Annotated in this window: 53 protein-coding genes and 2 pseudogenes (1 of these 55 running past the window's edge); 32 read left to right on the top strand and 23 right to left on the bottom strand. The window is 69.3% G+C overall.

Going from position 1 to position 57,671, the window contains the following annotated elements; genetic code table 11:
- Both HDC31_RS16375 and HDC31_RS16370 read left to right on the top strand, forming a co-directional pair.
- On the top strand, positions 1–1,028 hold the 3' portion of the coding sequence (locus HDC31_RS16375; protein WP_101305223.1) for a 7-cyano-7-deazaguanine synthase. Its footprint begins 262 nt before the window's first position; only the last 1,028 of its 1,290 coding nucleotides appear in the window; its start codon lies beyond the left edge, outside the window; it ends in the stop codon at positions 1,026–1,028.
- Positions 1,025–1,795 (top strand): TatD family hydrolase, encoded by a 771-nt coding sequence (locus HDC31_RS16370; RefSeq protein ID WP_101305224.1) that lies wholly within the window; start codon positions 1,025–1,027, stop codon positions 1,793–1,795. Before HDC31_RS16375 ends, HDC31_RS16370 begins: the two co-directional genes overlap by 4 nt.
- Before the next feature lie 59 nt (positions 1,796–1,854).
- On the opposite strand, the gene HDC31_RS16365 is transcribed toward HDC31_RS16370, so the two are convergent.
- Positions 1,855–2,175 (bottom strand): hypothetical protein, encoded by a 321-nt coding sequence (locus HDC31_RS16365; RefSeq protein ID WP_113681778.1) that lies wholly within the window; start codon positions 2,173–2,175, stop codon positions 1,855–1,857.
- A 264-nt stretch (positions 2,176–2,439) separates the two neighbouring features.
- On the opposite strand from HDC31_RS16365, the gene HDC31_RS16360 reads away from it, so the two are divergent.
- Genes HDC31_RS16360 through HDC31_RS16335 form a run of 6 tightly spaced genes read left to right on the top strand, consistent with a single transcriptional unit; the run spans position 2,440 to position 9,618 of the window.
- Positions 2,440–3,198, top strand: a complete 759-nt coding sequence (locus HDC31_RS16360) for a TnsA-like heteromeric transposase endonuclease subunit (protein WP_198553656.1) — start codon at positions 2,440–2,442, stop codon at positions 3,196–3,198.
- A gap of 34 nt (positions 3,199–3,232) precedes the next feature.
- Positions 3,233–5,383: a DDE-type integrase/transposase/recombinase gene (locus tag HDC31_RS16355; protein ID WP_101305226.1), complete on the top strand. Its 2,151-nt coding sequence runs from the start codon at positions 3,233–3,235 to the stop codon at positions 5,381–5,383.
- Positions 5,380–6,558, top strand: a complete 1,179-nt coding sequence (locus HDC31_RS16350; RefSeq protein WP_101305227.1) for an AAA family ATPase — start codon at positions 5,380–5,382, stop codon at positions 6,556–6,558. The genes HDC31_RS16355 and HDC31_RS16350 overlap by 4 nt, the downstream gene beginning before the upstream one ends.
- Complete coding sequence (locus HDC31_RS16345; RefSeq protein ID WP_179516357.1) at positions 6,558–8,975, top strand: TniQ family protein; 2,418 nt, start codon at positions 6,558–6,560, stop codon at positions 8,973–8,975. The genes HDC31_RS16350 and HDC31_RS16345 overlap by 1 nt, the downstream gene beginning before the upstream one ends.
- Positions 8,972–9,166, top strand: coding sequence for a hypothetical protein (locus tag HDC31_RS16340; protein ID WP_101305229.1), 195 nt, complete (start codon positions 8,972–8,974; stop codon positions 9,164–9,166). The genes HDC31_RS16345 and HDC31_RS16340 overlap by 4 nt, the downstream gene beginning before the upstream one ends.
- Positions 9,163–9,618, top strand: a complete 456-nt coding sequence (locus HDC31_RS16335) for a hypothetical protein (protein ID WP_147251391.1) — start codon at positions 9,163–9,165, stop codon at positions 9,616–9,618. Before HDC31_RS16340 ends, HDC31_RS16335 begins: the two co-directional genes overlap by 4 nt.
- Here the strand turns inward: HDC31_RS16335 and HDC31_RS16330 are convergent.
- From HDC31_RS16330 to HDC31_RS16320, 3 genes are all read right to left on the bottom strand, one after another.
- A complete protein-coding gene (locus HDC31_RS16330) occupies positions 9,563–10,348 on the bottom strand; it encodes a hypothetical protein (RefSeq protein WP_101305230.1) in 786 nt (261 codons plus the stop codon). The genes HDC31_RS16335 and HDC31_RS16330 overlap by 56 nt on opposite strands.
- 77 nt (positions 10,349–10,425) lie before the next feature.
- Positions 10,426–10,866, bottom strand: a complete 441-nt coding sequence (locus HDC31_RS16325; protein WP_113681776.1) for a zinc ABC transporter ATPase — start codon at positions 10,864–10,866, stop codon at positions 10,426–10,428.
- Between the two features lie 105 nt (positions 10,867–10,971).
- Positions 10,972–11,376 (bottom strand): response regulator transcription factor, encoded by a 405-nt coding sequence (locus HDC31_RS16320; protein ID WP_051498749.1) that lies wholly within the window; start codon positions 11,374–11,376, stop codon positions 10,972–10,974.
- A 26-nt stretch (positions 11,377–11,402) separates the two neighbouring features.
- Here HDC31_RS16320 and HDC31_RS16315 point away from each other — a divergent pair, with 26 nt between their 5' ends.
- From HDC31_RS16315 to HDC31_RS16305, 3 genes are all read left to right on the top strand, one after another.
- Positions 11,403–11,729, top strand: a complete 327-nt coding sequence (locus tag HDC31_RS16315) for a tyrosine-type recombinase/integrase (protein ID WP_275587390.1) — start codon at positions 11,403–11,405, stop codon at positions 11,727–11,729.
- On the top strand, positions 11,719–12,054 hold the full coding sequence (locus HDC31_RS16310) for a helix-turn-helix transcriptional regulator (RefSeq protein ID WP_060960789.1): 336 nt from the start codon (positions 11,719–11,721) through the stop codon (positions 12,052–12,054). Before HDC31_RS16315 ends, HDC31_RS16310 begins: the two co-directional genes overlap by 11 nt.
- Positions 12,055–12,786: 732 nt before the next feature.
- The gene (locus HDC31_RS16305) at positions 12,787–14,016 is read left to right on the top strand and encodes a hypothetical protein (protein WP_257022287.1); all 1,230 of its coding nucleotides are present in this window, start codon (positions 12,787–12,789) and stop codon (positions 14,014–14,016) included.
- A gap of 74 nt (positions 14,017–14,090) precedes the next feature.
- Here the strand turns inward: HDC31_RS16305 and HDC31_RS16300 are convergent, their stop codons facing one another.
- Positions 14,091–14,480, bottom strand: a complete 390-nt coding sequence (locus tag HDC31_RS16300; protein WP_017828519.1) for a heavy metal-responsive transcriptional regulator — start codon at positions 14,478–14,480, stop codon at positions 14,091–14,093.
- Positions 14,481–14,595: 115 nt separating this feature from the next.
- Here HDC31_RS16300 and merA point away from each other — a divergent pair, with 115 nt between their 5' ends.
- Entirely contained in the window at positions 14,596–16,020 is a 1,425-nt protein-coding gene (gene merA / locus HDC31_RS16295; protein WP_036286088.1) for a mercury(II) reductase, read from the top strand.
- Positions 15,930–16,427: an organomercurial lyase gene (gene merB / locus HDC31_RS16290; RefSeq protein WP_025104814.1), complete on the top strand. Its 498-nt coding sequence runs from the start codon at positions 15,930–15,932 to the stop codon at positions 16,425–16,427. The genes merA and merB overlap by 91 nt, the downstream gene beginning before the upstream one ends.
- 503 nt (positions 16,428–16,930) lie before the next feature.
- On the opposite strand, the gene HDC31_RS16285 is transcribed toward merB, so the two are convergent.
- From HDC31_RS16285 to HDC31_RS16265, 5 genes and pseudogenes are all read right to left on the bottom strand, one after another.
- Positions 16,931–18,844, bottom strand: a complete 1,914-nt coding sequence (locus HDC31_RS16285) for a cation-translocating P-type ATPase (protein WP_174524677.1) — start codon at positions 18,842–18,844, stop codon at positions 16,931–16,933.
- Positions 18,841–19,200, bottom strand: coding sequence for a helix-turn-helix transcriptional regulator (locus HDC31_RS16280; RefSeq protein WP_060960787.1), 360 nt, complete (start codon positions 19,198–19,200; stop codon positions 18,841–18,843). Before HDC31_RS16280 ends, HDC31_RS16285 begins: the two co-directional genes overlap by 4 nt.
- Before the next feature lie 77 nt (positions 19,201–19,277).
- A pseudogene (locus HDC31_RS16275) lies at positions 19,278–19,769 on the bottom strand (type II glyceraldehyde-3-phosphate dehydrogenase); the annotation flags it as partial.
- A gap of 39 nt (positions 19,770–19,808) precedes the next feature.
- Positions 19,809–21,464: an AarF/ABC1/UbiB kinase family protein gene (locus HDC31_RS16270; protein ID WP_036286080.1), complete on the bottom strand. Its 1,656-nt coding sequence runs from the start codon at positions 21,462–21,464 to the stop codon at positions 19,809–19,811.
- Positions 21,464–22,051: an AAA family ATPase gene (locus HDC31_RS16265; RefSeq protein WP_113680584.1), complete on the bottom strand. Its 588-nt coding sequence runs from the start codon at positions 22,049–22,051 to the stop codon at positions 21,464–21,466. The genes HDC31_RS16270 and HDC31_RS16265 overlap by 1 nt, the downstream gene beginning before the upstream one ends.
- 60 nt (positions 22,052–22,111) lie before the next feature.
- Here HDC31_RS16265 and HDC31_RS16260 point away from each other — a divergent pair, with 60 nt between their 5' ends.
- The 6 genes from HDC31_RS16260 to HDC31_RS16235 all read left to right on the top strand — a co-directional run bounded on the left by HDC31_RS16260 (position 22,112) and on the right by HDC31_RS16235 (position 26,922).
- Entirely contained in the window at positions 22,112–22,396 is a 285-nt protein-coding gene (locus HDC31_RS16260; protein ID WP_005049572.1) for a metal-sensitive transcriptional regulator, read from the top strand.
- A gap of 46 nt (positions 22,397–22,442) precedes the next feature.
- Positions 22,443–22,802 (top strand): heavy-metal-associated domain-containing protein, encoded by a 360-nt coding sequence (locus HDC31_RS16255; protein ID WP_113680583.1) that lies wholly within the window; start codon positions 22,443–22,445, stop codon positions 22,800–22,802.
- Positions 22,799–25,078 carry a cation-translocating P-type ATPase gene (locus HDC31_RS16250; protein ID WP_179516355.1) on the top strand — a complete coding sequence of 760 codons (2,280 nt, stop codon included), beginning with the start codon at positions 22,799–22,801 and terminating at the stop codon, positions 25,076–25,078. The genes HDC31_RS16255 and HDC31_RS16250 overlap by 4 nt, the downstream gene beginning before the upstream one ends.
- A 25-nt stretch (positions 25,079–25,103) precedes the next feature.
- Entirely contained in the window at positions 25,104–25,382 is a 279-nt protein-coding gene (locus HDC31_RS16245) for a YHS domain-containing protein (protein ID WP_005049577.1), read from the top strand.
- A gap of 30 nt (positions 25,383–25,412) precedes the next feature.
- Positions 25,413–26,030, top strand: a complete 618-nt coding sequence (locus tag HDC31_RS16240; RefSeq protein WP_135948657.1) for a hypothetical protein — start codon at positions 25,413–25,415, stop codon at positions 26,028–26,030.
- Positions 26,031–26,145: 115 nt separating this feature from the next.
- Positions 26,146–26,922 (top strand): alpha/beta fold hydrolase, encoded by a 777-nt coding sequence (locus tag HDC31_RS16235; protein ID WP_223849539.1) that lies wholly within the window; start codon positions 26,146–26,148, stop codon positions 26,920–26,922.
- Between the two features lie 28 nt (positions 26,923–26,950).
- Here the strand turns inward: HDC31_RS16235 and lnt are convergent, their stop codons facing one another.
- The 3 genes from lnt to HDC31_RS16220 all read right to left on the bottom strand — a co-directional run bounded on the left by lnt (position 26,951) and on the right by HDC31_RS16220 (position 30,289).
- Positions 26,951–28,558: an apolipoprotein N-acyltransferase gene (lnt, locus tag HDC31_RS16230; RefSeq protein ID WP_179516354.1), complete on the bottom strand. Its 1,608-nt coding sequence runs from the start codon at positions 28,556–28,558 to the stop codon at positions 26,951–26,953.
- A complete protein-coding gene (locus HDC31_RS16225; RefSeq protein ID WP_179516353.1) occupies positions 28,555–29,574 on the bottom strand; it encodes an NAD(P)/FAD-dependent oxidoreductase in 1,020 nt (339 codons plus the stop codon). Before HDC31_RS16225 ends, lnt begins: the two co-directional genes overlap by 4 nt.
- Positions 29,575–29,842: 268 nt before the next feature.
- The gene (locus tag HDC31_RS16220) at positions 29,843–30,289 is read right to left on the bottom strand and encodes a hypothetical protein (protein WP_036286063.1); all 447 of its coding nucleotides are present in this window, start codon (positions 30,287–30,289) and stop codon (positions 29,843–29,845) included.
- A gap of 424 nt (positions 30,290–30,713) precedes the next feature.
- On the opposite strand from HDC31_RS16220, the gene HDC31_RS16215 reads away from it, so the two are divergent.
- Entirely contained in the window at positions 30,714–32,627 is a 1,914-nt protein-coding gene (locus HDC31_RS16215) for a DUF4396 domain-containing protein (RefSeq protein WP_179516352.1), read from the top strand.
- A gap of 183 nt (positions 32,628–32,810) precedes the next feature.
- Here the strand turns inward: HDC31_RS16215 and HDC31_RS16210 are convergent, their stop codons facing one another.
- The 9 genes from HDC31_RS16210 to HDC31_RS16170 form a co-directional block, all read right to left on the bottom strand.
- The gene (locus tag HDC31_RS16210) at positions 32,811–34,277 is read right to left on the bottom strand and encodes a hypothetical protein (protein ID WP_179516351.1); all 1,467 of its coding nucleotides are present in this window, start codon (positions 34,275–34,277) and stop codon (positions 32,811–32,813) included.
- 96 nt (positions 34,278–34,373) lie between these two features.
- Positions 34,374–35,102, bottom strand: coding sequence for a cytochrome c biogenesis CcdA family protein (locus tag HDC31_RS16205; RefSeq protein WP_005049586.1), 729 nt, complete (start codon positions 35,100–35,102; stop codon positions 34,374–34,376).
- On the bottom strand, positions 35,102–35,731 hold the full coding sequence (locus HDC31_RS16200; RefSeq protein ID WP_005049587.1) for a TlpA disulfide reductase family protein: 630 nt from the start codon (positions 35,729–35,731) through the stop codon (positions 35,102–35,104). The genes HDC31_RS16205 and HDC31_RS16200 overlap by 1 nt, the downstream gene beginning before the upstream one ends.
- A gap of 19 nt (positions 35,732–35,750) precedes the next feature.
- Positions 35,751–36,026, bottom strand: coding sequence for a hypothetical protein (locus tag HDC31_RS16195; protein WP_005049588.1), 276 nt, complete (start codon positions 36,024–36,026; stop codon positions 35,751–35,753).
- A 25-nt stretch (positions 36,027–36,051) separates the two neighbouring features.
- Positions 36,052–37,050: a c-type cytochrome biogenesis protein CcsB gene (gene ccsB, locus HDC31_RS16190; protein ID WP_005049590.1), complete on the bottom strand. Its 999-nt coding sequence runs from the start codon at positions 37,048–37,050 to the stop codon at positions 36,052–36,054.
- Positions 37,034–38,680, bottom strand: coding sequence for a cytochrome c biogenesis protein ResB (locus tag HDC31_RS16185; RefSeq protein WP_005049591.1), 1,647 nt, complete (start codon positions 38,678–38,680; stop codon positions 37,034–37,036). Before HDC31_RS16185 ends, ccsB begins: the two co-directional genes overlap by 17 nt.
- Positions 38,658–39,548, bottom strand: coding sequence for a prolipoprotein diacylglyceryl transferase (lgt, locus tag HDC31_RS16180; protein WP_005049593.1), 891 nt, complete (start codon positions 39,546–39,548; stop codon positions 38,658–38,660). The genes HDC31_RS16185 and lgt overlap by 23 nt, the downstream gene beginning before the upstream one ends.
- Positions 39,548–40,390, bottom strand: a complete 843-nt coding sequence (locus HDC31_RS16175) for a M23 family metallopeptidase (protein ID WP_179516350.1) — start codon at positions 40,388–40,390, stop codon at positions 39,548–39,550. Before HDC31_RS16175 ends, lgt begins: the two co-directional genes overlap by 1 nt.
- Positions 40,391–40,613: 223 nt before the next feature.
- On the bottom strand, positions 40,614–41,069 hold the full coding sequence (locus HDC31_RS16170) for a DUF6153 family protein (protein ID WP_056207388.1): 456 nt from the start codon (positions 41,067–41,069) through the stop codon (positions 40,614–40,616).
- 164 nt (positions 41,070–41,233) lie between these two features.
- Here HDC31_RS16170 and HDC31_RS16165 point away from each other — a divergent pair, with 164 nt between their 5' ends.
- The 12 genes from HDC31_RS16165 to HDC31_RS16110 all read left to right on the top strand — a co-directional run bounded on the left by HDC31_RS16165 (position 41,234) and on the right by HDC31_RS16110 (position 57,433).
- A complete protein-coding gene (locus HDC31_RS16165) occupies positions 41,234–41,704 on the top strand; it encodes a DUF6153 family protein (protein ID WP_036286051.1) in 471 nt (156 codons plus the stop codon).
- A 100-nt stretch (positions 41,705–41,804) separates the two neighbouring features.
- Positions 41,805–42,419, top strand: a complete 615-nt coding sequence (locus tag HDC31_RS16160) for a DUF305 domain-containing protein (protein ID WP_056207384.1) — start codon at positions 41,805–41,807, stop codon at positions 42,417–42,419.
- A 117-nt stretch (positions 42,420–42,536) separates the two neighbouring features.
- A complete protein-coding gene (locus tag HDC31_RS16155; protein ID WP_060959933.1) occupies positions 42,537–43,397 on the top strand; it encodes a F510_1955 family glycosylhydrolase in 861 nt (286 codons plus the stop codon).
- 58 nt (positions 43,398–43,455) lie between these two features.
- On the top strand, positions 43,456–45,909 hold the full coding sequence (locus HDC31_RS16150; RefSeq protein WP_179516349.1) for a phosphoketolase: 2,454 nt from the start codon (positions 43,456–43,458) through the stop codon (positions 45,907–45,909).
- Positions 45,906–48,527: a heavy metal translocating P-type ATPase gene (locus tag HDC31_RS16145; protein WP_056518808.1), complete on the top strand. Its 2,622-nt coding sequence runs from the start codon at positions 45,906–45,908 to the stop codon at positions 48,525–48,527. The genes HDC31_RS16150 and HDC31_RS16145 overlap by 4 nt, the downstream gene beginning before the upstream one ends.
- A complete protein-coding gene (locus HDC31_RS16140; RefSeq protein ID WP_113680074.1) occupies positions 48,520–50,049 on the top strand; it encodes a multicopper oxidase family protein in 1,530 nt (509 codons plus the stop codon). Before HDC31_RS16145 ends, HDC31_RS16140 begins: the two co-directional genes overlap by 8 nt.
- 521 nt (positions 50,050–50,570) lie before the next feature.
- Entirely contained in the window at positions 50,571–51,737 is a 1,167-nt protein-coding gene (locus HDC31_RS16135; protein WP_045247062.1) for an MFS transporter, read from the top strand.
- 207 nt (positions 51,738–51,944) lie between these two features.
- A complete protein-coding gene (locus HDC31_RS16130) occupies positions 51,945–52,700 on the top strand; it encodes an alpha/beta hydrolase (RefSeq protein ID WP_113680075.1) in 756 nt (251 codons plus the stop codon).
- A gap of 198 nt (positions 52,701–52,898) precedes the next feature.
- A complete protein-coding gene (locus HDC31_RS16125; protein ID WP_218867875.1) occupies positions 52,899–54,683 on the top strand; it encodes a P-loop NTPase fold protein in 1,785 nt (594 codons plus the stop codon).
- Entirely contained in the window at positions 54,683–55,438 is a 756-nt protein-coding gene (locus HDC31_RS16120; RefSeq protein ID WP_113680077.1) for a hypothetical protein, read from the top strand. Before HDC31_RS16125 ends, HDC31_RS16120 begins: the two co-directional genes overlap by 1 nt.
- Positions 55,439–55,548: 110 nt before the next feature.
- The gene (locus tag HDC31_RS16115; protein WP_147251140.1) at positions 55,549–56,700 is read left to right on the top strand and encodes a queuosine biosynthesis protein queC; all 1,152 of its coding nucleotides are present in this window, start codon (positions 55,549–55,551) and stop codon (positions 56,698–56,700) included.
- Positions 56,678–57,433: a TatD family hydrolase gene (locus HDC31_RS16110; protein WP_113680079.1), complete on the top strand. Its 756-nt coding sequence runs from the start codon at positions 56,678–56,680 to the stop codon at positions 57,431–57,433. Before HDC31_RS16115 ends, HDC31_RS16110 begins: the two co-directional genes overlap by 23 nt.
- Before the next feature lie 39 nt (positions 57,434–57,472).
- Here HDC31_RS16110 and HDC31_RS20030 read toward each other — a convergent pair.
- Positions 57,473–57,671, bottom strand: a pseudogene (locus HDC31_RS20030) (hypothetical protein); the annotation flags it as partial.

The following is a 57,671-nucleotide window of genomic DNA, read 5'->3' as shown; positions in this document are numbered from 1 at the left end:
TCCACGCGGAGAAGTGGCAGGCCGTCGCGGCGGAGTTGGAACGCACGCTCGCGTTCCTCACCGGCGACCGGTGGACTCTGCAGTTCGCCCGACTCGCCGCCTCCGAGACGAGTGGTGTGCTGGTGCCCGACACGGCCGCTCGGACGGTTCTGGTCAGCGGCGGCGCGGACTCCGCATCCGGCGCGCTGGTGTCCGCGGCATCGCTCCGGTCCGGGGAAGGGCAGCGGCTTGTCTCCCACTCAAGCTCGGGTGCGGGAGCGAGCGCCCCGCAGCAGCGTGTCGCCGCCGCCCTGGAGGCGCTGTTCAGCGGGACGACCATCCACCATTACCAGGTGCATTTGCAACGCAGAACACATCGCCTCAACGGCACACGATTTCGACGGGAACCGTCGAGCCGCTCGCGATCGTTGCTGTTCCTCGCGCTCGGGCTGGCAGTGGCAAGCCAGAGTGGCCGCGGCCTGTGGATCGCCGAGAACGGCTTCGCCTCCATCAACCCCCCACTTGGCCCAGAGCGGGTGGGAGCATTGTCGACCCGCACGACGCAGCCTTGGTTCCTCTGGCGCGTGGGCTCACTGTTGACAGATCTGGGCGGGTACGGCGAAATTGAGAATCCCTTCCAAGCCTTGACGAAGGGCGATGAGTACCGACGCGTCGTCGAGCTGGTCGGCGCGGATCGTGCCGCGGCATTCCTCAGCGCAACGAACTCCTGCTCGCACAGCGACCAGCAGTACTTGGGTCAGGTCGCCAGTGGTTCGCACTGCGGAAAGTGCTTCGGCTGTGTCCTTCGTCGCGCCGCGTTTGCCGCGGCAGATCTTTCCGATGCCACCCCGTACCTCGCCGACCGCGGAGGACGCTTCGCGAAGTATGCGGAGCAGCGGTCGATCGAAAACGCGGTCCGAGACTTCGTCGATGCGGGCGTGGACGAGAGCTTCCTCATGACAACCCCACTGCCCCCAGCCCTCACCGTCGCCGACGCGCGGACCCTATACGCACGGGGCTTGGCCGAGTTGGAAAACTATCTGGGATGAGACGCCTACCTCCCCTGGACACGCACGCGCACGTCGCGTTGGACATCGCGCCGTTCGAGCTTGAAAAGCTGGGCGCGGTTGTCCTGATCGCTACCCGGTCACTCGACGAATACGCGCAAGTGGAGTCGCGTTCGGATCGCGCCAGCGTATGGGGGGTGGGGTGTCACCCGGGTCTCGTCGGCGCCGATCGTGGATTCGATCCGGATCGCTTTGCGACCATGCTCCAGTCGACCTCATATGTTGCGGAGGTGGGACTCGATGGCGCGTCCCGCGTTCCACGCGACACCCAGCGGGCGACGTTCGAACGCATCGTTAAGGCGGTCGAGACCTCCCCTCGGATCGCTTCAATTCATAGCTACCGGGCGACCAGCGCTGTACTTGAGGTGTTGCGTGCATCTCACCTGCGTGCGGGGGCCGTTCTGCACTGGTGGTTGGGCACGCCTGAAGAGACTCGGGAGGCTGTCGCGTTGGGCTGCTACTTCTCGGTCAACTATTCGATGACCCGCTCGCCCGACGTGCTCCGAGCTATCCCGCGAGAACGTCTACTTGTCGAGACCGATCATCCCAGCGGTGATCGTTTCTCCCAAAGCCCACGCCGACCAGGCCGGGTGGAACCGGTCGAGGCCGGGATAGCGCGGGCGCTCGGCCTCGCGCCCGCGGTTGTCCGTACTGTCGTCTGGTCGAACTTCGCCGCGCTGGTCGACGACACAGGAGTCGATTCCCTGCTCCCCGCCGCGCTTCGACAAATGATCCAGTCCGCGAGGTGAGACGCGTGGTTCCGCGCGCAGACGGTCGGGCGGGCCTAGCCCGTAGGTGACCGTCGCCGTCAGGACGCGGAACGCTCCTCGGCCGTGCTCTGCTCCTCCACGTACTGGCTCGCCGCATTCCACCAGGGATTCCCGCGGACCCGGTACAGGATGGTCCGCTCTCCGGGCACGCGCTCGACGAACTCGATGAAGTTCGCTCGGCGGAGCTTCTGGATCAGTGGGTGCACGATGCCAGGGGAGAGCCGCGTGGCGTCGGTGATCGTCTTCGATGAGAACTTCTCGCCGCGTAGCCCGGCGATCTCGACCATGACGCTGTACATGTAGCTGTTGCCGAAGACGAGCCGGGATTCCTCCGGCGCGATGGGCTCCAACATGGTCATGTCCTTGAGTGTCGCACACGCGGCCGACGTGGGCTTCAGGCCGGCCTGTGGGCGTTGATTTTGTGGTCCCTATATTTGTATCCCTGACGGTGACTTGTTATCTATGTGACGTCCACTACAGTGAATGTCACATTCACTAGTATTCGTGACTCGCATATACCGAATTAACCCGTGATAGCAAGAGCGAGATCCTGAATCGTATTTCGCGAATCTATGGCGGCAGCGTGCATTCTCCCGGACCGATTCGACCCTCACGCTGGCTTCATGACGGAGCGCGAGCAACTCGGGACGCGGGGCGGAGCGTTCCCGGCGGATGTCGGGCTGATGGTTCGCAAAGCGGGTGGCGAGGTGGACGTTGTTCCGCTGCAGTCAGCTCGATTGAGCGTCTTCGACGCCGCCGTCCCGTGGCGTGATTTCCGCTGGTACCGGGGGCAGCGGCATTTCTCGGGCAGCTACTGGTCGGCAACCATGCAATCGCATGTCGGATACGAGTCGCGGCTCGAGTACGCGAACCTGCTGTTGGCCGACTTCGACCCTCGCGTCGACTGGATCCTGTCTCAGCCGTTCCTCCTCGAGGGGGAGGACAAGGGCACACGCCGTCGCCACATTCCCGACTATCTGATCGTCCACGCGGACCAAACCGTCTGCGTGGTGGATGTGAAGCCCGCCGCGAAGCTCACCATCCCGAAGGTGCGTGACTCGCTGAGCTGGTCGCGGCGCGTGATCGAACCCCACGGGTGGGAGTACCGCGTCCAATCCGAGCCGGATGAGGTGTTGCTACGCAACGTCGAGTTCCTTGCCGGCTACCGCCGACCCTTCCAGTTCGCCGACGGCGACGTCACCGGCGCGCTCGGCGAGCTGAGATCGCCCATGGCGTTCGGCGAGGCGGTGCGCGCGATTCCGGCCGTCGCCGGCGGGCTTCTCGCAGCACGCGCGCTTGTCCTGCACCTGCTGTGGGCTCGCCGGCTGAGCACCGACCTGACTCGACTTCTGAGCGCCACGAGCATCGTGACGCGGGCCTGAGATACCACCCCCTCAACACCTGAAGGAGATAGCGATGAGCAGCACGTGGACCCTGAAACCCGGCGTGGACATCGTCTACGACGGCGATGCCTGCACCGTTGCGGAGATCTGCGAGGGCGCGGTCATCGTCCGTACCCGAACTGGGCAGGTTCGGCGCCTGCGGATGATCGACCTCCTGCGCCCCCGCGCTGAGGGAGGTACGACACGCATCCCCGGAAACAGTCGCGATGAGGACGCGGCTCCACTGGGTGTCGTCTGGGCCGATGCCAGCGACGCGGCCCGCGCGGTGTCCGCCGAGCGCGCTGATCATGTGCGAGAGGTCCTCACCGGCTACCGGTCGGGGGCGGCCGAGATCGCACGTGAGGGCGAACCGAAGCTCGCCTACCATCCGGAGCGTCGCATCGAGGAGCGGATCGCGGCGAAGGCGCTCGAGCTCGGTAAGGGTCGCCGGACCGTCGCGAGGTGGGTGGCGCGGTATAAGGATGCCGGCGAGATCGGACTGATCGATCACCGCAAGGCGCAGCCGGGCAATCTGCTCGTCAACTTCGACGACCGCTGGGTCACGGCGGCACGTGAGGTCATCGATGAGCAGACGCCGGAGTCGAAGGTCGCGAAAAGCATCATCATCGCGAGAGTCAACGCCCGAGCCGACCGCACCCACGGGCCAGGTATCGTCGCCGCCCCTTCTCGAAGCGCCGCATACAAGATCCTCGACGAGCTCTCCCGTGGCCGCGCGACCTTCTCCGGGAGCACCAAGCGCAAGCGCTCCAACGCGAACCGGCCGCCCGCTCCGTACGGACGCCTGCACGCCACCGCGCCCGGCCAATACGTTCTCCTCGATACGACGCCGCTCAACGTCTTCGCCGTGGCCCCGGTGACGGGCAAGTGGGTCGCCGCAGACCTCACGGTCGCGATCGACCTCTACTCCCGCTGCATTCTCGGCATGCGGCTGACGCCCGGCTCAACGAAATCCATCGACGTATCCGGCGTGCTCATGGAAGCGTGCCAACCCTTCGACACTCCCGCGGAGTGGGGCACGAGCGCACGATGGCCCTTCCACGGTGTCGCCGGTTCCGTGCTCGTCGACCCGACGCGCATCCGCGTCCCGCGGTTCGTCCGTGCGGGGATCCTGCCCGACACGATCATCGTCGACCACGGCGCACCGTACCTCTCGGAGCACGTGACCAGCGCGTGCGCACGCCTGGGCATATCCATCCAGCCGGCCCGCGTCTACCAGCCCACCGACAAGAGCCCTGTCGAGAGGTTCTTCCGCACCCTCGACACGTTCCTCCAGGAACTCCCTGGCTACAAGGGCGCGGACGTCGGCGGCCGCGGCGACGACGTCGAAGCCGACGCGGTCTACACGGTCCCGCAGCTGGAGCAGATCATCCGCGAATGGGTCGCGACGGTCTACCACCTCCGACCCCACGACTCCCTCGAGGATCCCCGCCTCCCCGGCGTCAAGCTCAGCCCCGCCGAGAGATACGACCAGGGGCTCGCCGTTGCCGGGCAACTGCGGATGCCGATCGACCGGAGCGTTCTCCTCGAGCTGCTGCCGGTGGTGAAACGGCAGTTCAATCACTACGGCGTCGAGATCCACAAGCTGCGCTACACCGGAGACTCGGTCGCGAAGTACCGCAACCGCGCCCGGTCGATCCACCGAGACAAGGGCACGGAGTGGCCGTTCGTGGTCAACCCCGACGACTTGACGCAGATCTACTTCCACGACCCCGAGGACGGCACCTGGCACACCCTCGAGTGGGAGCACAAGGGAGCCTTCGACACACCGTTCAGCCTCGACGCGCTGGAGTACGCGAAGAAGATCGCGATCCGCCAGGGTCGCCCCTCTCAGGTCGACGACGTCGCCGCGCAGCTGCTCGAGGACTGGGGCGCGGGACGCGCGCTCACCCCATCGGAGAGGCGGATGAGTTCCCGCATGGCCGCGCAGCTCAACGAGAAGGATCCCGCGGCTGACGGGGTGTGGTCGCTGCGCACCGTGCAGCGGATGCTCGAGGCCGAACTGAACCCCACCACAGATCTCGGACGGGAGCTCACCGGCGAGGTCCGCGACCCACGCAAGCGCGTCGACATTCCCGAAACGGGCGATGACGACGACGAGGACGACATCGACGAGCCCACGATCCGATCCGACTACCACTTCGAGCCGATGGAGATGATCCAATGACCGCCACAGTCCCGGGCGAGCACGACGCGCCTCGCCGGCAGCGGAGCCTGTCGACCTACGAGGGATGGAAGGACTTCGCCGAACGTCCCCCGCGCGATAAGCCCGCGTTGCTAACGACCGAGCAGCTCGGATCGCTCGGCCCGGACGAGTTCGCGCGGTACAACGCGGACCGGCGGGCGTGGCACGCGAACATCCTGCTGCGCACCCGGCAGGTGCACGGGGTGCACCTGCAACTGGGCGACATCCTGGACAGCAACCTGCAGGACTCCGACCGGGTCAAATCCGCCGCCGCCCTCGACGCCCCACCGGCCCTCGGGAAGTCGACGGTGGTCAACACGTTCGGGCGCGACTTCCACCGTCAGCGGATCGCGGAAGTGGGCGAGTACCTCGACGAGGATCGCGACATCCTCCACCTCCCGGTCTGCCACATCACCGTCCCAGGGCGCCTCACGATCAAGGGCCTGCACATGATGATCCTCGGGTTCTACGCCCACCCCGCGACCGCGGGCATCCTGCACCGTTCGATGGCCGGCCGAGATCTGGCGCGGGCGGCCGCGGACTGCATCGAACGGCACGACACCCGCCTCGTGATCATCGACGATCTGCACTTCATCCAGATGCGCACCCGCGACGGTGTCGAGGTCGCGAACCAGCTGAAGTGGCTGTCCAACGAGTACAGCGCCACCTTCCTGTTCGCCGGCGTCGCGCTCCGCGAACGCGGCCTCGTCGGCGAGGGCGCGACCGGGAAGGAAGCGGCGATGGCGCAGACGTTCCGCCGCTGGACCGTGCTCAGCCTCGACCCGTACAGCCTGCGCACCAAGCAGACCCGCCAGGAGTGGGACAGCCTGCTCTGGCACATCGAACAGGCCCTCGTGCTCGCGGACGCGCACGAAGGGATGCTCGTCGACATGTCGCGGTACCTGTTTGCCCGCACCACCGGCAACATCGGCTCGCTCATGGACCTCATCCGCCGCGGCGCGTCCCGCGCCATCCGCACCGGCGCCGAGCGGATCGACCGGAAGCTCCTCGACGACATCCGCATCGACGAGGGAGCAGAAACGGAGCGCACCGAGCTGCAGGCCAAGCACGACCAAGAGGATCGGGCACGCCGTGAGCGGCGCCGACGCCGACTGAAGAGCGACGGCGCCGAAGAGACCGGCGAGGAGGCCGCCTGATGAGCGAGACGGCCGGTGCCGTGCGCGTCCTTCCGTTCCGGGTCCGCCCCTTGCCGGATGAGCCGTTCGACTCCTGGCTGGAGGCCTCGGCGGCCGCGAACCGCGCGACTGTCGCGGAGATGGCGTGCGCGCTCGGCCTGGTGGAGCAGGAGGGCGGCAGGGCGGTGTCAGCGACATCGTGGATGGCCGCGCAGTGGGCGACCGAGCTCACCGATGAGCAGGCGTCCCGGCTGGAGCGGTCGACGGGGATCCCGGCGGCGCAGTTCCAGGAGATGACGCGGATGCGGTTCGCACGCCACGCGATCCGCTACACCCGGCAGGGACGGATCAGCTTCCGCTGCCCCGTCGGCGGGATGGCGGGACGGTACTGCCCCGAATGCCTGGCGGACTCCGGAGGCAGGTGGCGGATGTCGTGGCAGTTCCCATTCACCTTCGCGTGCGTCAGACACCGCCGCATCCTCGCCGACAACTGCCCGGTGTGCCACAAGCCACCGCGTCACACCGGGCACCCGCTCGCCGGGATCCCACATCCCGGGCACTGCCACAATCCCGTCGCCGGTGCCGGGACGGGCCCGATCGCGAGCCGCTGCCGCGGCGACCTCACCGCGCATCCCGAACGCATCGCCGCACCCGACCCGGCGCTCCACGCACAGCGCCGAATGATGCAGATCCTCTCCACCGGCGAGGGCCGGTTCGGGATCTATGCGGACGCCCCGCAACCCGCGATCACCGTCCTCGAAGACATCCGTCTCCTCACCCGCGCCGCAGGAGTTACGCTCTGCGATGGCGGCGACCTCGACATGCCAGAGCTGGAAACGGACCTCCTCGCGGCGGTGCCTCGAGACAAGCATGAGTGGACGTGGGCGGGACCGCCCACAGCGGCCGGCGGCGCGGTCGGTACGACGATCGCGATCGCCGCACTCGAAGACCCCGACCGTGCGGTTCGGCTGCTGGCTGGGCGCCTCGCGGTGAGCACGTCGTACACCGGTCAGACGCCGCAGCTGCAGCGACTGATCGCCGCGTCCCTCGGACGCACCCGACGACCGACGCTGTTCCTACAAGCTGCGCCAGCCTCGGACGTAAACCCGGAAGAGCGGGCACGGAAGGTGCCCGCACAACTCTGGGATGAATGGACGAACGCGCTCACCCCACGCCGCATCAACGGCGACGTCGCCGCCTCCGCGCTGGCCGCGGCCGTCGTGTTCACCGGCACACGGCTGACCCACTCCGCTGCCCTCGCCCTCCTGGACTCGACGGCGCCCATTCGTCAGGTCACTCATGTGATGCGCGAGTTCGGGAGGCCGGGCGCGGAGACGCCCGCCCTCGCGGCGATCCTCAACCTCGCCGCCTACCTCGACAGCCACGAGACACCGATCGACTACGCACGCCGCCGCAGACTCGACTGCACTGAACTCCTTCCCGAAGAGGAATGGCAGCAGCTGTGCGCCCGACTGAATGTCCAACCCGGCTCCGGCGCCCGACACCGCCATGCGCGCGCCCACCTCTACCGGGCCATCACCGGCAACTCGATGCGACGCGCACCGGAAGCATGGGACGCGGCCGGGATATCTCCGCGGACGGTCACGACGTTCACGAAGACGCTGCCGGACACCGTGCGCCGCGAGCTGAACGATATCGGCCGCGCCTTCCTGCTCCGCCGAGGGATCGACGAGCCACTCAGCTGGGGGCCCCCGCTGTCGACGCACATCGAACCCGCCGTCCGCAGCGACCCCGTCGGTGAGTGGGCGACGGCCAGACCCGTCCGTGGCGCACTCGACACACCATCTCGCAGCCGCGAACTCATCGCCCAATACGGTGAGGGCGCGACCACCTATGAGCTCGCACGGCGGACGGGAGTATCGCGGCAGACGGTGTCGCGTGTGCTCGCCGACGGCAACAGCACCCTCCGCCGCGGACGGCCCACCACGTTCGTCATCGACGAGGCTTGGCTGCGCGAGCGGTACGAGAAGGAAGGGATGACGCTGCGACAGATCGCGGCGCTCGTCGGCTGCAGCGCTCCCACGATCGCGCACCGCATCCAAGCGGCAGGCATCACGATGCGACCCGGCCCACACGACCGCACCCCTCACCCACTGGCCGGCCGGTCACGGCTCCTCCAGCGCGCCCTCGTCGGCCGCCACCCCATCGAACGCGCGCGCCGATTCCTCATCGCCACACAGCACGACAACGTGCGCGCCGCCGCGGCGACCATCCGCACGACCCAAAGCTCACTGAGCGCCCAGCTCGCAAGCCTCGGCGCCGACGTCGGCGGGGGCCTGTTCGTTGCCGCGGCACGCAACAGGCCGATGCGCCTCACCCCACTCGGCGAACGGCTCGCTCGCGAGCTCCATCGCGCCCTCGCCGCCGACCCCCATACCCAGACCACATCACCTACCGAAGAGAAGAAGGCATCATGACCGAGAAGAAGCGGACCTCCAGTCGTCTGCAACGGGCAGCACGGGAGCGCATGAAGGTGACAGGGGAGAAGTACACCGCGGCGCTGATGGCCGTGACGGAGGACGCCGGGTCACAGACTGAGCTCAGCTCCCCGCCGACCACGCCCGCTGGTTCACTGCGCGCGTCCGTCGACCCCGAGGCGCGGCGGTGAGCCCCGGCTCTACCGAGGATGGCGAGCCGGTCCTCCAGCCCGACACGATGCAGTGGAACAACTCCGGGTGGACCGAAAAGCCGTGGTCGGCACCTCACCTGGCGCCGCTGTTCACCGAGCTCACGTCAGCGAAGAGCGCGCCGAGCTGGGCGCGTCGCGCTGTGAAGATCATCCACCGGTACACCCGCGAGCACGGCGAACCGCCGACGTTCCGCGAGCTGTTCACCGAGCTCGCCGCACAAGACCCCGACTACGCCGACCACGAGGAGGCGTGGTCGTCACGCGCAGTCCGGAGCCTCGTGATGGTGCATTGGCGAAGGCAGGGATGGGTGCGCTACCGGACCGAGACGCGCACTCTCCGATCCGGCCCCACCGCGAACGGCGACCTGTTCCCGGCTACCCGTCCGCCTCGTCGGGAGGGAGCGCGGCGAGAAGCTCCTCGAGAACGATGACGAGCTCGTTGTATCCCTGTGTGTAGAACAGCGCGTCCGAGCCCGGGGTTTCGCCGCCGACGATATCGGCGAGCACGGTGCGCGCTTCCCGAGTTGCGGCCTGCAGTCGTGTCTCGATGTCCGGCAGGCTGCGGATCCATTCGTCGATGACGGTGAAGCGGATGGGCGTGAAGTCGTGGGCGTCGACGCCGACGTGGAACTCGTGCCCGTGGGGGCCGTGATCGCGGGCATGCGTGTGACCGTGCAGCAGCGGAACGCCCTCGTCGCCGCGTGGGCGGTGCGTCGTATGCCGGTCGGTGCCGTGCGAGTCGCCGCTGTAGGGATAGTGGGATGCCAGGATCCGGTACCCGCGGCGGGTGCCCTCGATGACCTCGGGGAGTATGCTCCACCCGGCCGCCTCGTACAGCGGGGCGAATCGTTCGATCGCGCGCCTTGACTGTGTTGCCGGCGAAACTCGGTCGTGGTTGCCGGGCACGAGAAATCGTCGCCCGTTCAGGTGCTCGGTCAGCCCGACAGATTCCTCGATCGGTCCGAGCGCGAGGTCACCGAGATGAAGGACGATGTCGTCCGGTCCCACGACCTCGTTCCACCGTCGCACCAGCTCCGCGTTCATCTCTTCCACGGTCGCGAACGGGCGGTCGGCGAGTTCGCTGATCCGTGCGTGGCTGAAGTGCTGGTCCGAGGTGACGAAGTCCACCTGGTCGAAGTCAAACCACGGATACTGGCTCACACCGGCCTCCTTCGATGAGCGTGGCCCTCGAGAAATCTAGGGATATCTATCGTTTCGCTAGACGGGTGTAGATGTTCCTAGAGATCATCGAGGTCGACCCCGAAGCGCGCCGCCAGATCCTCGAGCGGTTCACCGCTCATGCCATCCCGCTCACGCACCACCCGCTCGACCTCGCGGTCGTCGATTGCTTCGACCAGCTCCTCGAGTACTCGGTCGATGTCGCCGCCGTTCGCGGCGGCGACTCGCGCCACTTCCCTTGCCGCGTCAGCGAGCGTGTAGAGACGCTCCCAGGGGTGGTCTCCGTGACGGGCGATCGCGACGGTCTCACGAGTGTAGGAGCGGTCGTCCCCGGCGACGAGCCAGCGTTCCTCGCCCTCAGCGGTGATGAAGAAATCGACCACACACTCACCGCACGGCATCTTGTAGACGCCCGGTTCGGTGGGCGCCGCCTCGGTCGCACGCGTGATCATCTCGCGGATGACGCCTTCCCAATCGATCGCCGGTTCATCGTCGCCCATGGTGACCTCCCGAAGTAGAACAGAGAAGTGTCTCACTTCGGCACCGCGGCGTCTAGGGCTCAGCCCCGTCGCGTTCGCGCATCAGTTCGCTTGACCACCGATGGTCTACCCGAGCTGGTGGGCAAGAATCACAGCCTGCACGCGGTCGCGGACGCCGAGCTTGGCGAAGATTCGGTTGATATGCGTCTTCACCGTTGCGGGTGAGAGATGCAGTGCCTGGCTGATCTCGCCGTTGGAGAGGCCGAGCGCGATCGCGTTGAAAACGTCGCGTTCTCGGGGGGACAGAACCGAGAGGCCCTGTCCGCCCGGGACGGGCTGGTCGCGGCCGGTGTAGGCGTCGATGAGCTGCCGTGTGATGCGGGGCGTCACGATGGCATCGCCTCGAGCGACGACGCGTACGGCGTCCACGAGTTCTTGGTGTGTCGCAGTTTTGACGAGGAACGCACTCGCCCCCGCGCGGAGTGCCCCGAAGGCGTACTCGTCCAAGTCGAACGTCGTGAGTACGATCACGCGGCTCCGCAGCCCGCCGTCGACAATTGCGCGGGTGGCGTGGATACCGTCTTGACGCGCTGTGGGTGACGGAACGCCGCACCCGACTGTCGGCCGGCTATCTCGACCGGCGGTTCGCGGAGCTGCGGGACGAGGCCGGCTTGTCAAAGGCCCTGACTCTGCACAGCCTCCGGCATTCGTACGTGACGCACCTGCTCGAGTTCGGCTACGCCGACCGATTCGTCCAGGAGCAGGTCGGGCACATGCATGCTTCGACGACCTCGATCTACGCCTCCGTCAGCTCGGACTTCAAGAACCGGGTACTCGCGGACGCATTGAAGGCCCTCATCGAAGGAGAAGCAGATGACCGTTGAGCTCGAGACCGCATGGAGCCTCCGCAGCGTGATGGCCTCGCGCGGGATCTTCCAGACCTCCAAGCTGAAGCCGTTGCTCGAGGAGCGGGGCGTCGACCTGTCCCGGGAACAGGTGTACCGACTGGTGACGCAAGCACCGCAGCGGGTTCGCATCGACGTGCTCGCCGCGCTGTGCGACGCGTTGGAGTGCTCGCTCGACGACCTCGTGCAGGTCACCCGCCGGGAGGCTGCGGCCCCGGTCGCGGTGGGTGAAGAGGCGACGCGGGGTGCGATCGGCGATCTGCGGCCCGTGCGGGCCACGATCCGTCGCCCGCGCTCGAAGTAGGCCGCGGTGGCGAAGCCTCCGCAGGAGCCCAGGGTTGCTGAGGTCGCCGGGCTCGTCCACGCGATCGCGCCGGAGATCCCGGTGGAGCGCCTTGTTGAGATCGTGGCTGAAGTCGCACCCGTGCCGCTCACCCAACGGCGTCTCGAACTCGCACTCCTCAAACAACCTGGAGTCCTCGAAGGGCGACACCGGAACGTACCGGTGACGGTGCAGGATCTGGCCCACGCTCTCGTGAACGAGGGTGCCGGGCGGGTCGTCTTGCCTACATGCGATTCCTGTGGACGTGCCGTTCGGATGCCTCACAAGACGCAGACCGGCGGTCGCCACTGCTCGCGCTGTGAACGGAATGCCCGATCGGTCGCGTGTGCCAGATGCGGACGAGTTCAGCCCGTGCAGCGCACCGTCGATGGGCAACGGTTCTGCCGGGACTGCTGGCGAGCCGATCCGCGGTCGTTCGGCGACTGCTCGCGATGCGGGCAGAACGCCACGATTATCGTCCGTCGCCCCGCGCTCGTCTGTCTCGCGTGCTACACCGCGCCGGTCAAGATGTGCGAGGTCTGCGGGGAGCCGGGCCGCGTAGCGACGCACCTGGACGGCCGACGGGTCTGCGCCCGCTGCTACTACGCGATGCGACGCCCCCAGCCGTGCCCGGAGTGCGGGCGGAAGGTGTTCCTCACTGGCTTCATGAATGGGCACAAGGTCTGCGCCGAGTGCGCAGGAGCTCCCGTGACGATGGCATGCCCGGGATGCGGGACGATCGAAGAGGTGCGCAAGCACCGGCTATGCGTAGAGTGCCGGCGACCTATCGCCATCCAGCAACTGCTTGCTGACGACAGCGGAGAGATCCGCCCCGAGCTGCACCCGCTCGCGGAGTATCTGGTGACGCACCACGGCAGTGCGATCTCCCTCGAGCGGTGGCTGCACAAGAGCCGCTGTGCGGTCGTCCTCCGTGAGCTCGCCGATGGCACGCTGCCCCTCACCGCGGACGCGATCATGACCAGAGCGCACGCCGGCCAGTCCGTGGCATTCCTGCTCTCGCTCCTCATCCGCTCAGGCGTGCTGCCCGATTTCGACATCCAAGCGGCGAGGTTCGAGCACTGGTTCCAACGGTGGCTTCCGACCGTCCCCCATCCCGAGGACCGGCTCCTCCTACGGCGGTACTGCACCTGGGAGCTGCTGCCGTCGGGCAGATCACTCAGGGGCAGACCAGCTACGGCCGTCCGATCCGGCTCCACCTATCAGAAGGTGCGTGCGGCGCTGAAGCGGTGCGCGGCCCTCCTGCAGCAGATCCGCGCGAGCGGCGAAACGCTGACGACATACCCGCAGCGATCTCTCGACGGCTTCCTCACCGGTTCGCCCTCACAACGGGATGCCCTCGCGCCGTTCACCCGGTGGCTGCGACGGCACCGCCTGAGCCGCCTCCGGGTCGAGTTCCGCAGCCATCGCCTCGAAGGGCGCGACTACGCCGCCGACCATCGGTGGACGATGGCACGCGCGTTCATCACGCGAGACGACATGGATCCCGTGACGCGAGTCAGCGGATTGCTCGTCCTGTTCTACGGGCTCCACCTGACCCGCATCGCAGCGATCACCCGCGCACAAGTCGATACGACCGCGCGCCCCATGACGCTGACGGTCGGAACTGAACCGATCGAGCTGCCCGAAGTCCTCGCCGAAGCAATGGTCCAGCTGCTCGACGGCAACCGCTCCGACACTTGGCTCTTCCCGGGCAGGAACCCGGGCCGACCGATCACCCCCGGGCCGCTCAGCCGTCGACTCCGTCAAGAAGGACTCCTCGCCGGCAGCGCTCGTGTCACCGCGTTGATGGACCTCACCCGACAACTGCATCCTCGAATCGTGTCCGACCTGCTCGGCATCACGGCGTCATCAGCTGCCGCCTGGGCACGCCTCTCCGGGGGCGAATGGTCCGACTATCCCGCGCTGCGCTCAACCTCGACCTGAGCACCAATGGCCTCCCGCTACGCTTGCGCCTCCAGTGGGACTGCCTGAATTATCGGACAGACCCCCGGGCTTGGCTACAGATAGCGGCAGACCTGATCCGAGCTGCACGTGTCGGGCTCGACGTGCTCGGCCTGGTCGCGGAGCCCGGCGAGGGTGTCGCGCAGGTCGTGGAGCTGCCTGAGCTGCTGGTCGATATCGGTGAGGCGTGCGTCGAGGAGGTCGCGGACGTGGCTGCAGGGCGCTTGGCCGTGGTCGCGGATGTGGAGGATCTGCTGGATCTGGGCGAGGGTGAGTCCAGCGGCTTGGCCGCGGTGGATGAAGTCGATTCGGGCGATGGTCTCGGCGGTGTAGTTGCGGTAGCCGCTGGGCGTGCGCCCGGCCGGCGGCAGGAGCCCCTGGTCCTCGTAGAACCGCAACGTCTTCGCCGTGGTGCCGGCCGCGTCGGCGAGCTCTCCGATCCGCATTCCCCGCCCCCCCTTTTCGCTGGTCGCAAATTTCGTGCTTGACCTTCCCCTGTGGTGGAAGGTTCATGATGAGTGTATCAGCGGGATGTTCCAAGATGTCCAGGGAGGAATAAGGATGCCATCGAGGTTTGATCTGGCCGTGATTGGGTCGGGTGGCGCGGCATTCGCCGCGGCGATCCGCGCCACCACACTGGGAAAGTCGGTGGTGATGATCGAGCGCGGCACGTTGGGCGGCACGTGCGTGAACACGGGGTGCGTTCCGTCCAAGGCGCTGCTCGCGGCCGCCGAGGCCCGCCACGTGGCCGCGGATGCGGGCTCCCGGTTCCCGGGGATCGCCGCCACCGCTGGCCCGGTAGACATGCACGGGCTGGTGGGTGGCAAGCAGGACCTGGTCGAGGCGATGCGGAGTGAGAAGTACATCGACGTGGCAGAAGCCTACGGCTGGCCGGTCCGCCAGGGCGAGGCGGCGTTCGCCGGCACGCCGGATGCGTCGGTCCTCGAGGTCACCGCCGCGGACGGCACCGTCGAAACCATCGAGGCCGCCCACTACCTCATCGCCACAGGCTCCCGCCCGTGGGCTCCTGCCATCGAGGGGCTGGACGGCGTCGACTTTCTCACCTCGACGTCGGCGATGGAGCTGTCCGAGGTGCCTGACTCGCTGCTGGTGCTCGGCGGGGGCTATGTGGCGCTGGAGATGGCACAGTTGTTCGCCCGGCTCGGCTCGAAGGTGACTCTGCTGGTGAGGTCCCGGCTGGCGTCGAAGGAGGAGCCGGAAGTCTCCAAGGCGTTGCAGGAAATCTTCGCCGACGAGGGCATCCGAGTGGTCCGCCGCGCCATCCCCACCCGCGTCACCCGCGACCCGGGCACCGGCCAGATCGTCGCCGCGGCCGAGGTCTCGGGCGGCGTGCAGGAGTTCCGTGCCGACGAGATCCTCGTCGCGCTCGGCCGCGCCCCGGTCACCGACGGGCTCAACCTCGAGACCGTGCAAGTGAAGACCGGCGCGGCCGGAGAGGTCGTGGTCACCGACCAGTTGCAGTCCTCCAACCCTCGCGTCTGGGCGGCTGGGGATGTCACCGGGCACCCCGAGTTCGTCTACGTCGCAGCCCGGCACGGCACGTTGGTCGCCGAGAACGCCTTCACTGACGCCAGCACGTCGGTCGACTACACGCGGATGCCGCGGGTCACATTCACGAGCCCTGCCGTCGGCGCGGTCGGGATGACCGAGAAGGAGGTCATCGCGGCCGGGATCCGCTGCGACTGCCGTGTCCTGCCACTGGAGTACGTGCCCCGCGCGCTGGTGAACCGGGACACCCGCGGGTTCATCAAGATGGTCGCCAACGCGGACACCGGCGAGATCCTCGGCCTGACCGCGGTCGCCAAGGACGCCGGCGAACTCGCCGCCGCAGGTGTCCACATCCTAGGCAAGACCATCACCGAGGTCGCCGACGCGTGGGCCCCGTACCTGACCACGGCCGAAGGCATCCGGATCGTAGCCAAGGCCTTCACCACCGATGTGTCGATGCTGTCCTGCTGCGCCTGACCGCGCGCCAGACAGCGGATCCACCCCATCAGAAACTGGAGCCTCGCCCGCTCCTCGATCGGCCCGCCCGGGTCGAATCGATCTCCCCGGCCAGCGGCGACACGATCCGCGTCACCGTCGACTCGACCGCCGGTGTCACTAGCGTGGAACCGGCGACCGCGGTGGTGTCCTTGGTCAGCCCCGAGGCCATGCACTCGATTCGCTCCTCGTTCTGCAACCAGGTCCACTACTTCGCTTCCCGCGAGGACGCCGCCGGATGGCTCACGGAACACCCGATGGCCCAAATCCTCACGGTCGCCGATGCCTTCGAGGTTGGCAGCACCCTGATCACCGAGATGCTCGAGCGCCCCCGGACCGGTGCCGACGAACTGTCTGGAAGCTGCTGCGGTCCCGAGACCTGCTGCTGAGACGGCACCACGAGAGGACAGAACACCAATGCCTCCCAACCAGGACGACCAGCGAGGCGGCCGTGGCCTGCTCCTTGGGGCCGTCGCCGCACTGCTCGTGGTCGGCTGCTGCGCCCTCCTTCCACTTCTCGTCGTCGGAGGCACGATCACAGGGATCGGCACCCTCCTCCGCAACCCGTGGGTGATCACGGGCGGTGCCGCACTCCTGATCCTCGCGGTGGTTGCAAGCATCGTGATGACAGCGCGTGCCAGGCGACACCGCCGCGAAAACGACCCCGACTGCTGCCCGCCCCTTCGCCCGACCATAACGAAGACAGACCCGAGGCGAAGGGAAACCGGAACCAAATGATCATGGCCATTAGACCCCGGCATACGGCCCGCCCGATAGGCCCCTAGCCAGCAGGCAAGTCGCCGATCAACGCGCGCGAACTCTGATGTGAAATCTAAAGGTCATCCGCATGGTCCCGGATCAAGCCGTCACGCGGCGGCGACGTCCTGCGCGGTCACGTGCTTGCCTTCCGCGTCGACGCGGCGCGCAGGCCGTTGAGGATCACGATCACCTCGGCGATCTCGTGCACCAGCACCACCGCCGCAAGCCCCAGGACGCCAAAGAGGGCGAGCGGGAGCAGGGCGGTGATGATCAGCAGCGACAGGATGATGTTCTGGTTGATGATGTGCCGCCCCCGACGGGCATGGGCGAACGCGCGCGGGAGAAGCCGCAGATCGTGACCGGTGAAGGCCACGTCGGCCGACTCGATCGCGGCGTCGGAGCCCGTCGCGCCCATCGCGATCCCGATGTCCGCGGCGGCCAGCGCAGGGGCGTCGTTGATGCCGTCGCCGATCATCGCGACCGGCCCCTTCGCACCGAGCTCTGCGATCGCGGCGGCCTTGTCTTCGGGGCGCAGCTCGGCGCGGACGTCATCGATCCCTGCATGCGCAGCGAGGGCGCGGGCGGTGCGGGCGTTGTCGCCGGTGAGCATGGTCACCCCGATGCCCTGGGTCGCGAGGGTGCGGACCACTTCAGGGACCTCGGGGCGCAGCTCGTCGCGGACGCCGATCGCGGCGACCGGGACGCCGCCGCGGTGGACGATCACGACTGTCATGCCCTGCTCCTCCAGCCCCGCGACCCGGTCGCCGAGGGTCCCGGCGTCGAGCCAGCGCGGGCTGCCGACGGTGATCCGCGCGCCGGCGAGCTCGCCCTCGATGCCGTGCCCGGCCTGCTCGGTCACGCCCTCCGCCGCAGGGGCATCCGGCGCTGCGGCGGTGATCGCGGCGGCGAGGGGGTGGGTGCTGTGCTGCTCCAGAGCGGCCGCCCACGCCAGCGCCTCCGCCTCGCTCACACCGTCCACGGTGAGGACGGCGGTGACGGCGGGCTCGTTGCGGGTGAGGGTGCCGGTCTTGTCGACGGCGACGTGGCGGATCACGCCGAACCGCTCGAACGCGGCACCGGACTTGATGATCACGCCGAACTTGCTCGCCGAGCCGATCGCCGCGACCACGGTCAGCGGCACGGAGATCGCCAGTGCGCAGGGCGATGCCGCGACCAGCACGACCAGGGCGCGGGTGATCCACAGCTCCGGGTCGCCGAGCAGCGAGCCGATGATCGCGACCAGGGCGGCGAGGATCAGCACGCCCGGGACGAGAGGGCGGGCGATGCGGTCGGCGAGGCGGGCGCGGTCGCCCTTCTCCGCCTGAGCCTTCTCCACGAGGTCGACGATCGTGGTCAGTGAGTTGTCGGTGCCTGCCGCGGTCGTTTCGACCTCCAGTGCCCCGGCGGTGTTGATTGCGCCGGCGGAGACGGCATCGCCGGGTTCGACCTCGACCGGGATCGACTCCCCGGTGATCGCGGACGTGTCCAGGCTGGAACGTCCCGTGCGGACGACGCCGTCGGTCGCGATCCGCTCACCCGGCCGCACCAACATCAGCTGCCCGACAGCCAGATCCTTCGCGGCGACCTCGACCGAGACGCCGTCGCGGCGGATGGTGGCGGTCTCCGGGACGAGCTTGAGCAGTGCCCGCAGCCCGCCGCGGGCACGGTCCATCGCCTTGTCCTCCAGCGCCTCGGCGATCGAGTACAGGAATGCCAGCGCTGCGGCCTCCTCGACGTAGCCGAGGATCACCGCGCCGACCGCGCTGATGGTCATCAGCAGCCCGATGCCGAGCTTGCCCTTGAAGAGGTTCCGGATCGCGCCCGGCGTGAACGTCGACGCGCCCAGCAGCAGGCCGATCCAGAACAGCACCAGCGCAGGGATCTCCATCCCGGACCACTCCAGCGCCAGACCGGTGAGGAACGCCACACCGGAGAAGACCGGGACCATGATCCCGCGGTCCCGCCACCAGGGGCGCTCCGCCTCCTCGGCCTCTTCGCCGACTGCGGTCTCAGGCTCGTCGTGCTCGCAGCCGCACGCCGCGCTCACGCGCCCGCTCCCGTCCCGCAGCAGCCCGGCACCGTGCACGAAGCGTCCATGCAGGGCGCGTGCTCGTCCACCGCGAGCGTCACGTCCACCAGCGCGGTCAGCGCCGCCGCGAGGTGCGGGTCCGCGATCTCGTAGCGCGTCTGCCGCCCTTCCGGCTCGGCGACCACGATGCCGCAGTCGCGCAGGCAGGTCAGGTGGTTCGAGACGTTCGAGCGGGTCAGCTCCAGCTCACGCGAGAGCACCGCCGGGTAGCTGGGGCCGTCGAGCAGGGTCATCAGTATCCGGGAGCGCGTCGGGTCCGCCATGGCCCGGCCGAGCCGGTTCATGACGTCGAGACGTGGAGCAATGGTCAGCATGCACTGATCATACAGTGTTGACTGAACTAATCCCAGGATGAATAGTGCACCCTGCGACATTCGGCCCTACCAGTAACCCCGCGGGCGCGCAGCAGCAGCCCGGCGTTTTCGAGCGCGCCGAGGACGCGGACGATGCTGGTGGTGTTGCAGGACACCACCCGGGTCAGGTCCCGGCCGAGCGCGGTGGCGTAGTTGGCCTGGGCGACGAAGGAGTGCCCGGTGGTCGAGTGCGCTTCCCCGCCCTGCACGATCACCTTTACTCCCGCCGCCTGGTAGCGGGGCAGGTTTCCGGCGGCGACGTGCTTGGGGGTCGTATCGACGATCACGTCGCTCTGCGCGAGGAGATCGTCGAGGGTTCCCTCGGGGCGGATGCCGGTGTCCACCATGCCGCTGTGCGCGTCGGGGGTGGCGGCGAATACGGGCAGCCGCGGGACGGCGGATTGTATTCGCCAGTCGGTGACGATGTCCGCGACGCCCACCAGGTGCATGTCGGGTTGGGCGTGGACGGCGTCGGCGACCCTCTTGCCGATCACTCCGTACCCGTTGACGCCGACTCTGATCCTGTCCATCTTCGTCTCCTTTCGTGGTGTTCTTGAGCCGTGCGCGGGTCAGGGGCGGGGTCGGCGGCGCCGCAGCGTCCACAGCAGATAGCTGCCGAGGGCGCCGATCGTGCCGGTCCCGGCGCCGATCAGGACGCCTTCCCGGGAGCGCCATTTCGTGTTCCCGCCGACGAGGGTGCCGATCCCGCTGATCAGCGCGGCGGCGATCATTCCCGCGACGACACGGTTGCCGACGCGTTCGGCGCGCCCGACGAGAGGTTCCAGCTCCGTCGCGCGCAGGTGCACCTCGAACCCGCCGTCTTCGAGGAGATGCCGGAGCCGGCTCAGGGTGGCGGGCAGCTCGGTGAGCAGTGCCCCGGTGTCGGCTCCCGCGCGCGCCCATCGCCGGGCCAGAGCCGGCAGGGACAGCTGGGCGCGGGTGAGCTGCTCAGCGTAGGGCTGCAGGGCGTCGAGCATCTGGAAGTCCGGATCCAGCCGCGCCGCGGTCCCTTCGGCCATCATCAGCACTTTGAACAGCAGCGCCGTCTCCTGCGGAAGGTGCAGCTGGTGCTGCTGCAGGATGCCGAGCAGCTGCTGGAGCATGATTGCGAGGCTGATCTCCGACAGCGAACGGCCCCGGTAGCGGGCCGTGAACGCGGTGATCGCCTGCCGCAGCCCTGCCCGGTCGACGACGTCGGCGGTCCGGGAGAGTTCTATCAGGGCGGTGGTGAGGGTGTCCGGGTCGTCGCGGGTGAAGGCGAGCACGATGCCGGCGAGGCCGTCCGTGGTCTGTTCGGTGAGCTCCCCGACCATCCCGAAGTCGATCAGCGCGAGCGCGCCGTCGGGCTGCACGAACATGTTCCCGGGATGGGGGTCGGCATGGAAGAACCGGTTGTCGAACACCATCGTGAGCACGATGTCGGCACCCAGCCGCGCGAGTGCGACCCGGTCGATGCCGGCGGCGTCCAGGCCCTCCAGGTCGTCGATCCGCACCCCGCTCATCCGCTCCAGGGTCAGCACGCGCGAGGTCGTGGTCTCCCCGTGCACGCGGGGAATCCGCACCCGCGCCGCGTGGGCGAACTCCTGCGCGAACCGTTCGGCGTTGCGGGCCTCCTGCAGGTAGTCCAGCTCGGCACGCAGCGTGCGGGAGAACTCCTCCACCAGCCCGGGCAGGTCGTACTGCCGGATGGCATCCCAGCGCCGGTCGGCGCGGTCGGCGAGGTTGCGGAGAATGTCCAGGTCTTCATGCACCTGCGCGACCACGCCGGGCCGGCGCACCTTCACGACGACCTCGGTGCCGTCGTGAAGAGTTGCCGCGTACGCCTGCCCGATGGACGCCGCCGCCAGCGGCACCGGGTCGAACTGGGCGAACACGTGCTCTGGGTCGGCGCCGAGCTCTTCACGGAGCACGTCCCGAATGCCCTCCCACGGTGCCGCGGCGACGTCGTCCTGCAGTTTGGCGAACTCGGCGACCCATGCCGCGGGGAGCAGATCGTGCCGGGTGGAGAGGATCTGGCCCAGTTTCACGAACGTCGGCCCGAGCTCCTCCAACGCGACCCGCACATGCTCGGGGTTCGTGTAGGGGTCCTCCTGCCGGGCGTGTCCGAGGGCGCCGCGGTGGAACGGCACCAAGCCGCCCAGGCCCAGCACGCCGGCCAGGACGCCGAGTCCGTGCCGGCGCAGCACGGCCCCGATCTGCCGGTACCGGCTACTCCCCGCGCCCATCAGCTCACGCCCCTCTCGGCTGGAGTGCCGGCCGATGCTCGTTCGAGGATGAAGTCGACGCGCGCGTCGGGGGCGAGTGCGGGGACGGTGACGACGGGAAAGCCCAGCTCCTGGTACACCAGCCCGAGCAGGTCGTGGATGCGCCGCTGCGCGGCGGGGTCCTCGGTGCGCGCGTAGTCGGACGCCAGCGGGAGCAGGTCAAGCAGGAACACCGTCGCGTACCGGGCGCCGGCCAGCGCGCCCAGCAGAGCGGTGCCGGGGGCGAGGCCGAGGAAGCGGTAGTAGGCGAGCGAGTCCGGCAGAGCACGGTCCAGGAACACGGTCTGTTGCGGGTCGAGGGAGCGTTCCTGCTCGATCTGCATGTCGACGACGGCGCGCTGGAACTCGCTCTGCCGTGCCCGCACCTCCGCGGTGCTGCGCCCGGTGATCCGTTGCAGGTCGATGTAGTGGCGGGCGTGCTCGATTGTGGTCGTGTACCCGCGGCCCCGCAGCAGGTTGACCGTGGTGGTCTTGCCCGAGCTGGGACCGCCCGTCACGACGGGCCAACGGGTGGTCTGTGCGGGCCGCGGCTCCTGGATGCCGGTCATGACCTCACCCTACACCCTGTACCCCTACAGGGTATGGTAGATTGTGGGTGGAGGTGCGAGATGGCACACGGGTATGTGGACAACAAGCCGGCGCTGCTGGCGCGGCTGAGCCGCGCGGAGGGTCAGGTGCGCGGGATCGCGCGGATGATCGACGAGGACGTGTACTGCATCGACGTGCTGACCCAGGTGTCGGCGGCGACGAAGGCGCTGGAGTCCGTCGCGCTGTCGCTGCTGGAAGACCACCTCGCGCATTGCGTCGCGCAGGCGACCGCCGAAGGCGGCCCGCTCGCGGAGGAGAAGCTCCGCGAGGCGAACGCCGCGATCGCGCGCCTCGTGCGCTCCTAACGTCGTCCCCACTCACATCGTTCAACGCTCTTGAAGGGAGCACATCATGACCGGACAGGGAGTCCAGGACCTCGGCCTGCAGGCGACCAGCACCGGCGGTGGCTGCGCCTGTTGCAGCCCCACCTCCCACGCCACGGCAGCCACCGACACCGGCGCGCCGGCGCAGCAGACGGCGGCGGGTGAGACCGTGTCGGCGCAGTTCCTGGTGGAGGGGATGACCTGCGCGCACTGCGTGCGTAGCGTCACCGAGGAGGTCTCCGCGATCGACGGTGTCTCCGACGTCGCGGTCGATCTGCACGCCGGTGGCGTGTCCACGGTGACGGTGTCCAGCGCGACGCCGGTGGATGCGGAGCGGGTGCGGGCGGCGGTGGAGGAGGCCGGGTACAGCCTCGCCGCAGCCTCATGAGCACGCTGGACGTCGATCTCGACATCACCGGGATGACCTGCGCGTCGTGCGCGACGCGGGTCGAGCGGAAGCTGAACAAGCTGCCCGGGGTGGAGGCGACGGTCAACTTCGCCACCGAGAAGGCCCGCGTGCACTCGGAGGCCCCGGTGCCGGTGGAGGAGCTGATCGCGGCGGTCGAGCAGGCGGGGTACGGAGCGAGCCTCCCAGCCCCGCCTGTGCCCGACACGGCTGAGCAGACCATCCCGCGGGACGATGAGCTGGCGTCGCTGCGGCAGCGGCTGATCGTCTCGGCGGTGCTGGCGGTGCCGGTCGCGGTGCTGTCGATGATCCCCGCCCTGCAGTTCACCTACTGGCAGTGGCTCACGCTCACCCTGGCCGCGCCGGTGGTGGTGTGGGGGGCGTGGCCGTTCCACCGCGCCGCGGCGATCAATGCCCGGCACGGGGCGGCGACGATGGACACTCTGATCAGCGTCGGGGTGCTGGCCGCGTTCGGCTGGTCGCTGTACGCGCTGTTCTTCGGCGGTGCGGGGATGCCGGGAATGCGGATGAGCGTCACCTTCGTCGGCACCCCGCAGGCCGGTGGCCACGAGGTGTACCTGGAGGTCGCCGCGCTGGTGACCGTGTTCATCCTCCTCGGCCGCTACCTCGAGGTTCGTGCCAAGCGGCAGTCCGGCGAGGCCCTGCGCGCCCTGCTGGAGCTCGGCGCCAAGGACGCAGTGATCCTCCGCGAAGGCACTGAGCAGCGCGTCCCCGTCGCACAGCTCGTTCCGGGTGATGTCGTGGTGGTGCGGCCGGGTGAGAAGATCCCCGCCGACGGCCTCGTCACCGAGGGAATGTCCGCGGTGGACGAGTCGATGCTGACCGGCGAGTCCGTGCCGGTCGAAGTCGCCCCCGGCGCCCGCGTGGTCGGCGCGACTGTGAACACCGGCGGGCGCCTGCTCGTGCAGATCACCCGCGTCGGCGCCGACACCGAGCTGGCCCGGATGGCGCGGCTGGTCGAGGAGGCGCAGACCGGCAAGGCCCAGGTGCAGCGCCTCGCCGACCGGGTGTCGGCCGTCTTCGTCCCCATCGTCATCGTCCTCGCCCTGGCCGCGTTCGCCGGGTGGCTGATCGCGGGGGCGCCCTTGGAGGTCGCCTTCACCGCCGCGGTGACCACCCTGATCATCGCCTGCCCGTGCGCGCTGGGGCTGGCGACGCCGACCGCTCTGCTGGTCGGCACCGGCCGCGGCGCCCAGCTGGGCATCCTCATCCGCGGACCCCAGGTGCTCGAGCAGACCCGCCGCATCGACACCGTCGTGCTCGACAAGACCGGCACCATCACCGCCGGCACCATGACCGTCACCGGCATCCACCCCGCTCCCGGCACCGATGAGGCGGAGCTGATCCGGTTCGCCGCGGCGCTCGAGCACGGCTCCGAGCACCCCATCGGCCGCGCCATCACCGCGGCAGCCGACGGCCCGACGGATGCCGTGGAGTCATTCGCCGCCGAGGCCGGTCAAGGCGTGCAGGGCATCGTCGACGGCCGCCTGGTCGCCGCCGGCCGCGCCTCCTGGATCACCACCCAATGGGCGCTCCCCATCCCCGCCGAGCTCGCCGCGACCATCGCGGCGGACGAGGCGGCGGGGGCGACGGTGACGGTGGTGGCGTGGGACGGGCAGGTGCGCGGGGCGATCAGCGTCGCCGACACCATCAAACCCACCAGCCGTGAGGCGGTCGCACGGCTCCGGGAGCTCGGGTTGACCCCGATCCTGCTCACCGGCGACAACCCCGGCGCCGCCCGCGCGATCGCCAACCAGGCCGGGATCGAGGACGTCCGCGCCGGGGTCACCCCGCAGGGCAAGCTCGACACCATCCGCGACCTGCAGGCCGCGGGCCGGGTGGTCGCGATGGTCGGCGACGGCGTCAACGACGCCGCAGCCCTCGCCGCCGCCGACCTCGGGATCGCGATGGGCACCGGCACCGACGCGGCCATCACCGCCGCGGACCTGACCATCGTCTCCGGCGACCTGATGCTGGTCCCGGACGCGATCCGGCTGGCCCGCCGCACCCTGGGCACGATCAAGGGGAACCTGTTCTGGGCGTTCGCGTACAACGTCGCCGCGATCCCGGTCGCGATGCTCGCCCTGCTCAACCCCATCCTCGCCGCCGCGGCAATGGCGTTCAGCAGCGTGTTCGTCGTCACCAACAGCCTCCGCCTGCGCCGCTTCCGCCCCCTGCCCACCCCGACCCGTGCCGGCGCCCCCGCCACCCGAGAGCCCGCGCCCGTCCAGGCCTAACCATCGCTCGAGAAGGAGACACACCATGTCCCACGACCACGACCACTCCGGGCACGACCACACGCACGGGCACGACCATGGAGGACACGAGCATGGTGCGCACGAGCATCACCATCACGAGCCGCCGGCGGGGGCGACGAACCTGGTGACCTGTCCGGTGATGCCCGGCAACCAGGTCGACCCGGCCTGGGCCGAGCAGCGCGGCCTGTTCCGCGACTACCAGGGCAGCCGGTACTGGTTCTGCTGCGCCGAGTGCGGGCCGCTGTTCGACGCCGACCCGGCCCGCTACGCGCACGCCGCCTGACCGGCCAGATAACCCGGTCGGAGATAGAGGGTGGACACGGCGGTCGGGCTGGTGCAGGCGTACCTGCGGGTCAACGGCTACTTCACCGTCGCCGAATACCCCGTGCTGGACGCCACCGGTCCCGGCGGTCCCCGCACCATCACCGACCTGGACATCCTCGCCGTACGGCTGCACCGCGCACCGGGAGCGTCCGGGACCGTCGACGCACCGCTGGACCCGGCCCTGGGTGCCGGGGGCGGAGCGGACATGATCGTCGGCGAGGTCAAGGAAGGCCGCCCGCACCCCAACCCGGCGATGCGGGACCCGGCCGTGCTGGAAGCCGCGTTCACCCGGTTCGGGTGCTGCGCCCCGACCGATGCCGCCCGGCTGGTCGCCGAACTGCTGGAAACGGGACGGACGGTGGCGCCGGAAGGGCGCACGATCCGCACGGTCGTGTTCGGCAACCCCACCTCCCCGCCCGGGGCGGGGGCGCCGTGGCACACCGTCCCGTTCGCCCGGGTGCTGCGCTACCTCGAAGACCACCTGAGCGCGCACTGGGGCATCCTCGGCCGCACCCAGATCAAGGACGACACCCTCGCCCTGCTGGCCCTGCGGGAGAAGGCCCACCGCGCCGCGACCGGCGCCTCCCGCCAGGGCACGGACCGGTAGGGCGGGTCATGGCGGGGGAGCGTGTGCACACGCAGGGGGAGCCGGTGTGGGTGCGCACCCGTGACGAGCGCGCCCTGTAAACGATGGTGCTGCCCGCCCCGGCCGGGACCCCCGGGTGCCGACGGTGGTGTTCGAGGCGGGATCGGCGGCGACCCGCTCCACCTGGGCGTCGGTGCAGACCCGGGTCGCCGCGTTCACGCGGGCCGTGGTGTATGACCGGGCGGGGCTGGGTCGGTCCGTCCCGGATAGTGCAGGGCGCACCCTGGACCGGATGGCCGACGACCTGAACGATCTGCTGGACGGCCTCGAGCCGAGCAGCGGGTTCGTGCAGGTGGGGCATTCCGCGGGCGGCCCGATGGTGCGGCTGGCCGCGTCCCGCCGCCCGGACCGGGTGGCCGGGCTGGTGCTGGTGGATCCGACCGATGAGGCAGCGGACCTCCTGTTCGGTATGCGGTTCCGGGTCGGGGAGAAGATCGTGATCGCCGTGGAGTGGGTGCTGGCCCGGGTGGGGATGCTGGAGCGGTTCTTCCGGTTCCTCGGGGAGGGGATGCCCGAGGATGTGCGGGCCGATCTTCACCGGGAGGCGTTCCGGCCCGCGGTGGTGGTCACCCAGGGTCGGCAAGCGCGCACCTTCCTCACCGAGCTGCACGCCTGGCAGGGCGACCCGCCGGCGCTGCCCGATGTCCCGGTCACCGTCATCTCCGGCAGTCTCGCGGACGGGATGCCGCGACGGGTCCGGGATGCCGCGACCGCCGCCGGGCGGTATCGGGCCGCACAGTCCCGGCAGGGCCGGCACGTGGTCGCTGCCCGCTCCGGCCACTACATCCCCGCCACAGAACCAGATCTGATCGCTGCGGAGATCCGCCGCCTCGTCCTCCCACCCGCAGGATAACCCCGGGTTGTCTGGCGGGCATGCCTAGTCAGGCCACAGCAGGGGTGCGCCGCCGCCAGGCGATCGCGCCGGTGAGGGCGAGACCACCCAGCCCACCCCACAAGGTGACAGCGGAGACGCCTTGCCCGATGAGGACGGCGGGGGTGATGCCGGTGCGCAGGTCGGTGTCGGCGATCAGCGCCCCGGCCTGTCCGGCGGGCAGACCGGTGAGGGTGCTGCCGTCGGGGCGGATGATCTGGCTGGTGCCGACGGTGGAGACGTTCACCACGGTACGGCCGGTCTCTACCGCGCGGATCCGGGCGACCGCGAGCTGCTGCAGGTTCTCGTCCGTGCCGCGGAAGTCGGCGTTGTTGGTCTGGAACACCAGCAGCTCCGCACCGGCGGTGATGCTCTCGGCGATGACCTCGTCGTAGATCACGTCGAAGCAGATCGCCAACCCCACCGGCACACCGCCGACGGTGACCAGCGGCACGTCCGTGCCGTGCGCGTAGTCGCGTTGCAGCAGCCCGACCAGGTCGGGGGCGAGCAGGGTGTAGAACGCCCGGTCGGGCACGTACTCGCCGAACGGCACCGGGTGGCGTTTCGCGTGCGTCTGCACCTGCTCCCGCTGCGGCGTGGCACCGGTGGTGGCCGGGTCCCACAGGAACGACGTGTTGTAGATGTTGCCGCCCGCCGTGGTGGCCGCGTTCGCCAGCAGCGGGGCACCTGCCCGGGTGCTGATGCCGGTGAGATACTCGGCCAGCCACGGGGTCTGGAACGGGTCAGCATCCAGCCCTTCCGGCCACACCACCAGATCCACACCCGCGTCGAGCACCGGGCCGGTCGCGTCCCCCTGCGCCCGGGCGATCGCCCCCACGGTGCGCTGGTCGAAGTACCCGGACGGGCCGTTGCCTTGCACCGCCCCGACCCGCATCGTCCCGGCCGGTGTGGTGGGAAACGCCGGGACCAGGACCAGCATCAGGGTGGTGACGGCGGGTACGGCGGCGGGGAACGGGCGACGCCACCGGCCGGTCCGGATGGCTTCGATCGCGGCGGCGACGGTGAAGACCATCAGGAAGGTGAGCCCGCTCACCCCGACCCAGGACACCGTCTGAACGAGGGGGCTGTCGGCTTGGGTGATCCCGAGCCGCGCCCACGGCAGCCCCCCGTACGGCCAGGCGCCCAGCAGCACCTCCCGGCCCGTCCACAACGCGGCCACCAGGCCCGGCAGCAGGAGCAGGCGTCCGACCGGGCCGGGGGCGGCGCGCGGCACCCACCGGTAGGCGAGTGCCAGCGGGATGATCCCGACCGCGGTCAGGGTCCCTTCCACCACGGTCAGTGCCGCCCACGGCACCGGCCCGAGATACCGGGTCGTCCAGGACACCAGCAGCCCGAAGAACAGCAACCCGAACACCGCCCCGACCGCCACCGCCCCCCACACGCTCCGGCCGATCAGGGCGAGAAGCAGCAGCCCGGTCGCGGCGAACGCGGCCGGCCAGAATCCCACCTCCGGGTAGGCGAGATCCATCAGCACCGCCGCGGCTGCCGCGACCGGCAACGCCATCGCCAATGGCATCACCGCCCGGGCGCGGCGGTTCGGCGGGGTGGGTTGGGGGCGTCCGTGCGGGTCCTGGAGGGTCGTCGGGGTGGCGGTCATGGCCGGTCCGCGATGGTGCGGGCGATTACGGCGGCGTCCCGGGACACCCCGGCGAGGGTGTCCGCTCCGGGGCGGCTGTGGGCGGGGATCCCGGCGACGAACAAGCCCGGCAGCCCGGTCATCGCCGGGCGGGACCGGGCTGCGGTCGCCTCGGCGGGGAGCCAGTCCTCGCCGGGGTCGTACCCGGTGGCGAGGATTACCGAGTCCGGGGCGAGGGTGCTGCCATCGGCGAACGTGACCTGCCCGCCGTCCGCGCCGGTCACCGCCGGGGCGACCGCCACACCCGCGTGACGCAGCGCATGGTAGCTGTCGCCGAACACCGGCTGCACGGCGGGTGGGCGACCCAGCCAGGACGAGCCTGCCCGGGCGTGGACGGGGAAGGTACGGGCGGGTCGGTGCGGGCGCCGGGTGCGGACCGCGAGGGTGACCTCGTGGGAGGTGGATAGCTCTCGCGCCAGCTGCACGCCGCTGTTTCCGCCGCCGACGATCAGCACCCGCCCGGTGGGCACCTGCCGGGGGAATTGGTAGTGGGCGCTGTGCACCACCACCCCGGGCACCCGCAGCTGCTGCGCCCACGCAGGGATGCGGGGGTGGGTGGCGGCGCCGGTCGCGCACACCACGTTGCGGGTCTGCACGTCGCCCTCTGCGGTCTGCAGCTGCAGCACCGACCCGTGACCGACGCGTTCCACCCCGACCACACGCAACCCCCAGAACGGGTCCACCCCCAGGGTGTGCTGCACCTGGTCCAGGTAGTTCGCGATCTCATCCGCCCGCGGGTGCTCGTGCGGGTCCACCGGTAGAGGCCGGACTGGCAGCGTGCTGTGGCGGGCGTCGGATAGCAGCCGCATCGAATGCCACCGGGACGCCCAACTGCGTTGCCGGTCCGTGGCGGCGTCGACGACCACGAACTCCTGCTGCGGCCGGAACCCCAACCCGATCAGCGCGGCGGCCACCGCGAGCCCGGCCTGCCCGGCCCCGACGATGATCGCCCGCCGATGCGTCAACCCCGACCGCATCACCACCCCCTCCCCGCAGAAGAGGGCCGGGGCGGGAATGGACGGAGGATGATCGCGCCGGCGCCGCGGCGGGACGGGGCCGGACGGGGCCGAGCGGGGCCGGGTGGGCGGCGGTGACCGGCCGCAGCCGTCGGCACCGGACCGGCGAAGGGGGCCGCCGTGATACGGGTCGTCAAGACATTCTCCAAACCTAGAAATCGGCATCACACAGCGCCCGCACACGGGCGGGCGGGAAGACGCCGCCCATGGGTGGGCGGCATGCCGGATCTCAGGTTCGGGAAATCGACAACAGCAGCAGTGAGGGCGCGGCCGGACGCCGCGACACGGGCACCGGCACCAGCAGCGGCGCGCGCACCGGACGGGATACCCGCAGTATCCGCAGCCGGCCCTGGAGCCGGGAAGCCGTCACGGCCGCCAGTACCAGCAGCGTGCACACCACCCCGATCAGGCACCCCCACGCCCCGGACGCATCGACGGACACCCCCGCAGAGGACGACGCCGTCCGGCCCTCCACCGGTGCCCCCGAGTCTGGGGTAGAGCCGGTCGCGACGGGGGAGCCCGCACTGGTGTCGGCGTGCGCGTCAGCCGTGGTGTGGGAGGTGGTCCAGCCGCCGATGATGAGCACAAGTGCCAGGCCCAGGATGGTCAGCAGCCGCCCCGACCACCACCCCGCCGCGATGACCCGGTCGGGCCGGGATCGGGGGTCGCGGGGCATAGTCCCTCACTGTACCAATCCGACCTTTGCGTCTCCCGGATCTCGCCCGGCCGCAGGCCTTCCACGCCTTCGCCGACAGAGCAGCCACATCGCGTCCACCGGCACGTCGTTCTCGATTATCGGCGAACGACGTCCGTCTCCTGAGCGGAAGGATCAGTGCCCTCGGGGTGCCGTGGTGTCGGTCAAGGCGGGCAGCAGGATCGCCGTGACGCCGTCGGGGTCGAGTCTGCCGGTGCGGACTTCTTCGGCGGCGCCGTTGAGGACGGCACGGGTCGCTGAACTCCGCCGCGATCGTCTCGGCTGCGTCAGGTTCGCCCCACCGGGCACGTGCACCCGTCGGCACCCGAGGCGGCGCCGATTGAAAGAATACCTATAGGGGGTATAAGGTGTGGGGGAGTCGTGTGCGAGGGAGAGGCGGGCGAGGTTGATTCAACCGATCGACTATTTCCTGGTCGCCTGGTTCGCGCTGGTCGCGATCAGCACGATCTGGGTCGGGGTGGACCAGTTCCGTCACAACCCGGAGCCGGCGGTGATGAAGTGGGGCTTCATCCTGGTCACCCTCTACCTGGGGCCGATCGGGGCGCTGCTGTATGTGCTCGCGGACAAGGAGCCACGGCCGGGAGAGCATGAGGAGTTCACCCGGCCGCTGTGGAAGCAGGGCATCGGCTCGACCATCCACTGCGTCGCGGGCGATGCCACCGGCATCATCGTCGCCGCCGTCGTCGTCGCGTCGCTGGGCCTGCCGATGTGGCTGGATCTGATCATCGAGTACGCCGCCGGGTTCGCGTTCGGGTTGTTCGTGTTCCAGGCCCTGTTCATGAAGAACATGATGGGCGGCAGCTACTGGCAGAACGTGCGCCGCTCGTTCCTGCCCGAGTTCATCAGCATGAACTTGATGATGGCGGGCATGGCGCCGGTGATGTCGCTGCTGATGATGGGCCGCGACATGCGGGCCATGCTGCCCACCGAGTTGCTGTTCTGGGCGGTGATGAGTTTCGGGATCGCGGTCGGGTTCGTGCTCGCTTACCCCGTGAACGTGTGGATGGTGAAGAAGGGCCTCAAGCACGGTCTGATGACCGTCCGCCCCCAGCCCGCCACCCACCCCCAGGAGCATGACGCGCACGCGCAGCACAGCCCGCGGCCGGAGGCGCACGCCGGCCACGACCAGGCGGCGGGCGGTGCGTCGTCGCCGGGGTCGGGGCATGAGGCGCACCAGCCTTCTGGCGCCGGAGCGGTGACCGTGCCGCAGCTGACCGTGGTCGGCGCGTTCTCCGCGATCGCGCTCGTGGTCGGGATGGTCGCCCCCGCGAACGCCGTCAACATGACTCTCAGCGCGCACGACGTCGGTGGGCTGATCATGCCGCCCGGGATGATCATGACCCGTGACACCCCCGCCGAGGCGATGCGGGACATGGCCGCCGTCGACCCGCGGGCCGCGACCGCCGCGTACGACGTGGACACCCGCGGTGATGAGGTGCTGGAACCTGCCCGCGTCGAGGACGGGGTGAGGGTGTTCGAGCTGACCGTGTCGCAGATCCGCTGGGAGATCCTCCCCGGCGTCACCGTCGACGCGTACGCGTACAACGGGCAGATCCCGGGGCCTCGGCTGCAGGTCACCCAGGGCGACCGGATCCGCATCGACGTGACCAACGAGCTCGACGAGTCCACGACCGTGCACTGGCACGGCCTGGACGTGCCCAACGAGATGGACGGGCCCGCCGGGATCACCCAGGATCCCATCCAACCCGGCGACACCTACCGGTACGAGTACACGGTGAAGCAGTGGGGCACGTTCTTCTACCACTCCCACGATCACGCCGACCGGCAGCAGGCCCTCGGCCTGTACGGGGCGCTGATCATCGACCCCGCCGACCCTGGCCTGCAGCCGCCTGCCGATCGCGAGTACACGATCCAGCTGCAGGAGTGGCTGTCCCGGGAGGGGCTGACCTATCCGGCGATGCCGATGGAAGGGGGCATGCCGAACTACTTCACCATCAACGGGAAGGCGTACCCGGCCACCGAGACCATCGACATGAAGGTGGGGGAGACCCTCCGGGTGCGGTTCATCGGCTCGAACACCAACGACATCCACCCGATGCACATCCACGGCGGCCCGTTCACCGTCGTCGCCCGCGACGGGGCGGCCCTCACCACGGCGCAGCAGTTCCAGGCCGACACGATCAACGTCGGGCCGGGACAACGCTACGACGTGCTCTGGAACGCGCTCGAGCCCGGCCAGTGGCTCATCCACTGCCACATCAACCACCACACCACCAACAACAACGTCGAAACCGACGGCGCTGGCGGCCTGACCATGATCATCAACGTCACCGAATAACCCCACGAACCGAAGAACCGCCGCCGTTGTGGTCGCCGTTGCCGCGTCGAGTCACGTCCGCGCCCTCCGGCAGCACAGCAGGCGGATGCCAGGGGTGCCCAGCTCATCGTGCCCGACCGTTTCGGTTGCCGGAGGCCGAGATCGCCCGCCCGCCCGCAACGGGGCGCGGTGACCTCGCCGTGGTCAGGTGGTCGCGGGAGGGAGGACGCGTCGGCGGCGGGCGACGGTGACGGCCGCGGCGACCGTGAGTGCCGTCGAGACGGCGAGGAGCACGGCGCCGAGGATGATCTGCCCCGGTGACGGGGTGAGGGCGGTGACGGGCTGGTAGAGGTTGCGCTGCTGGCTCTGCGGGCCGGTGAGTTGCTGATCGACGGGCACCCACACCTCGAGGGTGCGTTCGCCGGTGGCGAACTGGGCGTACACGAACCACAGCCCCGGTGACGGCAGTGCCAGTTCCCCGGTGAAGGTACCGGGAGGCGGGGTGCCGGGTTGTGCGCGCAGCGGCGCGGTGAGGTCCTCTCCGGTGCGGCGGGCGACCAGACGGGACGGGGTGAGGTCGGTGTCGTCGGTGAGGCGGATGCCGGTGATGGTGACGGTCAGCTGCCCGGTGCCGTCGCCGGTGACGGTCATCTGTGCGGTGCCGTAGGCGGTGCCCTGGCCGGGGTCGTGCGCCTGCGCGGGTGGGGGCGGGGCGAGGGCGACCAGCAAAGGGTGAGGGCCGCGGCCGCGCCGCCGGATCGGAGGCGAGTCCCCGGCCGCACGGTGAGGGCGATCATGCTGACGATGATCACCGTGGTGGTGCCGACGGCGGACCAGGCGACGGGGGTGGGTGGGACGCTGCTGATCCCGGTCCCGGAGGCCAGCAGTTGCAGGGTGGTCACGGCGAGGGCGGCCACCGGCCACCGCGACCGGCAGGTCGGGGGCGAGCCACCCAGAGGTGGTGAGCAGCACCCACAGCACCACCCGGAACACCAGGTACACGGCGACGACGAGGACAAGGCGGGTGCGGCCGGGGACCAGGGTGGTGATCACCCATGCCGCGCCGAGCGTGGTCGCCAGCAGCAGCGGCAGGTACAGGGTCTCGGTGAACTGGGGCACGTCGGTGTCGTATTCCATCACGATGATCAGCGCCGCCCCCAGCACGCCTGCGGCCAGGGCGATCCGCGGCGGGGCGGGCACGTGCCGGTCGGTGCCGGTGAGCAGGCCGATCAGCACGCACAGGGTGCCGATCACCGACAGCAGGTGCGGGGGCGACCAGAGCACCGCGTCACGCCCGAACGCGGTGTGCCAGAACGCGTCGGCGGGCGCGGCCGCCGCGGTCGCGACCGCCGCAGCGACCGCGAGGGCGAACCCGGGAGTGCGGAACACGGCGGCCACGGATCGTGTCGCGGCCAGCCGCCGCCACCCCCAGCCGGCGATCACGACCCCGACGGTGAGGATCGACGCATACAGCAGCAGGTGCGGAGGGATGAAGGTGCTGTCCCGGCCGAGGGTGGTGTGCCAGGAGTCGTCCCAATACGCCGACCCAACCCCGGCGGCCGCGGCCGCTGCGGCGACCCAGACGCCCCCTGCCCCCAGCGCCGGGGAACCGCGGGCCGGGTCCGGCTCGGACGGGATGGGGGCGCGGTCACGGCTGCCGTGTGGTCGCATGGTCTGTCCTTTCTGTGATGCGGCAGGGAGCCGGTCCGGCCCTGGCGGCTAACGCCATGGCCCCGCTCCCGGCGGCAGCGGGGTGTTAGAGGTGTGTTAGAGGGGGAGCACGGTGGCTCCGATGAGGTTCTGGATGCTGGAGGTGAGGAGTGTCCAGGCTCCGCTGATCATCGCGATGCCGGTGGCGATCATGAGGACCCCGCCGGTGATGTTGATGGTGCGGATGTGGCGGCGCAGGAACGTGATGCTTCCGGTGGCCCAGTTCAGGCCGGCGGCGGCGGCGATGAAGGGCAACCCCAGGCCCAGGCAGTAGGTGACGGCGAGGAGGGCGCCGCGGGCGGGGTTGCCGGTGGTGAGGCTGAGGGCGGAGATCGCGGCGAGGGTGGGGCCCAGGCACGGGGTCCAGCCGAGCCCGAACGCGATGCCGAGCAGGGGAGCTCCGGCCAGCCCGCTGGGTGGGTGGATGGCGGGTTTCGCGGTGCGTTGGAAGAGCCGGAACACGCCGAGGAACACGAGCCCCATCAGCAGGACCACGATCCCGAGGATGCGGGTGAGGAGATCTTGCCAGCGGATGAGCCAGGCCCCCAGGGCGCCGAACGCGGCCCCGTAGCCGATGAACAGGACGGAGAAGCCGAGGGTGAACAGTCCGGTCCCGGCCAGCGCCCGCCACCGGGAGACCCCCGCGGTGGTGGTGGTGCCGGTGAGGTAGCCGAGGTAGCCGGGCACGAGGGGGAGCACGCAGGGGGAGGCGAAGGACACCAGCCCGGCGAGGAGGGCTAGGGGGAGGGCGGCCCAGATGCTGCCGGCGGTGATGATCTCCCCCATCAGGGGCTCGTCTCGGCGAGGACGGTGTCGATGAGGGCGGCGAGGGTGGTGCGGGTAGGCAGTTGCCCGATGATGCGGGCGGCCATCCGGCCGGTGCGGTCCAGGACGATTGTGGTGGGCACGGCGCCGGGGGCGGCTTTCCCGGCGAACGCGGCTTGCACCGTGCCGGTGGTGGCGTCCAGGATCGACGGGTAGGTGATGCCGAACTGGTTCTCGAACGCGGCGGCGGTGTCGGCGCTGTCGCGCACGTTGACGCCGATGAACACGACACCGTCGGGCTGGTAGGTCTGGGCGAGGGCTTCCAGGTCGGGCGCTTCGGCACGGCAGGGCGGGCAGGCGGCGTACCAGAAGTTCACCACAACGACCGAACCCGCCCACGCGGTGGAATCCGCCTGCTCCCCGGTGTCGGTGGTGCCGGTGAAGGTGACCGGGTCGTCGCGCTGGTCGGCGGGGATCTCCCGCACGGTCTCGTCCGCGGACAGATACCCCGGGGACGGGGAGGAGGACAACAGGCCGGGCGTCTGGGCGGTGCACCCGGCCAGAAGCAGGACGAGCGCGCCGAACACGGCGACCGCGGCGGCGGTGACGGCGCGGCGGGGTGGGCGTGTCAGGGTGGTGGGGGTGCGCATGCGGGATCACTCCGGTCGGTCAGGTGTTCGTGCTCTTGCTGGTGGGGCGGCGGCGGCCGGCGAGGATGGCGCCGGTGATCAGCAGCAGCGCCCCGGTCGGGTACCCGGCGACCAGGTCGAGCCAGCCGGAGGGCTGGCCGGGGCCGAACACTTCCAGGTGCGCGAGCCAGTGGATGATCGCGACGATCGCGCCGGCGGCCATCAGGGCCTGGCCGACCCGGACGAGCAGGCGGTGTCGCCGCCAGGCGCGTTGCGGGTCCTCAGCTGGGGCGGGGCGGGGGGTGGTGCGGGTCATGAGCGGTCCTTTCGCAGGGGGCGGGTCACAGTCCGGAGTAGGAGTGCAGCCCGGTGAAGAAGACGTTGACGACGCCGAAGTTGAACAGCACGGCGGCGAAGCCGACGATGCACAGCCAGGCGGCGCGGGTGCCGGCCCAGCCGCGGGTGGCGGTGGCGTGCAGGTATCCGGCGTAGAGCACCCAGATGATGAACGTCCACACCTCTTTCACGTCCCACCCCCAGAACCTGCCCCAGGCGCGGCCGGCCCAGATCGCCCCGGCGATCAGGGTGAAGGTCCACAGGATGAACCCGACGATCGTCAGCCGGTATGCGAGTCGGTCCAGATCCTCCGGCCCGGGCAGACTGTCCCGCAGCCGGGTGAGCCGGGAGGGGAGGCCGCGGCGGCGGGTGGTGAGCAGGTAGGTGAGGGAGACGAGGAACGCGAGCCCGAAGAACGCGGTCGCCAGCAGCGCGACCAGCACGTGGATGACCAGCCACCCGGACTGCAGGGCGGGCATCAGGGGGACGACGGGGACGTAGAAGCTGACCGTCGCGACGCCGAGCAGCAGCACGGTCAGCCCGAGCACGGCGCTGCCCAGGTACGCCAGCCGCACCCGCAGCGACACGGCCAGGAAGGTGGCGATGATCAGGGCGGTGCCGGTGAGGGAGAACTCGAACATGTTCGCCCACGGCACCCGGTCCGCGGCGACCCCGCGCAGCACCACCCCGGCAAGATGGAACACCCAGCCCAGCACGGTCAACACGAACCCGACCCGCGCCGCCTTCCCCGCCCCCCGTCCGCCCCCCGGGGCAGCGGCGGCACCGGGTGCGGTGTCGGGGGCGGGGGCGGTGGGTGTGCCTGCCAGGTCCGGGTCGGTGGTGCTGGTGGCGCCGGCGGTGACCGGCACCCGGACGGTGACCGGGACGGCAGGGGTGCTGGCGCGGCGGGCGAGGTGAAGGGTGTAGGCGACGAATGCGGCGGCGTAGATCGCGATCGCCGAGTACACCAGCAGCAGGGACAGGGCGTCAAGGAACGGGGTCATCAGAGCCTCCTCGAAGGGGTGCGGGGGAAGGGGTGAGGCGGGTGGCGAGGGTGTCGACGGTGGGTTGCAGGCGGGGGTCGTCGCCGCGGGCGAGCCCGGCGACCTCAAGCACCGTGCCGCCGTCCCGGCCGGTGGTTGCGCGGACCCAAAGGCGGCGGCGGGGCACGAACAGGGACAGGGCCAACCCGGCCATCGCGACGACCGCGGCGATCAGAGTGGGGGTTTGGGTGGGGTCGGCGGCGATCTCCAGCGACGCGAATCGGGGGATCGGGCCGAGCTCGATCGTGCCCAGCTCGTCCGGCAGCGGAACCGGGGTGCCGGGGACCAACTGCAGGGCGGGGGTGGGGGTGCCCCGCCCGGCGATCTGGGTGAGGGTGCTGGTGTCCAGTGCGTACACCGACACCGGGACCCCGGTGTTCAGGCCCAGGTCGCCGACGTACACGTTGAAGGTGACGACCGGGTCCAGCAGGTCCGGGTAGCTGGACGCGAACGCCCCAGAGGCGGTGGTCGCGCGGGTGGGGTACAGCATCCCGACCAGGCCGACCTGCTCGGCCAGCCCGTCGGGAACCTTCACGATGCCCAAGCTGGTCAAATTCGCGTCCTGCGGCAGGAACGGGACCGTGTCACGGAACACGATCTTCCCGGCCGGGTTTCGGACGGTGAGGGTGGGGGCGTACCCGTTGCCGAGCAGATAGATGTCGGTGCCAGCCACCGGCAGCGGCTCGTTGACCCGGATGCTGGAGGCCTGCCGGGTGCCGCCAGTGGTGGTCGTGACCTGCGCGTCGAACGTCTTCGGCATGCCGAGCGCGTTGACGTTGTCCAGGACGTAGTCGACGCGGAACCGGTCCAGGGTGAGGGAGAACGCCGGGATCTGCGTGTCAGTGATGAACCGGCCGGCGGTGAACGAGTCGTACGCGATCCGGGTGGACGCGAACGTCTGCCCCTCCACCAGCACCCGCTGCCCGGTGAACCGGAACCCGCCGCCGACGCCGACCACGACCAGCACCGCCAGCAGCGCCACGTGGAACAGCAGGTTCCCGGTCTCCCGCAGGTAGCCGCGCTCGGCTGCGACCGAGTCCCGTCCGTCGTCGCCGCGGACCCGGCGGGTGCGGTACCGCTGCCGACGCAGCGCCTTCTCGGCCGCGTCCAAGACCGCACCGGGGGGCGTGTCGGGGAGGACGCGGCGGGTGTGGGCGGGCAGGCGGGACAGGTTGCGGGGGGTGGCCGGGGGCGGGGCGAGCAGCGCGGTCAGGTGGTGGCGGATGCGGGGGATGACGCAGCCGATCAGCGACGCGAACAACAGCAGGTAGATCGCGGAGAACCACACCGACCCGAACACGTCGTGCAGCTGCAGCAGGTCCACCGCCCACATCCAGCCCGGGTTGGTCTTGTCGAACTGGATCACCCCGTTCGGGTCGGAGGAGCGTTGCGGGATCAACGACCCGGGGATCGCGGCCACCGCGAGCAGCAGCAACAACACCAGGGCGGTGCGCATGCTGGTCAGCTGCCGCCACGCCCACCGCGCCCACCCCGACACGCTCAGGCGCGGATTCGTGCGCTCCTCCACCGGCCGGTCGACGTGATCGGCGGGCAGCTGCGGGGCCTGCTCACTGCGGATCGACACGCGCATCCCCCCTCCCCCGGACGGGTGCGCGGCGGCGGGCGCGCCAGGAGGCGTGGGCGAGCAGCCCGACCCCCAGTACGGCGGCCACCAGGGCGGTGAGCACGTTCGCTTTCAGCCCGCCGGCGAGCAGCTCGGTGGGATCCAGCCGGATGGACTCCAGCACCGCCCGCCCCGCCCCGTACCACAGCAGGTACACGCCCAGACTCCGCCCGGCGCCCAGCGTGATCCGGCCGTGCCGGCGGCGGTGCTGCTCGAGCAGCACGATCACGGCGGCACCGGCCAGGTTCCACAGCAGCTCGTACAGGAACAGCGGATGAAACAGGGTCCCCGCCGGGGTCCCCGGCGGGATCGCGGGGGCTGAGGGGTCGATCTGCAGCCCCCACGGTAAGGTGGTGGGCGGGCCGAACAGCTCCTGGTTGAAGTAGTTCCCCAGCCGTCCCACCGCCTGGGCGACCAGCATCCCCGGCGCGAGCGCGTCCAGGAACAGCAGCACCGGGATCCCGGCGCGACGGGTGCCGATCACAATCCCGACCAGCCCGCCCAGGATCGCACCGAAGATTGCGATCCCGCCTTCCCAGATGTAGAGCACCCGCCACAGGTCCGCGCCAGGGAAGAAGTAGTCGCCGGGATGGGTGAGCACATGGTAGATCCGGGCGCCGAGGATCCCGAACGGCACCGCCCACATCGCCACATCCACCACGACCCCGGCCGGGTGCCCGACCGCCCGCAGCCGACGGCCGGTGATCAGCACCGCCAGCACGATCCCGGCCAGGATCGCCAGCGCGTAGAACCGGATCTGGAACGGACCGACCTGAACGAAGCTGATCCCCGGGCTCGGGATCAGCGCCGGAGCCACAATGAGGAGTGCGTCCATCAGGGCCTCACCCTCGCCGGAAGCCACGCCAGCGGGTCCACCGCTTCGCCTCCGGTGCGGATCTCGAAGTGCAGGTGTGCGCCGAAGCTGCGTCCACTGTCCCCGACCCGGCCGACCATCTGCCCCACCCGCACGGTCTGTCCCGGGGTCAGGGCGAGGGACCCTTCCCGCATGTGCGCGTACGCGCTTTCCACGACCTGCCCGTCGATCTCGTGCCGGATCACCACGTACACCCCGTACGCGCCGCCCTGCTCCGTCGCGGTGGTGACCACCCCGTCGGCGATCGCCTGGATCGGGGTGCCGATCCCGGGGGTCATGTCCAGTCCGGCATGGAAATTTGAGCAGGACGGGCATGGCGGGGTGCGGTACCCGAACGTGCTGCTGATCGGCACTCCCACGGTGAACGGCCACTGCACCGCCGATGCCGGGTCGTTGGTGAATGTGTCCGCGGTGTGCGCGTACGACTCGGTCCCGACGGGGGCGGTCACCGCCACCGTGTAGTCCCCGCGCACCATCACCGTCCCGGTGACGGTGTCGGGGGTGGTGAACGACTGGGCGCGCACCGGGGTGCGGGTCGCCTCGACGGCGAACACCGGCTCCGGCGTCAACGGGATCAGCAACGGCAGTCCGGCGATCGACGCGACCGGGAGCATCACCGCGCCGGCGAGCATCCGGGATCGGGTGAGCGTGCGGCGCGGCGCGTGTCGAGGTGTCCGGGCGGCACGGGTGGGCCGACGGCGTCGATCGCGTCGCGTCTGGACGGGTGGGGAAGACAGGGCGGCTCTCGCCGCACGGCGCGTTCCGGTACCGGGAGTCGGGGTGGAGGGGGCGGGTTCGGGCATACAAGACTTTCCTGGATGAGGGGGACGATGAAGGTGCGCACGGTCGCCGTCACACGGTCCAACCGGGAGCCGCGGCCCGGAGTGCACGGCGAGAATCCGGGATCGGATCACCCATGGCGCTGCCGCAGACGGGTCGCGCTCGCCTGCGGGCCGCACATCGTGGACCGTCGGCGACATCACGCGCCGGCGGCGGCTCAGGCGGCGGGCGCGGGCGGGGTGCTGATCAGGTGCGGCTGATCGACAGCACGATCAGGGAGGGCCGCAGAAGAGGCGACCCGGACGTGAACGAGCTCGACCTGCCGGGGAGGGATCGCAGCCACGCCAGCAGCGACATCCACCCGTCCCGGGCCGGGAGCACCAGGATGAGCAGGGTCAGCAACGCGAGCAGACACGTCACGGCAGCGAAAGCATGAGACGTCCCGCAGACCGTCTCATCGCACGAGGGCGTCACCACCCCGCTGACCAGGACATCAGCGGCGGCATCGGGGGCCGCAACGACTGCGGAGGCGGACACGACAGTGCCCGCCTGGTCCTCTTCCAGACTCAGCGAATGCATCGCAAGCAGCCCCGCGATGATCGCGGTCACCGCGGCCAGGTAGAACCACAGGGCACGCCGGGACCCGAGTGCCCGCCGTCGCGCCACCACCTGGTTCACCGTCGACGCCCCTTCCTCGATCACGCCCAGCATACCCCGGGCGGGTAGCCATCCCCGAAGCGATACCCATCCTGGATACCCCGGATGGGTATATGCTGAGTGGTAGGGGGCACCCGCTCCCGTGCGTGGTGTTCTGACCGTGTCGCGGAGGCAAGGCACCGCTACCCTGGACGGGAAGGAGGTCGGTCGTGAACGTGATTCGCTCGCACGCGCGTCTGACCCCCGGGGTGCGACGGCTCCTGCTGGCCGCTCCGATCGCCCTGGCGATCATCACCGGGCTGCTGTCCATGCACGTCCTGACCGGTTCCCACCAGCCCGCCCTGGCATCAGAGACCAGCGCGATGAGCACGCACAGCCAGGTCGGCTCCGCACCAGCCGCCGCCGACGATACGCCGATGACCGCAGCTGCGGCGGAGGGCGCTGGAGGGCATTGCCAGGACGGGTGCGGCAGCCCTGCGGGGATGCCGGATCACTCGATGCTGATGATGGTGTGCGTGCTGGCGCTGCTGGCCGCGGTGATCGTCCTGCTCGCCCCGACGTCCCGTGCCCTTCTCACATACGCCGTAGCCCGCTCGCGCTCCCATACCCGGACTCTGCTGGTCGGATTGCCGCATCCCCGCCCGCCTTCACTGCTTGTCCTGTCCATCAGTCGCACCTGATTCCGCCTGAACCCCGGCGACCCTTGCCGGGGATGCTGCACCCTGCCCTCCCGGGCACTGAATCAGACCCTCACCGACTGAATAGACAAGGACACCCCTGATGCGTTTTCGTACTCTCACGCTGACCGCCGGCGCCCTGGCCACCGTGCTCGTGCTCGCCGGCTGCGCCCCCACCGACGGCACCATGCCCGGCATGGACCACGGACCCGGGGGGATGACCAGCACCGCCCCCTCCCAGTCCGCCGCCGCGTTCAACGCCGCGGACGAGATGTTCGTGACCATGATGATCCCGCACCACCAGCAGGCCATCGAGATGGCCGATCAGATCCTCGCGAAAGACGGCATCGACGAGCGAGTCGTCTCCCTCGCCGAGCAGATCAAGGCCGCACAGGACCCGGAGATCCAGACCATGAAGGGCTGGCTGGAGGAGTGGGGCGTCCCGTACGACGACTCCATGTCCGGGATGGACGGCATGGACATGGGCGGCGGGATGATGTCGGAGGACGACATGGCCGCTCTGGATGCCGCGACCGGGGTCGAGGCGACCCGCCTGTTCCTGAACGGCATGATCGCTCACCACCAGGGCGCCGTGACGATGGCGCAGTCGGTGCTCACCGACGGACAGAACCCGGACGTGGCCGCCCTCGCGCAGCAGATCATCGACGGGCAGACCGCCGAGATCACCACGATGCAGGACATCCTCGCCAGCCTCTGACCCGGTACCCCTCGGACGGGACCCGCGCTCCCGATGCCGGTCCCGTCCGAGGCCCCACCCTCGACCCCTGTGCGGTCACCGGTATCCGGCGTACCCGCACGGAAAGGACCTCCGTTCATGATCTCTCCCACCACCCGCAGACTGGCGATCACGGCCACCGTCACCGTCGCGCTGCTGCTCACGGGCTGCAGCACCACCCCTGCGGAGCCCGATGCCCCCGCGGGCACCGCGGCCGGGTTCGGGCATGTGCACGGCATCGTCGACGCCGGTGACAGCACCGTGCTGCTGGGCACCCACACCGGCCTGTACACGCTGGGCGAGGACGGCACCGTCACCGGCCCGGTCGGTGGCATCGACCTGGACGCGATGGGACTGACCGCTACCGGTGACACCCTCTACGCGTCCGGGCACCCCGGCCCGTCCACCCCGGCGGAGCTCGGCGCCCCCAACCTCGGCATCATCCGCAGCCTCGACGCCGGCGCCTCGTGGGAACCGGTCGCGTTCACCGGGGAAGAGGACTTCCACGTCCTCACCGTCACCGGCGACGGCACCCTGTACGGGATCGGATCCTCCCGGCTGCTGCTGCGCACCAGCAGCGACGGCGGGCAGAGTTGGGCGGACGGTGCCGAGCTGCCCGCCGTCGACCTGGCCGCCGCGACCGACGGCACCCTGTACGCCGCCACCCAGGACGGGCTGCAGCACAGCACCGACGGTGGCGCCACCTTCACCCCGGCGCCGGACGCGCCAGTGCTGTACCTGGTGGAGACCGACCCAACCGGTGGGGTGGTCGGAGTGGACACCGACGGGACGTTGCGACGCCTAGTCGGCACCGGCTGGGAGAACGTCGGCACCACCACGGGAACCGTCCAAGCCCTCGGGGTCACCGGGGACGGTGCGATCGTCCTGGTCGATGACCGCGGCGTGGTCTGGATCCGCGACACCACCGCCACCGTTCTCATCCCGGCGGCAACACCATGACCACCGTCATTCGCACCTGGCGCGACCCGAGCGGTCGCGGATCGGAAGGAGACCGACCATGACCCCCACACCGGCACCCCCCGCGTGGGCGCACCGCACCACTGATGCCACCGCCGAGCAGTTGGCGGCGGTGGATGCGTGGTGGCGGGCGGCGAACTATCTGAGCATCGGGCAGATCTACCTGCAGGGTAACCCGCTGCTGCGCCACCGCCTCAGCCGGGACGACATCAAGCCGCGGCTGCTGGGGCATTGGGGCACCACCCCGGGCCTGAACTTCCTCTACGCCCGCCTGAACCGCGCCATCCGCGACCGCGACCTGAACACCCTGTACGTGACCGGGCCCGGGCACGGCGGACCCGGCATGGTCGCCAACGCCTACCTCGACGGCACCTACACCGAACGCTACCCGGGCATCGACCGCACCGAAGAGGGGCTGCGGGCGCTGTTCCGGCAGTTCTCCTTCCCGGGCGGGATCCCCTCGCACGCGTCCCCGGAAACGCCCGGGTCGATCAACGAGGGCGGGGAGCTGGGCTACTCCCTCGTGCACGCCTACGGGGCCGCGTTCGACAACCCCGACCTGCTGGTCGCCTGCGTGATCGGTGACGGGGAGGCGGAGACCGGGCCGCTGGCGACCGCGTGGCACGGCAACAAGTTCCTCAACCCCGCCCATGACGGGGTGGTGCTGCCGATCCTGCATCTGAACGGGTACAAGATCGCCAACCCGACCGTGCTGTCCCGCATCCCCGAGGAAGAGCTGGTCGCGCTGCTGCGCGGCTACGGCCATCACCCCCACGTCGTCACGGTCGGCTTCGATGGCGAGACCCCGCAGGAGTCCCACGCGACGTTCGCGGCGGTCCTGGATGCGGTGCTGGATGAGATCGCGGACATCAAGGCCGCCGCGGCGGCCGGGACGCTGGAGGGGCGGCCGGCGTGGCCGGCGATCGTGCTGCGCAGCCCGAAGGGGTGGACCTGCCCGAAGATCATCGACGGTCTGCCGGTGGAGGGCACCTGGCGGGCACACCAGGTGCCGCTCGCCGAGGTCCGCGACAATCCCGAGCACCTGCGGATCCTCGAGGACTGGCTGGCGTCCTACCGCCCGCACGAGCTGTTCGACGTGACCGGCGCCCCCCGCCCGGCCACGGTCGCGATCGCCCCGGACGGGGATCGGCGGATGAGCGCGAACCCGGCCGGCAACGGCGGACAACTCACCGTCCCGCTGCGGCTCCCGGACTTCCACAAGCACGCGCAGCCGGTCGACCCGGCCGAGCGGGGTGCGGGAACCGGGGAAGCGACCCGCGTGCTGGGCGAGTGGCTGGCGGGGGTGATCCGGGACAACCCGGACAACTTCCGCATCTTCGGCCCGGACGAGACCGCCTCCAACCGGCTCGCCCCACCCGTCTACCAGGCCACCGGCAAGCAGTGGAACGCGGCCGTGGAGCCCGTCGACGAGCACCTGGCCCCGACTGGGCGGGTGATGGAGGTGCTCAGCGAGCACCAGTGCCAGGGCTGGCTCGAGGGCTACGTCCTTACCGGCCGGCATGGGCTGTTCAACTGCTACGAGGCGTTCACCCACATCGTCGACTCGATGTTCAACCAGCACGCCAAATGGCTCGAAGCGGCCCGGGAGGTGTCGTGGCGGGACCCGATCCCGAGCTTCAACTACCTGCTCTCCAGCCACGTCTGGCGGCAGGACCACAACGGGTTCTCTCACCAGGACCCCGGGTTCATCGACCTCGCCCTGAACAAGAGCCCCGACATCGTCCGCGTCTACCTGCCGTTCGACGCGAACACGCTGCTGTCCACCTACGACCACTGCCTGCGCTCGGCCGGGTACATCAACGTCGTCGTCGCCGGGAAGCAGCCCGCCCCGCAGTGGCTGACGATGGACGAGGCGATCGAGCACTGCACCCGCGGGCTCGGGATCCTGCCGTGGGCGGGCACCGAAACCGAAGGCACCGAGCCGGATGTGGTGCTCGCCGCCGCCGGCGACGTCCCCACCCTCGAGACCCTCGCCGCGGCGGCGCTGCTGCGCGAGCACATCCCCGACCTGAGAGTGCGGGTGGTGAACGTGGTCGACCTGACCCGGCTGCAATCCGAGGACCAGCACCCGCACGGTCTCCCGGACCGGGAGTTCGATGCGATCTTCACTCCCGACAAGCCGGTGATCTTCGCCTACCACGGCTACCCGTGGCTGATCCACCGACTCACCTACAAGCGCGCCGGGCACCAGAACCTGCACGTGCACGGCTTCCAGGAGCGCGGCACCACCACGACCCCGTTCGACATGGTCATGCTCAACGACCTCGACCGGTACCGGCTCGCGATCGACGTCCTCGACCACGTCCCGGGCCTCGCCGCCCGCCACGCCGGCCTGCGGCAGGAGCTGCAGGACGCCCGCCTGCACGCCCGCGCCCACACCCGCGAGCACGGCACCGACATCCCCGCCGTCGCCGACTGGCAATGGCCCCACCCCGACACCACCGACCCCACCCTCGGGAAGGAACCGAAATGAGCGACACCAGAACCGTGACCCTGCAGGTCAGCGGCATGATCCGCGCGACCTCCAAGAACGTCACCGAAGCCCACCTGAGCCGACAACCCGGAGTGATCGCCGTGGACGCGAACCCGGTCTCACAGACCGCGACCGTCACCTACGACCCCGAGACCACCTCGGTCGCCCACCTCCAGCAATGGGTCATCGACTGCGGGTATCACTGCGCCGGCCAGTCCGTCCCCGACCATATCTGCGACCCCGCGCACGACCCGCACGACGAGGGTGCGCACGACCACAGCGCCCACCACGGCCCCGCAGCTGAGGGCGCACAAGAACCGCACGCGAGTCACGACGCGCACGAGGGCCACACGGATGCCACGGGTCACGCCAGCCACGCGGGCCATAAGGGTCCTGCGGGCTATCACGACGACCCCGTCCACGACCACGCCGCTGGCCACGACCACACGCACGCCCCGTCGGCGACGGCGGATGACGGTGAGCATGCCGGTCACCACGTCGAGCACGCCGGTCACACCGCGGCCGCGGGTGGGCACGATCATGGTGCAGCGTCGGGTCACAGTGCGCAGGAGATGATGGGCCACGGTGGGCATCACGGCGGGATGTCGATGGACGCGATGATCCGCGACATGCGCAACCGGTTCCTGGTCGCGCTGATCCTGTCGATCCCGATCACCCTGTGGTCTCCGATCGGGCGGGAGGTGATCGGATTCGAGGTGCCGGCACCGTTCGGGCTGCGCGATGACGTGTTCATGCTGATCCTGTCGCTGCCGGTGATCTTCTACTCGGCGTGGATCTTCTTCGACGGCGCCTACCGGGCGCTGCGCGCGAAGACCCTCGACATGATGGTGCTCGTCGCAGTCGGTGTCGGCGCCGGCTGGCTGTACTCCCTCGCGGTCACCCTCACCGGCGGCGGTGAAGTGTTCTACGAAGCCGCCACGGTGCTTGCCACCTTCGTGCTGCTGGGGCATTGGGTGGAGATGCGCGCCCGCGGCGGCGCGAACGACGCCATCCGCACCCTCCTGGAGCTCGCACCCTCGCAGGCGGTCGTGATCCGTGACGGGCAGGAGGTCGAGATCCCCACCAGCGAGGTCGTCCCGGGGGATCTGATGCTGGTGCGGCCGGGGGCCAAGATCCCCACCGACGGTGTCGTGGAATCCGGAGAGTCCGAGGTGGACGAGTCGATGGTCACCGGCGAGTCCATGCCGGTGGACAAAGCGCCCGGGTCGGAGGTGATCGGAGCGACCGTGAACACCGTCGGCACCCTCCGCGTCACAGCCACCAAAGTCGGCTCGGACACGGCGTTGGCGCAGATCGTGAAGCTCGTGCAGGAGGCGCAGAACTCCAAAGCCCCCGGGCAGCGCCTCGCCGACCGGGCAGCGTTCTGGCTCGTCCTGGTCGCCCTGATCGGCGGCACCCTCACCTTCCTGGTGTGGCTGCTCGCCGGCGCTGCAATCCCGATGGCGATCCTGTTCGCTATCACCGTCGTCGTCATCACCTGCCCCGACGCGCTCGGCCTCGCCACCCCGACGGCGATCATGGTCGGCACCGGGCTCGGCGCGAAACGGGGCGTGTTGTTCAAGAACGCCTCCGGGATCGAAACCGCCGCCCACATCGACACGGTCGTGTTCGACAAGACCGGCACCCTCACCAAGGGGGAGCCGGAGGTCACCGACTACATCCCCGTCGGCGGCGACGAGCTCGAGACTCTCTCCCTCGCGGTCGCGTTGGAGCGGGAATCCGAGCATCCTCTGGCGAAAGCGATCGTGAATTACGCCGACGCCCGCGACATCCCCCGTCGCACCGCGACCGCGTTCCGAAACGTCACCGGGCAGGGCGCGATCGCCACCGTCGACGGTCGACAGGTCGTCCTCGGCAACCCGCGCCTTCTCACCGGGGAGGGGATCGACATCAGCGGGGTGCAGGCCGCTCAGCAGGACCTGGCTGGGTCCGGCCGCACCGCGATCCTGTTCGCCGTGGACGGGCAAGTCGCCGGGATCATCGGTCTCGCCGACGCACCCCGGGACACCGCAAAGACCGCGATCGACGCTCTCCACGAGCAGGGCGTCGAGGTCGCAATGCTCACCGGGGACAACAAGCCCACCGCCGACCGGATCGCCGCTCTCCTCGGCATCGACACCGTGATCGCGGATGTGCTCCCCGAGGACAAGTCCGCGAAGGTCGCCGAGCTGCAGAAGACGGGCAAGAAGGTCGCGATGGTCGGCGACGGCGTCAACGACGCCCCCGCCCTCGCCCAGGCCGACCTCGGCATCGCGATCGGCGCCGGCACCGACGTCGCCATCGAGACCGCCGACGTGGTCCTGATGCGCTCGGACCCGCTCGATGTTGCGATCGCACTCAAGATCGGCAAGGGCACACTGCGAAAGATGCGGCAGAACCTGGGCTGGGCCATCGGATACAACGCCGCCGCCCTCCCCATCGCCGCTGGCGTGTTCTATCCGGCGTTCGGGATCATGCTGTCCCCGGAGATCGCCGCCCTGTCGATGTCCGGTTCCTCCGTGATCGTCGCCGTCAACGCCCTCCTCCTCAAGCGGCTCCGCCTGCCCGCCCAGGCGCCCGCTGCGACGACCATGCAGAAGGAGCCCGAACATGCCTGACCGTCCGCTCTCTCCCACACCGTCCTCCCCGATGCTGCTGACCCGACGAGGTGTGCTCGGACTCGGACTGGGCGCCGTCGCGGCAGCCGTGCTCGCCTCCTGCACCCCCGCGCCGCAATGGGTGACACCCACCGGCGCAGCGGTGTCCGGCACGGAGAAGAACCGCGGCGGCACCGGCCGAGTCACCACCGTCGACCTCACCGCCGCCCCCACCACGCTCGACCTGGCCGGTACCGCCGCCGCCACCTGGGCGTTCGGAGGTATCCCCGCCCCGGTAATCCGGCTCACCGCAGGCGACACGCTGAAAGCGACCGTCCGCAACCAGCTCGACGCGGACACCTCCGTGCACTGGCACGGACTCGCCCTCCGCAACGACATGGATGGGGTCCCTCCGGTAACCCAAGCCCCCATCGCCCCGGGCGGACAGTTCGCATACGAGTTCGTCACCCCGCATCCGGGCACCTACTGGTTCCACCCCCACGTCGGCCCGCAACTGGACCACGGCCTCTACGGTGCGCTCATCATCGACGACCCGGACGAGAAGGTGACGTGGGACGACGAATGGGTGCTGATCCTCGACGACTGGCTCGACGGCGTCACCGCCACCCCGGACCAGGTCCTCACCGACCTCTCGAAGGGCATGGGAGACATGGGCGGGATGGGCGACATGTTCATGCGGATGGGGAACCTGCTGATGGGCGCCACCTCCGAGCTGCTCGGCGGCGACGCCGGCGACGTCTACTACCCGCAGTACCTTATCAACGGCAAACCCAAAGCCGACCCCGCCCAATTCACCGGCACTCCTGGTGCCCGGGTGCGGATCCGTGTCATCAACGCCGGCAGCGACACCGCGTTCCGGTTCGCGATCGGCGGCCACACCCTGACGATCACCCACACCGACGGGTTCCCGGTGGATCCTGTCGAGGTCGACAGTGTCCTGATCGGGATGGGCGAACGCTACGACCTGCAGGTCACCCTGGACGATGGGGTGTTCCCTGTCGTCGCCGACGCGGAAGGCAAGCAGGATCGCGCGTTCGCGCTCGTTCGCACCGCCGCTGGCACGGCTCCGGCCAGCGACGTCCCCGTCGCCGAGCTCGGCACCGGCAGGGTCGGCACCGCTGCCGGACTGAGCGCGACCGCCTCCGTCACCCTGCACCAGGCATCCCCCGACCGGGTCGTGCACCTCGCGCTGACCGGGGGGATGGAGGCGTACGACTGGGGGATCAATGGGCGCCGGTTCGACATGAACGACCCGTTGCGGGACGCGCACGCGGTCAGTATGGGGGAGCGGGTGCAGTTGCGGATCCGCAATGACACCGAGATGTGGCATCCGTTCCACCTGCACGGCCACACCTACCAGCACGCGAACGGCGGCCCCCGGAAGGACACCTCCATCATCCTCCCGGGCCAGACCCTGACAGTCGACTTCGACGCCGACAACCCCGGCCAGTGGGTCGCGCACTGCCACAACATCTACCACGCCGAGACCGGCATGACCACGGTGCTCGGATACCAGTCATGAACCGCGCGTTCATCCCCAGCACGGGAGGATGATCGCGCGGGCGATCGGACGGCGGCGGCGGACGTCAAGTCTAAGTGGACTTCCTACTCTTATGTAGGGATCTGCCATTTCGCGCGGAATCCTGCTGACGAAACTGCTGCCAATTAGCGTGGAATCCCCGAGTTCTCCGCCACCTTGACCGGGAACCTACATCATAGATGACGGATACGGGTCTGTCGAGAACGGCGAGCAGTGGGGTGAGGAAGACGGCCGAGAGATCATCTTCGAGACGCCAGCGTAAGCAGCAACCTTCGTCCCTACGCTTGTCCGATAGACGATCCGCTTGCAGGCGTCTATGTGCTGTGGTCGGAGGGGCCGGCAGCCGCGCGGTATCCACATCGGCTGGTTGCGAGACCTCAAGGCGGTGTGCGCGTCGAGCGCTACCCAGGTCGACGCGGCTCGGAGGCACGGAGCATCGATCGAGTTGCGAATGGGCCGGCTGCGACGGGGGTACCAGCGCAGAATCCCCCTAGGGTGGTCAAATGTCGACGACCTCCGCACGCCGCCGCGCGATCGGGGCGTCCGCGACCCTCTTGAGTGGCCCCGTCGATCTGCTCGACTTCCTTATTCCGCTCTGGGGGGGCGCGGTGCTCGGGCTCAGTACGTCTGTGGTCGGATGGCTGGTGGCCGCGGAGCTGGTGGTATCGGTGCTCATGCGACCGGTTGCCGGGTATCTCGCCGATTCGCGACCGCGCACCCGAGTCGCAGCGGTCGGAGCGTTCCTCTACAGCGCCAGCTGCGTGCTCTACGCGTTCGCGGATACGCCCGGGATGGCGTTCGTCGCGGCTGCCGTCGGCGGCGTCGCCGGCCCCCTGTTCTGGATCTCGCTGCGCGCCATCGCCGCCGAATACCTGTCGGACGACTCGGGGACGTTTGCAGGGCTGATGTCCTCCGAGGCCCTCGGATCCTGGATCTTCTGGGCGCCCGCGATGTTTCTCCTTGCATCCTACGGATACTCGGCCGTCTTCATCGGACTCGCCGCCGCGGCGATCGCCGCCGCGGTGCGCCTTCTGTTCGTGCCGAAGGAACCGCTCGTCGTGAGGGAAGAGTTCGCGGGCGGAACACGCGGACATGTCCGTCGACTCGCACCGCTCTTGGCGCTCGGTGTCTTCGTCACCGCCGCCGAGGCGGGCGTGGGTCTGGCGCTGCTCCTGCAGCTGCAAGCCCTGAACCTTCAGGTCTGGCAGATCGCGCTCGTTTACCTGCCGGGCGGTATCGCGCTCACGATTCTCCCGCGCCTCCTGCACGGTCTCGTCGAGCGATGGGGTCGCAAACCCGGCTACGCCGCCGCGTCCATCGCGTCTGCGGGGAGCGCAGCTGCGCTGGCGGTCTCCCCTCCAGTGATCGTCATAGCCGCGCTGTGGGTCTTCGTGTGTGCCGCGTTGGGCCTCCTCTACCCTCTGCAGAAGACCCTCGTCTCGGAGGCGAGCGGCGACCGCGTCGCCCGCGGGATGAGTCTGCAGGCGAACGCCGACACGATCGGCGCCGCGATCGGGGTGGTCGCTGCAGGCGCGTTGATCGCCGGTGGCTGGTGGGCTCCGGCGTACCTCGTGTTCTCCGCTGTCATCGCGAGCGGTACGGTCCTCGGCCCCTGGGCCATCGATCGCATAGGTCGGGATCGCCCACTGGCCGAGACTGCGGAGCAGTGACATGGCGAGCATCTGAGCGATCGCGTCGGCGACACATTTATTTCGATGGTGTCGCGGATGCTGGTAGCTTTCAGGGGTCCGTGCAGGAGTTTCGAGGAGGTGGTACCCGTGAACGAATCGACGTGGGTGCTCCCCACGGGAGTCACGGTCGGGCGATAGGTCGCCCGGGAGCGCCGCATCCTTGCAGCACTCCCGGAAGGCACGACCATGCACTTCACCTCCGAAACCCGCCTTGACCAGGGACCCATCGAACGCGAGTTCACCCTCGGCGACATTCCCGGCATCCTCTGGACACCACCCACCGCGTCGACGGCCGGCCCCGTTCCGCTCATCCTGTTGGGTCAGCCCGGCGGGCTCGGGCTACGGCGCATGCACCCCCGTCTGGAGGTCCGAGCACGCAGCGCCGCCGCACAGGGTTTCGCCTCGGTTGCTCTCGAACTGCCAGGTGCCGGAGACCGGCACCTGCTGCCGGGCGCGGAACAAGCCCGTGCCGACCTCGTGCGCGCGATCTCGGTGGGCGAGCGTCCCGATGACGACATCATCGACCGGCTCATCCTTCCCATCGTGGAGCGGGCAGTGCCGGAGTGGCAGGCCGCACTCGACGCAGTGCTTGGGCTTCCGGAGATCGGGGATCGGGTCGCCATCTCCGGCGGGGTCATCGCGGTCGCCGTGCGCCTGGCCGCGACCGATCGGCGCATTGCGGCCGCGGGCCTGTTCGCCGGAAGCTACGTGCCGCGATCGACCATGGACGAAGCGCGACGGATCACGATCCCCCTCCATGTGCTGCTGCAATGGGATGACGAGGGCAACGATCGACAGATGGCGCTCGATCTCTTCGATGCCTTCGCATCGACCGAGAAGACCCTCTACGCCAACATGGGCGGACACACCGGCGTCCCCTCATTCGCCAGCGAAGATGCCGCGCGCTTCTTCGCCCGCCATCTCGACTCGACAGGTGATTGATGTCCACCACGGATCGAGGACTGTAGGAATCTGCCGTTTCGCGTGGAACCTCGAACTCGAGATCACTGCCATTTGCCGTGGAATCCCGGCATCCTCCGCCATCTCGAGCGGGAACCTACACAACTGAGTGTAGGTTCCGCGGGGACTTAGCAAGATCCGCCGTAAGTTGGCGGTTGACTGGCATTGTTGCCACGTGTGTTGGATGACGTAGCGGTACTGGCGCCAAAGGGGGCGATGATGGGAGCTTCGCGGTATCTGTTCGATGACAATCCGGCGACGCAGGATCTCACCGGGCTGCGGGCGGTCGCGGTGGCGATCTCGAACGTTGTGGTCGATCGGCGGTTCGATACCGTCACGGTCGGGCTCAACTCGCCGTGGGGCGGAGGGAAGAGCACGGCGCTCAACCTGATCGAGACCGAGCTTCGGCGGCGCGATGACGTGATCGTGGTCGTAATCGATCCGTGGGAGTTTGTGGATTCGGGCGACCCGCGAGGCACCTTGATCAGTCGGGTGCTGGAGGGAATCTCGATCGAACTGAGTCGTCGCCGCGAGGAGGAGGCGCCCGGGGAGACCACGAAAGCGAAACTGGCGAGTGCCGCGGTGGATCTCATCTCCACGCTGGACGCTCTGCGTAGGCGGGTTTCGTGGAGCAAGGTGGCGCAGGTTGCGATCAAGTCGGCGGTGACTCTTACCCCCGATGTTGGAGGGCTCGTTGATGCGCTCATGCCCGAACCGGCAAAGGAACCTGCCGCGAAGGGGATGCGTGGGTTTCGGGAAGATTTTGGTGAGCTTCTGACACGGATGAGCGATTGCCGGGTGGTGGTGCTGATAGACGACCTGGACCGATCGCTCCCGGACGATGTGCTCGGGGCTCTGGAGGCCATCAAGCTTTTCCTTAGCGTGAAGGGCATGGCTTTCGTCATCGCGGCGGACGATGACTTCATCCGGGAGAGTCTTCGCGGGGCGCTGGACCGTCACGGAGGCGGTCGGGGGCGTTTCGCTGATCGGTACACCGAGAAGATCGTGCAGCTCCCGTTCACTCTGCCTCGCTTGTCGTCGGCGGACGCGGTCGCGTATCTCGCTGCGCTCTTCGTTCAGGCGGAGGCGGGGCGCGAGCATGCGGTCGCGGTCGCTGAGCGCGCATCAGCGCGGCGGGTCAAGGGTGAGGTTCCGTACGTGGCCGCGAACATGCATGAGACCATGCCGACGGATGAACACATCAGGCTCGCGAATCAGATCGTGCGCGGTATGAGTAGTTCGCGGCGTGAGACTCCCCGACAGTTGAAACGCTTCCTGAATAGCTTCGCCGTCCGCGCGGAGATGCTGGGGGCGCAGTTCGAGGGTTTCCCCGTCGATATCCTCATGAAGCTGTGGTTGCTCGAGCAGAATTATCCGCACCATTTCCGTGATCTTGTCGGGGTGAGCGAAGAGCAGCGCGGTCAGCTTCTGTCTGAATGGGAGGCCGGGGCGGGGGCGGTGCCTGCGGAGATCGCCGCGTGGGCGAGCGAACCACCCCGGGCCTCCGACGTCGTGGTGTGGGTCGACCGGTATGTGTCATTTGCGACGGCAACGGTGGCGACGCTCCAGTCGGCGGCGGTGCTGGACGACGGGCAGAGTCTGCATCTCGCGCAACTCACTGACACGAGCAGCCTGGTTCGCGCAGAGGCTATCGAGCGCATGGTGAGCATGCCGTCGACGGGCGACGAAGATGTCGCCCGTCACCTTGCGACGGCGATCGTGGGGGATCGGTCGGAGGCGGCGTTGGAGAGTCTGCAATCGCTCGCGCTGAAGCGCCCCGACCTGAAGCCCGCGATGAGCGAGGCGCTCCTCGATAACTTCGTCCTCCACGCACTCTCGGCCCAACACATCCCATGGCTCGCGGGGTCGTTCCCGGAAGTGCTGACCACCGTTCGGGGCCGGCAAGGGATCAGTAGCGAGCTCCTGGCCGCCATCGACGAGGAATCCTTGGGGGTGATTCTCTGATGGGCACCTCAAGCGCCTTCGGAGGCTCGGGAGCCTGGTCGGACACGGTCGACTCGCTCTACGACGCAGCGGACGGTATCAACAGCGGCGGGACTGAGCTGCCGGCCGCGGTCATGTCGGCCCTGGGGAAAGCCTTGGGGCGGGGAGACAGGCGAGGAAAGTCCTACAACGTTCGAGACCTGCTCCCGTCGCGCAGCGGCTCGGGGTCATCCGCATCGGGTGATGGACGCGATTCGGGCGGTGCGCCCTTCAGCCGTCAGGCGGCACGGGGTTCGCTGGTCCTGGAAGCGCTCGCTTCCATCGAAGTCGGCGAAGTTCCTCATCTCGTCGAGTACGGACTGGACTTCTCTTCGTTGGAGGGCCTCAGCGGCATCCGACTCTTCACCGAGCTAATCGGACTGATCCTCGGACCCGCCGCGCACCCGGACGATGCCGCATTGCGCCAGGCGCTACTGGCCACCATGCGCTCAGACGCGCAGGGCGCGGGCGGCCCACTCGCGGACACCATTGGCCGATTTGTCACAGAACTGGCGTGGAGGACCACCGTCGTCCAGCTGACAACGAGCGAACGTCGAGCATCGGTCGCAGGCAACGCGCTCGTTCAGCTGGAGCAGCGGGTAAAGACATACATCGGCGGCAAAGTCCGCCAGATCGCTGGCCAGCTGATGGCCGCCACGCCGCAGGCGGTCGCTGACTTCGCGTCGAATCTGGCAGCGAAAGCATGCCGCGTGTTCGGGAAAGGTGACCCGCAATGACCGTGCATCAGATCGAGGTTCTTCCGGCGGGAGGGCGATCGAGTCGTGTCGGTGTGCAGATGGAGTGGCCGCGCACCGGTTCACCCGCGACGACGATCGCCTCGACACTCATGTGGGATCTCGAAGAGTTCGCAGCAGCACCGCCGGCTGCACGGGACCTGTTCCGTATCACGGCCGCCGCGTATCTGGCAGACACCGCGACGCCGAAACCCGCCGTCTCTCTGCACCGCAACCTCGACTTGGTCGTCCACGTCGAGGACCCGGAGCCGTGGACGCACGGCGGTCTCACCGCCGTTGCCGACATCCTTCACTGGCTGACGGGGGATTCCTGGGCCCTCGGCCTGAAAGCCGCTCACGCAACACTGCCTCTTGCCATCGCTGAGCCCGCTGCACGCATCCAGCTTCTCTCGGGAGGTTTGGATTCTCTGTGCGGCGCCGTGATCGGTCTGCGTGACACGGGCGTCGATGTCCGGTTCGTGGGCCACCGGGATGCGTCCCGAGCCGTCCGGCACGCGCAGAACACGATTGCTGAAGCGATCGGGGATTCCCCGTACGACAGGCACGAGCTGTTCCTCCGAGACGCGGGGCAGCGAAAGAATCACGGCCCGCGCTCCCGCTCCCTGATGTTCATGACGCTCGGCGTAATGACCGCAGCCGCGCATTCTGCCGGTGAGATGTGGGTGCCGGAGAACGGGTTCACGAGCATCAATCCACCACTCGACCCCGGTCGCGGTGGCACCCTGACGACCCGGTCCACACACCCATACACATTCCACCTGGTGGGAGAGCTGCTGCGGTCGCTGGGCGTCGACGTGGTGATGCGCAACCCGTTCGAAGGCCTCACCAAGGGCGAACTCGTCGCGGCGGCGATCCCGGAGCTTCTGGATACCAGGTTCCTGCGCGCGACGGCGACATCGTTCTCCTGCGCAAAAGGAGGAACACAGTTCTACCACGGGGACTCCAATCACAACTGTGGGCTGTGTGTAGCCTGCGCGGTACGCCGCGGCGCCTTCCTCGGGGCAGGAGTCACCGATCCCACACCCTATGACTGTGAGGTGCTGAGCGGAGACGACCTGACCGCACTGGTGCATCATCGACGCCGCGATGTGATCACGCTGCGCGACGCCTCTGCTACCGGCATCTCAGATGACGCGATCCTGGGTTCGGCGATGTGGCCCCCGGGCACGAATTTTGACGAGGTGCTGAGTTTGGTCCAGCGCGGACTGGCAGAGTTGAGTCGTGTTCCCCTTCCCGCCCCTTGACTGTCACGCGCACATCGCTCCAGACGTGACGGCGGCCCAGGTCCGCACGCTCAACGGCGCACAAGTATTCGCCATGACTCGAACCCTGGGCGAGTTCGACGCTGCACGCACCAACCCTCAGACGGGCCTCCTCTGGGGCGTCGGAGTGCACCCCGGTGTTCCCCGAGCTCTCACGCAATGGTCAGAAAGGAGGTTCTCCGTGGCCGCGAAGGATGCCGTCCTGATCGGCGAGGTCGGACTCGATCGTCGAGGCGACAGCGCCACGCAGCAGACCATCTTCGAGACCATTCTCCGCACGGCACCGGCAACGTTGATCTCCGTGCACTCCACGGGAAAAGCGCGAAAGGTCGTGGAAGCGATGGAGAAGAACCCTCGCCCGGGCGTGATTCTGCACTGGTTCACGGGGACGCCCGAGGATGCCCAGCGGGCGGCGGCCGCCGGCTGCTATTTCTCCATCAACGCCGCGATGACTGATCAGCAGATGACGGCACTCCCGCTCGACCGAGTGCTCCCGGAGACAGATTTCCCCGCCTCACGGTCCCGCACCGGAGCTCGCGTACCTGGTGACATCGCCGCATTGGAGAAACGAGTGGCCACCCTCACCCACCAGTCTCTGGGCGAGGTGCGCCGGCGGTGGTACCGCAACCTTGCCACGCTGGCGGAGCGCGCGGACGTCCACCACCGATTGCCACCGGACCTTCAACACTTGATGTCGATCGCCCGCACCGACTGATCACCGCGGCGGGTCATCCATAACCCGACGCAACGATGGTCAGCGGGCGCGAATGTCGGGCGGGCTGTCCGGGATCAGCTCGTGCACGGAGACAGCGAGAACTTGCGCGATCGCGATCAGAGTGCGGAGCGTCGGATTCGCGGGTGACTCTGTCACTCTGATTTGGCCCAGGGATGTCGCTTTGGTCTGGCCCATGTTGCGACGCGCCGGGGTGTTCATGTCGGTTTGATTTGGCCCA

This window comes from Microbacterium sp. JAI119 (genome assembly GCF_013410135.1).
GTDB classification, from domain to species: domain Bacteria; phylum Actinomycetota; class Actinomycetes; order Actinomycetales; family Microbacteriaceae; genus Microbacterium; species Microbacterium oxydans.
Note: the sequence above shows the minus strand (reverse complement) of the source record. Positions and strands in the feature narration are given on the sequence as shown.

Coding starts and splice junctions, on each gene's coding strand:
- HDC31_RS16370 (WP_101305224.1), top strand. CDS start 1,025: ATGAGACGCCTACCTCCCCTGGACACGCACGCGCACGTCGCGTTGGAC.
- HDC31_RS16365 (WP_113681778.1), bottom strand. CDS start 2,175: ATGACCATGTTGGAGCCCATCGCGCCGGAGGAATCCCGGCTCGTCTTC.
- HDC31_RS16360 (WP_198553656.1), top strand. CDS start 2,440: ATGACGGAGCGCGAGCAACTCGGGACGCGGGGCGGAGCGTTCCCGGCG.
- HDC31_RS16355 (WP_101305226.1), top strand. CDS start 3,233: ATGAGCAGCACGTGGACCCTGAAACCCGGCGTGGACATCGTCTACGAC.
- HDC31_RS16350 (WP_101305227.1), top strand. CDS start 5,380: ATGACCGCCACAGTCCCGGGCGAGCACGACGCGCCTCGCCGGCAGCGG.
- HDC31_RS16345 (WP_179516357.1), top strand. CDS start 6,558: ATGAGCGAGACGGCCGGTGCCGTGCGCGTCCTTCCGTTCCGGGTCCGC.
- HDC31_RS16340 (WP_101305229.1), top strand. CDS start 8,972: ATGACCGAGAAGAAGCGGACCTCCAGTCGTCTGCAACGGGCAGCACGG.
- HDC31_RS16325 (WP_113681776.1), bottom strand. CDS start 10,866: ATGGGCGACGATGAACCGGCGATCGATTGGGAAGGCGTCATCCGCGAG.
- HDC31_RS16310 (WP_060960789.1), top strand. CDS start 11,719: ATGACCGTTGAGCTCGAGACCGCATGGAGCCTCCGCAGCGTGATGGCC.
- HDC31_RS16305 (WP_257022287.1), top strand. CDS start 12,787: ATGGCATGCCCGGGATGCGGGACGATCGAAGAGGTGCGCAAGCACCGG.
- HDC31_RS16300 (WP_017828519.1), bottom strand. CDS start 14,480: ATGCGGATCGGAGAGCTCGCCGACGCGGCCGGCACCACGGCGAAGACG.
- merA (WP_036286088.1), top strand. CDS start 14,596: ATGCCATCGAGGTTTGATCTGGCCGTGATTGGGTCGGGTGGCGCGGCA.
- HDC31_RS16280 (WP_060960787.1), bottom strand. CDS start 19,200: ATGCTGACCATTGCTCCACGTCTCGACGTCATGAACCGGCTCGGCCGG.
- HDC31_RS16270 (WP_036286080.1), bottom strand. CDS start 21,464: ATGGGCGCGGGGAGTAGCCGGTACCGGCAGATCGGGGCCGTGCTGCGC.
- HDC31_RS16265 (WP_113680584.1), bottom strand. CDS start 22,051: ATGACCGGCATCCAGGAGCCGCGGCCCGCACAGACCACCCGTTGGCCC.
- HDC31_RS16260 (WP_005049572.1), top strand. CDS start 22,112: ATGGCACACGGGTATGTGGACAACAAGCCGGCGCTGCTGGCGCGGCTG.
- HDC31_RS16255 (WP_113680583.1), top strand. CDS start 22,443: ATGACCGGACAGGGAGTCCAGGACCTCGGCCTGCAGGCGACCAGCACC.
- HDC31_RS16250 (WP_179516355.1), top strand. CDS start 22,799: ATGAGCACGCTGGACGTCGATCTCGACATCACCGGGATGACCTGCGCG.
- HDC31_RS16245 (WP_005049577.1), top strand. CDS start 25,104: ATGTCCCACGACCACGACCACTCCGGGCACGACCACACGCACGGGCAC.
- lnt (WP_179516354.1), bottom strand. CDS start 28,558: ATGACCGCCACCCCGACGACCCTCCAGGACCCGCACGGACGCCCCCAA.
- HDC31_RS16225 (WP_179516353.1), bottom strand. CDS start 29,574: ATGCGGTCGGGGTTGACGCATCGGCGGGCGATCATCGTCGGGGCCGGG.
- HDC31_RS16220 (WP_036286063.1), bottom strand. CDS start 30,289: ATGCCCCGCGACCCCCGATCCCGGCCCGACCGGGTCATCGCGGCGGGG.
- HDC31_RS16210 (WP_179516351.1), bottom strand. CDS start 34,277: ATGCGACCACACGGCAGCCGTGACCGCGCCCCCATCCCGTCCGAGCCG.
- HDC31_RS16205 (WP_005049586.1), bottom strand. CDS start 35,102: ATGGGGGAGATCATCACCGCCGGCAGCATCTGGGCCGCCCTCCCCCTA.
- HDC31_RS16200 (WP_005049587.1), bottom strand. CDS start 35,731: ATGCGCACCCCCACCACCCTGACACGCCCACCCCGCCGCGCCGTCACC.
- HDC31_RS16195 (WP_005049588.1), bottom strand. CDS start 36,026: ATGACCCGCACCACCCCCCGCCCCGCCCCAGCTGAGGACCCGCAACGC.
- ccsB (WP_005049590.1), bottom strand. CDS start 37,050: ATGACCCCGTTCCTTGACGCCCTGTCCCTGCTGCTGGTGTACTCGGCG.
- HDC31_RS16185 (WP_005049591.1), bottom strand. CDS start 38,680: ATGCGCGTGTCGATCCGCAGTGAGCAGGCCCCGCAGCTGCCCGCCGAT.
- lgt (WP_005049593.1), bottom strand. CDS start 39,548: ATGGACGCACTCCTCATTGTGGCTCCGGCGCTGATCCCGAGCCCGGGG.
- HDC31_RS16175 (WP_179516350.1), bottom strand. CDS start 40,390: ATGCCCGAACCCGCCCCCTCCACCCCGACTCCCGGTACCGGAACGCGC.
- HDC31_RS16160 (WP_056207384.1), top strand. CDS start 41,805: ATGCGTTTTCGTACTCTCACGCTGACCGCCGGCGCCCTGGCCACCGTG.
- HDC31_RS16155 (WP_060959933.1), top strand. CDS start 42,537: ATGATCTCTCCCACCACCCGCAGACTGGCGATCACGGCCACCGTCACC.
- HDC31_RS16150 (WP_179516349.1), top strand. CDS start 43,456: ATGACCCCCACACCGGCACCCCCCGCGTGGGCGCACCGCACCACTGAT.
- HDC31_RS16145 (WP_056518808.1), top strand. CDS start 45,906: ATGAGCGACACCAGAACCGTGACCCTGCAGGTCAGCGGCATGATCCGC.
- HDC31_RS16140 (WP_113680074.1), top strand. CDS start 48,520: ATGCCTGACCGTCCGCTCTCTCCCACACCGTCCTCCCCGATGCTGCTG.
- HDC31_RS16135 (WP_045247062.1), top strand. CDS start 50,571: ATGTCGACGACCTCCGCACGCCGCCGCGCGATCGGGGCGTCCGCGACC.
- HDC31_RS16130 (WP_113680075.1), top strand. CDS start 51,945: ATGCACTTCACCTCCGAAACCCGCCTTGACCAGGGACCCATCGAACGC.
- HDC31_RS16120 (WP_113680077.1), top strand. CDS start 54,683: ATGGGCACCTCAAGCGCCTTCGGAGGCTCGGGAGCCTGGTCGGACACG.
- HDC31_RS16115 (WP_147251140.1), top strand. CDS start 55,549: ATGTGGGATCTCGAAGAGTTCGCAGCAGCACCGCCGGCTGCACGGGAC.